At 58.0% G+C, this 57,671-nt stretch carries 49 protein-coding genes and 1 pseudogene; 28 read left to right on the top strand and 22 right to left on the bottom strand.

Features of this window, described 5'->3' with window-relative positions; all coding sequences use genetic code 11:
* Positions 1 to 418 (top strand): annotated as a pseudogene (locus COMA2_RS11315) (ZTL protein); the annotation flags it as partial.
* 5 nt (positions 419 to 423) lie between these two features.
* On the opposite strand, the gene COMA2_RS11320 reads toward COMA2_RS11315, so the two are convergent.
* The 3 genes from COMA2_RS11320 to COMA2_RS11330 form a co-directional block, all read right to left on the bottom strand.
* Positions 424 to 2,805 carry a DNA methyltransferase gene (locus COMA2_RS11320; protein WP_090897966.1) on the bottom strand — a complete coding sequence of 794 codons (2,382 nt, stop codon included), beginning with the start codon at positions 2,803 to 2,805 and terminating at the stop codon, positions 424 to 426.
* Between the two features lie 105 nt (positions 2,806 to 2,910).
* The gene (locus tag COMA2_RS11325) at positions 2,911 to 3,966 is read right to left on the bottom strand and encodes a Fic family protein (RefSeq protein ID WP_090897969.1); all 1,056 of its coding nucleotides are present in this window, start codon (positions 3,964 to 3,966) and stop codon (positions 2,911 to 2,913) included.
* An 82-nt stretch (positions 3,967 to 4,048) separates the two neighbouring features.
* Positions 4,049 to 6,763 (bottom strand): DEAD/DEAH box helicase family protein, encoded by a 2,715-nt coding sequence (locus COMA2_RS11330; protein WP_090898084.1) that lies wholly within the window; start codon positions 6,761 to 6,763, stop codon positions 4,049 to 4,051.
* Between the two features lie 237 nt (positions 6,764 to 7,000).
* Between COMA2_RS11330 and COMA2_RS11335 the strand changes: the two genes are divergently transcribed.
* The 4 genes from COMA2_RS11335 to COMA2_RS11350 all read left to right on the top strand — a co-directional run bounded on the left by COMA2_RS11335 (position 7,001) and on the right by COMA2_RS11350 (position 11,923).
* Entirely contained in the window at positions 7,001 to 7,837 is an 837-nt protein-coding gene (locus tag COMA2_RS11335) for a hypothetical protein (RefSeq protein WP_090897972.1), read from the top strand.
* A 64-nt stretch (positions 7,838 to 7,901) separates the two neighbouring features.
* The gene (gene glgP / locus COMA2_RS11340; RefSeq protein ID WP_245630977.1) at positions 7,902 to 10,052 is read left to right on the top strand and encodes an alpha-glucan family phosphorylase; all 2,151 of its coding nucleotides are present in this window, start codon (positions 7,902 to 7,904) and stop codon (positions 10,050 to 10,052) included.
* Complete coding sequence (locus COMA2_RS11345; protein ID WP_175304549.1) at positions 10,046 to 11,455, top strand: HEAT repeat domain-containing protein; 1,410 nt, start codon at positions 10,046 to 10,048, stop codon at positions 11,453 to 11,455. The genes glgP and COMA2_RS11345 overlap by 7 nt, the downstream gene beginning before the upstream one ends.
* Before the next feature lie 12 nt (positions 11,456 to 11,467).
* Positions 11,468 to 11,923, top strand: coding sequence for a hypothetical protein (locus COMA2_RS11350; RefSeq protein WP_090897975.1), 456 nt, complete (start codon positions 11,468 to 11,470; stop codon positions 11,921 to 11,923).
* A 1-nt stretch (position 11,924) separates the two neighbouring features.
* On the opposite strand, the gene COMA2_RS11355 is transcribed toward COMA2_RS11350, so the two are convergent.
* The 3 genes from COMA2_RS11355 to COMA2_RS11365 all read right to left on the bottom strand — a co-directional run bounded on the left by COMA2_RS11355 (position 11,925) and on the right by COMA2_RS11365 (position 13,965).
* Positions 11,925 to 12,752 (bottom strand): HEAT repeat domain-containing protein, encoded by an 828-nt coding sequence (locus tag COMA2_RS11355; protein ID WP_090897979.1) that lies wholly within the window; start codon positions 12,750 to 12,752, stop codon positions 11,925 to 11,927.
* A gap of 36 nt (positions 12,753 to 12,788) precedes the next feature.
* Positions 12,789 to 13,004, bottom strand: coding sequence for a hypothetical protein (locus COMA2_RS11360; RefSeq protein ID WP_090897982.1), 216 nt, complete (start codon positions 13,002 to 13,004; stop codon positions 12,789 to 12,791).
* Positions 13,005 to 13,326: 322 nt separating this feature from the next.
* Positions 13,327 to 13,965 carry a septal ring lytic transglycosylase RlpA family protein gene (locus COMA2_RS11365; protein WP_090897985.1) on the bottom strand — a complete coding sequence of 213 codons (639 nt, stop codon included), beginning with the start codon at positions 13,963 to 13,965 and terminating at the stop codon, positions 13,327 to 13,329.
* Positions 13,966 to 14,398: 433 nt separating this feature from the next.
* On the opposite strand from COMA2_RS11365, the gene COMA2_RS11370 reads away from it, so the two are divergent.
* From COMA2_RS11370 to COMA2_RS11410, 9 genes are all read left to right on the top strand, one after another.
* Positions 14,399 to 15,385, top strand: coding sequence for an ABC transporter ATP-binding protein (locus tag COMA2_RS11370; protein WP_090898088.1), 987 nt, complete (start codon positions 14,399 to 14,401; stop codon positions 15,383 to 15,385).
* A gap of 7 nt (positions 15,386 to 15,392) precedes the next feature.
* Positions 15,393 to 16,163: an ABC transporter permease gene (locus tag COMA2_RS11375; protein WP_090897988.1), complete on the top strand. Its 771-nt coding sequence runs from the start codon at positions 15,393 to 15,395 to the stop codon at positions 16,161 to 16,163.
* A complete protein-coding gene (locus COMA2_RS11380) occupies positions 16,160 to 17,683 on the top strand; it encodes a GldG family protein (RefSeq protein ID WP_090897990.1) in 1,524 nt (507 codons plus the stop codon). The genes COMA2_RS11375 and COMA2_RS11380 overlap by 4 nt, the downstream gene beginning before the upstream one ends.
* A 3-nt stretch (positions 17,684 to 17,686) precedes the next feature.
* On the top strand, positions 17,687 to 19,069 hold the full coding sequence (locus COMA2_RS11385; RefSeq protein WP_090897994.1) for a DUF4340 domain-containing protein: 1,383 nt from the start codon (positions 17,687 to 17,689) through the stop codon (positions 19,067 to 19,069).
* A 238-nt stretch (positions 19,070 to 19,307) separates the two neighbouring features.
* Entirely contained in the window at positions 19,308 to 20,924 is a 1,617-nt protein-coding gene (locus tag COMA2_RS11390; RefSeq protein WP_090897997.1) for a cadherin-like beta sandwich domain-containing protein, read from the top strand.
* Positions 20,925 to 21,278: 354 nt separating this feature from the next.
* Positions 21,279 to 23,618: a cadherin-like beta sandwich domain-containing protein gene (locus COMA2_RS11395; RefSeq protein WP_175304550.1), complete on the top strand. Its 2,340-nt coding sequence runs from the start codon at positions 21,279 to 21,281 to the stop codon at positions 23,616 to 23,618.
* A gap of 293 nt (positions 23,619 to 23,911) precedes the next feature.
* Entirely contained in the window at positions 23,912 to 25,522 is a 1,611-nt protein-coding gene (locus COMA2_RS11400) for a cadherin-like beta sandwich domain-containing protein (protein WP_090898003.1), read from the top strand.
* A 197-nt stretch (positions 25,523 to 25,719) separates the two neighbouring features.
* A complete protein-coding gene (locus COMA2_RS11405) occupies positions 25,720 to 26,730 on the top strand; it encodes a cadherin-like beta sandwich domain-containing protein (protein WP_090898006.1) in 1,011 nt (336 codons plus the stop codon).
* Between the two features lie 330 nt (positions 26,731 to 27,060).
* On the top strand, positions 27,061 to 28,065 hold the full coding sequence (locus COMA2_RS11410; protein ID WP_090898009.1) for a cadherin-like beta sandwich domain-containing protein: 1,005 nt from the start codon (positions 27,061 to 27,063) through the stop codon (positions 28,063 to 28,065).
* Positions 28,066 to 28,316: 251 nt separating this feature from the next.
* On the opposite strand, the gene COMA2_RS11415 is transcribed toward COMA2_RS11410, so the two are convergent.
* The 7 genes from COMA2_RS11415 to tdh all read right to left on the bottom strand — a co-directional run bounded on the left by COMA2_RS11415 (position 28,317) and on the right by tdh (position 34,804).
* Complete coding sequence (locus tag COMA2_RS11415; RefSeq protein WP_090898012.1) at positions 28,317 to 28,988, bottom strand: response regulator transcription factor; 672 nt, start codon at positions 28,986 to 28,988, stop codon at positions 28,317 to 28,319.
* Complete coding sequence (locus COMA2_RS11420) at positions 28,975 to 30,078, bottom strand: sensor histidine kinase (protein WP_090898015.1); 1,104 nt, start codon at positions 30,076 to 30,078, stop codon at positions 28,975 to 28,977. Before COMA2_RS11420 ends, COMA2_RS11415 begins: the two co-directional genes overlap by 14 nt.
* Before the next feature lie 111 nt (positions 30,079 to 30,189).
* Positions 30,190 to 30,654: a transcriptional regulator NrdR gene (gene nrdR / locus COMA2_RS11425; protein ID WP_090898018.1), complete on the bottom strand. Its 465-nt coding sequence runs from the start codon at positions 30,652 to 30,654 to the stop codon at positions 30,190 to 30,192.
* A gap of 33 nt (positions 30,655 to 30,687) precedes the next feature.
* Positions 30,688 to 31,953 (bottom strand): serine hydroxymethyltransferase, encoded by a 1,266-nt coding sequence (locus COMA2_RS11430; protein ID WP_245630981.1) that lies wholly within the window; start codon positions 31,951 to 31,953, stop codon positions 30,688 to 30,690.
* Between the two features lie 20 nt (positions 31,954 to 31,973).
* On the bottom strand, positions 31,974 to 32,441 hold the full coding sequence (gene rplI, locus COMA2_RS11435; RefSeq protein ID WP_090898024.1) for a 50S ribosomal protein L9: 468 nt from the start codon (positions 32,439 to 32,441) through the stop codon (positions 31,974 to 31,976).
* 85 nt (positions 32,442 to 32,526) lie between these two features.
* Complete coding sequence (locus COMA2_RS11440) at positions 32,527 to 33,717, bottom strand: glycine C-acetyltransferase (protein ID WP_090898027.1); 1,191 nt, start codon at positions 33,715 to 33,717, stop codon at positions 32,527 to 32,529.
* A gap of 52 nt (positions 33,718 to 33,769) precedes the next feature.
* Positions 33,770 to 34,804, bottom strand: coding sequence for an L-threonine 3-dehydrogenase (gene tdh, locus COMA2_RS11445; protein WP_090898030.1), 1,035 nt, complete (start codon positions 34,802 to 34,804; stop codon positions 33,770 to 33,772).
* Positions 34,805 to 34,970: 166 nt separating this feature from the next.
* Between tdh and COMA2_RS11450 the strand changes: the two genes are divergently transcribed.
* The gene (locus COMA2_RS11450) at positions 34,971 to 35,582 is read left to right on the top strand and encodes a YceI family protein (protein WP_090898090.1); all 612 of its coding nucleotides are present in this window, start codon (positions 34,971 to 34,973) and stop codon (positions 35,580 to 35,582) included.
* Between the two features lie 97 nt (positions 35,583 to 35,679).
* The gene (locus COMA2_RS11455) at positions 35,680 to 36,684 is read left to right on the top strand and encodes a zinc-dependent alcohol dehydrogenase family protein (RefSeq protein ID WP_245630979.1); all 1,005 of its coding nucleotides are present in this window, start codon (positions 35,680 to 35,682) and stop codon (positions 36,682 to 36,684) included.
* A 370-nt stretch (positions 36,685 to 37,054) separates the two neighbouring features.
* Here the strand turns inward: COMA2_RS11455 and COMA2_RS11460 are convergent, their stop codons facing one another.
* The 4 genes from COMA2_RS11460 to COMA2_RS11480 all read right to left on the bottom strand — a co-directional run bounded on the left by COMA2_RS11460 (position 37,055) and on the right by COMA2_RS11480 (position 41,277).
* Positions 37,055 to 38,374, bottom strand: coding sequence for a NupC/NupG family nucleoside CNT transporter (locus tag COMA2_RS11460; protein WP_217490717.1), 1,320 nt, complete (start codon positions 38,372 to 38,374; stop codon positions 37,055 to 37,057).
* Between the two features lie 356 nt (positions 38,375 to 38,730).
* The gene (locus COMA2_RS11470; protein WP_090898040.1) at positions 38,731 to 39,567 is read right to left on the bottom strand and encodes a DUF3471 domain-containing protein; all 837 of its coding nucleotides are present in this window, start codon (positions 39,565 to 39,567) and stop codon (positions 38,731 to 38,733) included.
* Between the two features lie 44 nt (positions 39,568 to 39,611).
* Positions 39,612 to 40,457, bottom strand: coding sequence for a serine hydrolase domain-containing protein (locus tag COMA2_RS11475; protein WP_090898043.1), 846 nt, complete (start codon positions 40,455 to 40,457; stop codon positions 39,612 to 39,614).
* Between the two features lie 7 nt (positions 40,458 to 40,464).
* Positions 40,465 to 41,277 carry a uroporphyrinogen-III synthase gene (locus tag COMA2_RS11480; protein ID WP_175304551.1) on the bottom strand — a complete coding sequence of 271 codons (813 nt, stop codon included), beginning with the start codon at positions 41,275 to 41,277 and terminating at the stop codon, positions 40,465 to 40,467.
* Between the two features lie 140 nt (positions 41,278 to 41,417).
* Between COMA2_RS11480 and COMA2_RS11485 the strand changes: the two genes are divergently transcribed.
* The 3 genes from COMA2_RS11485 (at position 41,418) to COMA2_RS11495 (ending at position 44,672) form a co-directional block, all read left to right on the top strand.
* Positions 41,418 to 41,861, top strand: coding sequence for a VOC family protein (locus tag COMA2_RS11485; RefSeq protein ID WP_090898049.1), 444 nt, complete (start codon positions 41,418 to 41,420; stop codon positions 41,859 to 41,861).
* Between the two features lie 129 nt (positions 41,862 to 41,990).
* Complete coding sequence (locus COMA2_RS11490) at positions 41,991 to 43,622, top strand: MBL fold metallo-hydrolase (protein WP_090898052.1); 1,632 nt, start codon at positions 41,991 to 41,993, stop codon at positions 43,620 to 43,622.
* A 27-nt stretch (positions 43,623 to 43,649) separates the two neighbouring features.
* Positions 43,650 to 44,672: an NAD-dependent epimerase gene (locus COMA2_RS11495; protein WP_090898055.1), complete on the top strand. Its 1,023-nt coding sequence runs from the start codon at positions 43,650 to 43,652 to the stop codon at positions 44,670 to 44,672.
* Positions 44,673 to 44,689: 17 nt separating this feature from the next.
* Here COMA2_RS11495 and COMA2_RS11500 read toward each other — a convergent pair whose 3' ends face one another.
* On the bottom strand, positions 44,690 to 45,253 hold the full coding sequence (locus COMA2_RS11500; protein WP_139077296.1) for a hypothetical protein: 564 nt from the start codon (positions 45,251 to 45,253) through the stop codon (positions 44,690 to 44,692).
* Positions 45,254 to 45,419: 166 nt separating this feature from the next.
* On the opposite strand from COMA2_RS11500, the gene COMA2_RS11505 reads away from it, so the two are divergent.
* Complete coding sequence (locus tag COMA2_RS11505) at positions 45,420 to 47,594, top strand: monovalent cation:proton antiporter family protein (RefSeq protein WP_245630980.1); 2,175 nt, start codon at positions 45,420 to 45,422, stop codon at positions 47,592 to 47,594.
* Here COMA2_RS11505 and COMA2_RS11510 read toward each other — a convergent pair.
* Positions 47,591 to 48,250: a S16 family serine protease gene (locus COMA2_RS11510; protein ID WP_090898059.1), complete on the bottom strand. Its 660-nt coding sequence runs from the start codon at positions 48,248 to 48,250 to the stop codon at positions 47,591 to 47,593. The genes COMA2_RS11505 and COMA2_RS11510 overlap by 4 nt on opposite strands.
* Entirely contained in the window at positions 48,238 to 49,320 is a 1,083-nt protein-coding gene (locus COMA2_RS11515; RefSeq protein ID WP_090898061.1) for a Rieske 2Fe-2S domain-containing protein, read from the bottom strand. The genes COMA2_RS11510 and COMA2_RS11515 overlap by 13 nt, the downstream gene beginning before the upstream one ends.
* Before the next feature lie 204 nt (positions 49,321 to 49,524).
* Here COMA2_RS11515 and COMA2_RS11520 point away from each other — a divergent pair, with 204 nt between their 5' ends.
* From COMA2_RS11520 to COMA2_RS11540, 5 genes are all read left to right on the top strand, one after another.
* Positions 49,525 to 50,055 (top strand): DsrE/DsrF/DrsH-like family protein, encoded by a 531-nt coding sequence (locus COMA2_RS11520; protein ID WP_090898064.1) that lies wholly within the window; start codon positions 49,525 to 49,527, stop codon positions 50,053 to 50,055.
* Between the two features lie 27 nt (positions 50,056 to 50,082).
* Positions 50,083 to 50,328, top strand: a complete 246-nt coding sequence (locus COMA2_RS11525) for a sulfurtransferase TusA family protein (RefSeq protein ID WP_090898066.1) — start codon at positions 50,083 to 50,085, stop codon at positions 50,326 to 50,328.
* Positions 50,329 to 50,420: 92 nt separating this feature from the next.
* Positions 50,421 to 51,887, top strand: coding sequence for a glutamate formimidoyltransferase (ftcD, locus tag COMA2_RS11530; protein ID WP_090898068.1), 1,467 nt, complete (start codon positions 50,421 to 50,423; stop codon positions 51,885 to 51,887).
* Between the two features lie 72 nt (positions 51,888 to 51,959).
* Positions 51,960 to 52,154 carry a 30S ribosomal protein S21 gene (gene rpsU / locus COMA2_RS11535; RefSeq protein WP_087473173.1) on the top strand — a complete coding sequence of 65 codons (195 nt, stop codon included), beginning with the start codon at positions 51,960 to 51,962 and terminating at the stop codon, positions 52,152 to 52,154.
* A 53-nt stretch (positions 52,155 to 52,207) separates the two neighbouring features.
* Complete coding sequence (locus tag COMA2_RS11540; protein ID WP_090898071.1) at positions 52,208 to 52,867, top strand: endonuclease III domain-containing protein; 660 nt, start codon at positions 52,208 to 52,210, stop codon at positions 52,865 to 52,867.
* Between the two features lie 77 nt (positions 52,868 to 52,944).
* Here COMA2_RS11540 and COMA2_RS11545 read toward each other — a convergent pair whose 3' ends face one another.
* Together COMA2_RS11545 and COMA2_RS11550 are read right to left on the bottom strand one after the other, a co-directional pair.
* The gene (locus COMA2_RS11545) at positions 52,945 to 53,364 is read right to left on the bottom strand and encodes a DsrE/DsrF/DrsH-like family protein (protein WP_090898073.1); all 420 of its coding nucleotides are present in this window, start codon (positions 53,362 to 53,364) and stop codon (positions 52,945 to 52,947) included.
* Between the two features lie 2 nt (positions 53,365 to 53,366).
* Complete coding sequence (locus COMA2_RS11550; protein ID WP_090898076.1) at positions 53,367 to 53,744, bottom strand: hypothetical protein; 378 nt, start codon at positions 53,742 to 53,744, stop codon at positions 53,367 to 53,369.
* 137 nt (positions 53,745 to 53,881) lie between these two features.
* On the opposite strand from COMA2_RS11550, the gene COMA2_RS11555 reads away from it, so the two are divergent.
* From COMA2_RS11555 to COMA2_RS11565, 3 genes are all read left to right on the top strand, one after another.
* The gene (locus COMA2_RS11555) at positions 53,882 to 54,313 is read left to right on the top strand and encodes a PGPGW domain-containing protein (RefSeq protein WP_090898077.1); all 432 of its coding nucleotides are present in this window, start codon (positions 53,882 to 53,884) and stop codon (positions 54,311 to 54,313) included.
* A 117-nt stretch (positions 54,314 to 54,430) separates the two neighbouring features.
* Positions 54,431 to 57,091 carry a DNA polymerase I gene (gene polA / locus COMA2_RS11560; RefSeq protein WP_090898079.1) on the top strand — a complete coding sequence of 887 codons (2,661 nt, stop codon included), beginning with the start codon at positions 54,431 to 54,433 and terminating at the stop codon, positions 57,089 to 57,091.
* A gap of 272 nt (positions 57,092 to 57,363) precedes the next feature.
* Entirely contained in the window at positions 57,364 to 57,621 is a 258-nt protein-coding gene (locus COMA2_RS11565; RefSeq protein WP_090898081.1) for a hypothetical protein, read from the top strand.
* Positions 57,622 to 57,671: the final 50 nt, after the last annotated feature.

Consider the following 57,671-nt stretch of genomic DNA (forward strand, 5'->3'; position numbering starts at 1 on the left):
GCCTGATTTTACCTTTGAGACCACCCTCGGCGGGAATACCATCACAAGCCTCCTTGCCCGAGCAGCAGAACAGGGCATCGAGGTGCATGTCTGGTACGTGGGACTGTCCAGCCCGGAATTGCACATCGCGCGCGTGCAGGCCCGAGTCAGCCGAGGCGGGCACGACATCCCTGCGCACGACATTCATCGGCGCTACGAACATAGCCGTCTCAACCTCATCACGCTGCTCCCCCACCTCACCACCCTGCATATGCACGACAACAGCGGGGACGCGGACCCAGCAGCCGGGCGAACGCCAAAGCTGAAACCGGTGCTGCATTTGGCGCATGGCAGCATTCTCGGCCCGTCCGACCTCGCGTCCACGCCGAACTGGGCCAAACCGATCGTCGCCGCCGCGCTCAAGCTCCGCCAACCCTGAATCCTTCACCCCACCGTCACCGGCACCAGTGTCATGGTGTCGTTGCCGAAGATGTCGATGACTTTGACGGCGATGATGTAGCGTCCGGGCTTGTCGTAGCGGTGTGTGGCGGTTTTCAGTTCCAGGTCACGGTCCTGGCGGGTGCGGAAGCTCTGCCATTCGTTCTCGAAAATGTAGGCGCCGGTCCAACGCTCCTCGAAATCGTCGGCAGACAGCTCAAGGTCCCGTTGCGCCGGCTCTTGCCCTGGCAAAAAGCCATGCACCCCTCCGAGGCCGGTGCCGCGCGGGACCTTGATGATTTCCTGCCGGCTTTCGTAATTGAAGTCCACCGCCCAGTAGTCCACCCAGTCGGTCCATTTTTTAGTCAGCACGTCGCGGGTGACGACACCCTGCTTGTCTTTGCTGATCTTCAGCAACTTGCCCGATTCACAGACGACCTCGCTCTTGCCTTCCTTCAGTTCGGCGGCGATGGATTCGGCAATACCCTGCGAGTAGTAGACGGAAAAGTCCGTCAGCTCCACCGCCAAGGTCAGCTTGTCCTTCTTGTCGAAACGCGGCGTGACTTCGATATAGGCCACGTCGTGGAACCGCACCTGGCCCTTCTCGACAGCGCGTTTGTCGAACACTTCCGGCGGGATCGTCTTGGGCGCCAGATCGATGCCCTTCTGCTTCGCCTCATCCAAGACGGCTGGGAACAGACCCATCTCGAACTCGAACGCCAGCACGTCCACGCGAGCGGCGCCGCGCTTGCGGCATTCCGTGATGACTTCCTCGATGAACAGCCGACCGACGGGCAAGTTGATCGGGCCGACGACCACCAGCCGCCCGCTGTTTTTTCCGTGAAAGAAACCCGTATGGGGCAACGGCTCGGCGCGATAGGCTTTCAGAATCAACTCGCGGAACTCCTGCTCCTTCTTAGCGAGCGCCTGTTCCTTCTGTTTGCCCGTCAACCGCCCGGCGACATTCAGATAGGCCTGACGTTCATAGCGACCCAGGTTCAGCACCTCGAACGCGCGGAAGGGTTTGCCGTTAGCCTTCAACTCCCGCTGCACTTGAATCAGCCGTTTGCGCGTCGTGTGAATGCCGAACTTGCCAAGATCCGTGGCGATCCATTTCCGCCCGAGCTTTTCCGCCACGGCAGCGGTCGTGCCGCTGCCGCAGAAGAAATCGGCGACCAAATCGCCTTCTTTTGAGCCAATGTTGATAATTCGCTCAACAAGACGGTCTGGCTTCTGTGTTGGATAATCCGTGCCACCCTTCATCCGCCCAACTTCATCCCAAATGTCCTGAAGGGGAATCCCTTTCACGTCATCCAAATATCGCTTCACGCATCGTGATGATCCAACTTTCTGGTCGCGAAGATAAAGTTCACCACGAGCCAATGCCGCTTCCATTCCTTGAAAATCGTAAATCCATTCGCGCTTCGACGATGGCGAAGCGCCTCGCCAAACGAATCGGTTCTTGTTACCCTTCCAAGTCGCATTCTCAAGTTTGAACCGTTTGCCCTTCTTCGATTCGTTGCCGCGATAATTCACAACTTCGCCATCTTCCAGTTCGAGGAGGGAGTATTCAGATTCAGCCGAATCCGAGAGTTCAGTTCGTTCGATGTCGGAATCGTAATAGTATTTGTCGCTTTTGCCGAACCACAGAATTCTGTCGGTGACTACGCCAAGTTTATTCACTGCGTCGTTGTGCGGATCGGTTCTCTGCCAAATAATTTCGCCCAGCAAATTTTTGTTAGAAAAAAGTTCGTCACAGATCATTCTCGCGTGCGGCGCAAGTTTTGGCCCGATGTGAACAAAGATGCTCGCCTCCTCGTGCATCAAATCGCGCATGAGGATGAGCCGTTCGTAAATCATGGCGATGAAGGAATCCGCGCCGCGTCCCCAGGTGTCGCGATAGGCGATTTGTTCGAGGAGGTTCGGCTCCTTGTGGAAGGTCTCGCCGCCAATCTCGATGTCCATGCTGAAGTCCGCGCCCACGTCGAAGGGCGGGTCGATGTAGATGAGCTTGAGGCCGCCGGCGTCCTCGATCTGGCGGCGGAGCGCCCCGGCCTTGAGGGACGAGAGAATCAGCTTGTTGTCGCCCCAGATGAGTTTATTGGTCCAGCCCTTGATCTGCCGCCCGCCCAGGTCGAAGCCGAGTTCCCCCTGATCGCGCTGTTCCTTCCGCGGCTCGTCGATATGTTCGAGCGTCTGGAAAGGCAGGATGGCGGTGCAGACTTCGCGGGATTTGCCGTTCCAGACGAGTTCGACCTCGCGTTTGTCGGCGAAGAGGAGGAAGCGATACTTCTCCGGCAGCGGCTTGCCCTGCTCGATGAGCTTGATCAGGTCGCGCTTCTCAGCGTCGGAGAGGTCGTATTTCTCGCTGTCGTGTTGACGTGCCATACCTCAGCTCTTACCCTCTCTCTTCCCCTCTTTTAAGAGGTAGTATCCCCTTCATCCGCCCCACATCCTTCAATAGCTCTTCTTTTATCTCTTTTCGGCCAACCATTAGCTCTTTTCATCTTTCAGATGCCAGAGTGCCCCAGGGCCACGCCCGATGGCTTCAACCCGACCCTCTTTCCGCAGCCGGGCCATGACCAGGCGAATGGTCGCGCGACTCACTCCCGGACACTGCCTGACCACATCCTCGACGGAGAACTCGCCCATCATGTGGTTGATCGCATAGGAAACCAGTTCTGCCTTCGCCGCCGGCCCGGCGCTTTCACGGCCCGCCCTTCGCTCAAACTCGGTGTAGGCCATATTGACCACATCCACGGTGTACGAGAAAAACGGAAGCACGTCGTGCTGACTCTCATGCCAGCCTTGAGAGCTTTCATGCAGGCGCGCGTAATAGGATTCCTTGGTCGTTTCGATCAACCGCTCCAAGCTGATGTATCGCCCGACTTCGTAGCCAAGCTGGTACAGCGCAAGCAGCATGAGTAACCGGGAAACCCGGCCATTTCCGTCGGCAAAGGGGTGGATACACAGGAAATCCAGCATGAGCGCGCTCACAGCCAGAATCGGCGTGACCTGCTTCTGCTCCAGCACATGCTGATACAGGAGGCAGAGATGTTCTATTGCCTTGGGAACATCCTCAGGTTCGACCGGCTTAAAGCGGATCTCCGTTGTACCATCTGAATAACGCGCCACAATGTGGTTGGGGCGATCCTTCCATTCCCCCGCCCTCGGATCGACTTCGCCGTGGATCAGTCGGTGAAATTTCCGGAACGTATCCGGCGCGATCTGAATTTCATCAGCTTTGGCATGAATCCATGCCAGCGCCCTCCGGTAACCGGCTATTTCATTTTCGGAACGGTTCGTGGGCCTGGCCCGCCCCAACACCAGTGGTCGCAAGCGATCCCGCGCAACGGTGACACCCTCGATACGGTTCGATGATTCGACACTTTCCACCAACGCCATTTCGCGGAGAGCCTTCAGCACCTGTGGAGTTTGCTTGCCGTAGAGCGCCTGCCGTCCTCGCGCCGAGGCGATGTCGGTCAGCGCCGTGACCAGCCGCTGCGGAATAGCCAATTCGGAGAGTCGGACAGTCCTGAACGAGTTCATGAGGCAGCGGATTCCTGTTCAAGAAATGAGTGATCCAGATCGCGGATGCGAATCTGCGCGGTCAGGGGTTGGCGGAGCGTCATCATGATTTGTGTTTGTACTCCGTAAAGCTCGATGCGAGCGAGGCAAACGTGCCCGGCGTATGTTTCTCAAATCCTAGTTGATCCACGAAGACGAAGTCGTACCGCCGTCCGTTCGCTTCGGCAACCGTCGCGTCGGCACACCACAGCTTGAGCCGCGCCATTTTCTGTGGCAGATCCAACTCCTCTCGTCCCTTGGTCTCGACGACCCAGACTGTGCCGTCGATGGTGCGGACGATAAAGTCCGGCGTATAGGTGGAGAGGTCGCCGTCGGCTCTCACATAGTCGAGCTTGAAGCCGACTGCCAGGTAGTTCTTGGCAAAGGCCGCCACGTCGTTCGCGGATTCCAGAAAGGCAGCGAACGACAGCTCAAAACCGCCGGACTGCGACTCCCCGACGGTTTTGGTGAAAATGGATTTCTTTGCCGCGAGGAATGGACGATGCTCGGTACGGAAGGGGCGCGTCTCGCGAAGACGAATCCGGGCCTCGATGTGCGTGGTGCCGCTGTCTTGAATGGTCAGCGCATTGATGGCGGTCTTGAACGCGTCGTACAGGACTTTGCCGACTTCCGGCTCGGAGAGATTGCGGAGCACTACCGGGTCTTCGAGGTTCACCGGTGACGAGGCGAACAGCTGTTCACGCATGAAGATTTTCACTTTCCCATAGAGCACGTCATAGCCGCCAACGAGCCGTAAATCTTTGAGCAATTGGCGCGCAAAGAACGCCACGACGGAGCGGAAGTCGGCAGGCCCTGAGCCGTCCAGTTGAATCGTATGATGAATCTCCGAATCGAGCATCGTTTTGAAGACGATTTCCCTGGTCTCCTCGGGCGTGAACGGTTTGAGGGGCAGTTGTTTGTTGCCCAAGGCCGCGGGGTCGAGCGCATCGAGGTCTTTGAAGTCGCGCTGAAAGCGGCGGGTCAGCTTGGGGAGCGGAATGTCGAGGTCGTCGAGATTTTTATCCGGATTCTCTGTGTCCACTTCGACAATGAGCGAGTCCTGGCGTGTCGTACCGCCGCCCATCGGCACGTGCTCGAAACTGACGCCCTCAGTCTGGATGGATTCGACGAACTCCATAAAGGCAGGAGTTCCCATGACCGAGACGGTTTCTTTTGTATCAGTGCCGAAATACATCCGGCGCAGGCCGCGCCCGAGGGTTTGCTCGGGAAGAATTTTGCTCTCCGCGCTGTATTCCCGCAACCCGACAATGACCGTCACGTTGCGGACGTCCCAGCCTTCCTTGAGCATCAATACCGAGACGATGGCCTTGCAGGGCGACATCCAGGAATCGATCTCGTTCGACTGCTTGCGGAGCAGTTCGAGTTCCTCCTTTTTCTTGCCCGACGCGGCCTCGGAGATTTCGCCGTTGTTCTTGGTGTGGATCACCAGCACCCCACCCTGCAGTTCGGGGCAGATCTTTTCGAGATGGACGCCCACGTCGTCGCAGTTGCGGGTGTCGTCCACCATGACGAAGAGCACGGCTTTTTTGCCGAGTTGTTGGTGTTCGGCAGCGCTCTTCTTCCACTCTTCAATCCCCAGCGCGAGGTAGTCTGCATACTTCTCCGTGAAGAGGGCGCTCTTGCGTTCCTGCAGTTTGGCGCGACTGGCCGCATCCGGCAGCACCGGATGTTTCACGACGTTCTGATGAATGGCCTCGACCAGCGGATAATCGGACACGGTTTGGACGAAGATGGCTCCGTTGTTGTGGCGCGGCGTGGCGGTCACATCGACCTGCAAGGCGAGGCGGCAATCCTTTTGCAGCATCTTGTGATGGATGTCCTGGATAGATTTGAACCAGGCCATCTTCGGGTCGTGGATATGGTGCGCTTCGTCGTTGAAGAGGGCCAGTTCCTCCACCTCGCGGACGATTTCGCCGAGATCGGTCCGGCTGTCGGTGGTCTTGCCGATCGGCTTGGGGCCGAAGGGCGAGAGGAAGTAATCACGCAGATCGTCGTCATCCAATGAGGGGTCGGTCACCTCGCCAAGGAAGACGCGGTGGATGTTGGTCAAGAACAGGTTGCCTATGTCGCGCACGACGCGCACATCGTCCTGTATGTGCAATGTGAGCTGAAAATCGTCCCGCCAGTTCCGGCCTTCATGGCCGTTGCCGGGCAGAATGGGGTCGTTGAAGAAAATCCTGAGGCCGTCGAAGTCGGCGCGTAACCGATCGAGCACAATGATGTTCGGCGCGATGACGAGGAAGTTACGCGACAGCGCCGAGTCTGCTTCGTAGAGTTTATGAAAGAAGCTCCAAGCAATGAGCAGGGAAAGCACTTTGGTTTTCCCGGCGCCGGTTGCCATCTTTAAGACATAACGGGGCCAGTCTTCGTCGAACATGCCGGACGAGACCGCGCCGGACGCGTCGAATCGGAGCAGATCGTACTTGTCACGTGCACGCCGGACCTCGAAGAGCCAGACGACGGTTTCCACCGCCTCGCGTTGAGCAAAATAATAGCGGAACGGCGATAGAGAGCCGTCGGCATTTTCGATCAAATGCTCTGTTTCAAACCAATGGCGGAGCAAGGCGGCTGAGGTTGCGGACGCGCCGGCATATCGATCGGTTCGCCAGGCAAAGACTTCCTCCCGCACTTTGGCAACCAACGGCGGCAGCAGTTTTTCATAGGCCGTGCTTCTCAGCGCTTCGTCGGCTGGAAACCAGCGCTGGTCAGGGATGAGGGGCTCGTAAGGCGAGTTCGGAAAATCAGGGTGAAGCGACATTCCTATCTTTCGCTCAAGAGTTGCGAGGTGCCGCCGGAGAATACCCTTTTCCCCAAGAGAAATCATCACGCCCATGCGGAGAGGGCTCTGACCCATGTTCCTGGTCCATTGAGTTTTCCGGCAAGGCGGTCTTGCAGGCTCCCTTGTAGCGAACGCTTCAGAAGGTCACAGCTGTGTTCACCCCTTTTATCGACACACACGTCTCCGCTATAATCCCCGCTGCGCTTGAGCAGACCTATGGCCACCACCGACACTGACTACAAAGAACGCCTCCGCCAGCTGGCCGAACTGATGCTCGCCGTGTCGGGCGAATCGGTCACACTGATGAAGCACACCGCGCCGGAGCAGGCGCTCAAGCTCAAGCGGCAGCAAGAGTGGGGCATCTATCTGGAATTCCTCAAGGTCATGTTCAATCTCGCGGATCGGCTGGTGGCCCTGCACATTCCGCTCAAGGACCAGATGGAGTTCATGAACGGGCTGGAAGACGCGGTGACGCAACAGCTGAAGCGCGCGCTGGAACCGGCCTTCGGAAATAACGCGGATCAGATGGAAATCGTCATGACGATCGGAACCACCGTGGCGGAAAGTCGGCAAGCCTACGAGCACTACAAGTTCCTGATCACCGAAGACTCGAAGGCAAAGAACGAGATGTTCCGCGACTTCGGCGACAAAGTCGCCGAGGCCCTCGGCACGGCCGGCAACACGCAGCTCCGCTCCGCGGCGACACTTTGCGCAAGCGCGGTCGTGCCGGCGCTCAGCGCAGTCCTGCAAGGGCAGGCTCCTCCCGCTCAAGACGCTCCGCACGTCGTGCCTCCGGACGTCGGGACCTCGACGGAACAGCAAAAGTCCACCGGCCAGGAGATCAAGCTTGTCAGCTTGATGTCGAGCGTGTCGGGCGAAGAAGTGGAGACCCGTTGGGGGCTCCATCCCCGGTTTCGCGAGGACCTCAGCACGTCCGAACTGCAGCAGCTCTCCAAACTCCTGAACCGGGTTGCAAAAATCCTTGGCGAACGTTATGCCGCCGTGGCATTCTCCAAAGACTGGGCCTCGTGGCATAAGGCCGGGCACGCCTGATCGCAACCGGTGATCGCCCGTCATTGCCGATCCTGATTACGTGACCTTGACCAAAGGAGTGCTTGTGGATTCTCCTAACGTGGTGAACGGTTCTCTCCCGCAAACCCTCAATCGTCTGCCCGAGCTGGCGCAAAATCTCTGGTGGAGCTGGACGTTGGAAGCCCGCCAATTGTTCGAAATGATCGATCCGACCCTGTGGTTTCTCACGCACCATAATCCGGTCAAGCTCCTGTCCGATGTGACGCCGGACCGGCTCACGCGCTTGGCCGAAGACCCGTCGTTTCTCCGCCAATACTCGGCGGTGTTCCGCCTGTTCGACGAATATCTGGCCAACAAGAAAAGTTGGGTCGGGACGCACCATGCGGATTTGACGAAATCGGCGATTGCGTACTTCTCGGCCGAATTCGGCCTCCATGCCTCCGTGCCCATTTATAGCGGCGGTCTCGGAATCTTGGCCGGAGATCATTGTAAGGAGGCGAGCGACATCGGCTTGCCGCTCGTCGGCATCGGATTCATGTACCCGCAAGGATATTTCCGCCAACGGATCACGCCGGAAGGGTGGCAAGAGGCGGCCTACGCCCCGTTCAACCGCGATGAATCCCCGGTTCATCAGGCTCTGACCCCGTCGGGAGAACCCTGTCGGTTTGCCGTCGAGATGGGCAGTCGGCGGGTGACCGCGACTGTTTGGAAAGTGTTGGTGGGAAGAATCTCGCTCTTTCTCATCGATACGGATGTGCCGGAAAACAGCCCGGAGGACCGAGCCCTCTCCGCCCGTCTCTACGGCGGGGATCAAGAAATGCGCCTCTGTCAGGAGATCCTGTTGGGGATCGGCGGCGTGCGCATGTTGCGCTCGCTCAACATCTCGCCGTCGATCTGGCATGCGAACGAAGGGCACTCGGCCTTCCTTACCTTGGAGCGGGTGCGTGAATTCGTTCAAAAGGGGTCGTCCCACGCGGAAGCCTCGGAGCTGGTCCGTCAGAGCACCGTCTTCACCACGCATACCCCCGTGCCGGCCGGACACGATGTCTTCCCGCACCATCTGATGGATCGATACTTTGCCGGCTATTGGGAACAACTCGGCCTCTCGCGGGACGAATTCCTCCGCCTTGGAGAAACTCCGGAGTCGCGCGGACACGGCTTCAACATGACCGCGCTGGTCATGCGCCTCTCGGCGCACGTCAACGGCGTCAGCCGCGAACATGGCCGCGTCTCACGAGAGATGTGGCAACACTTCTGGCCGGGGTTGCCGGCCGACCAAGTCCCCATCCGCAGCGTGACCAACGGCATTCATGCGCCGACATGGATCTCGCCGGAGCTACACCACCTCTACAGCAAGTCGCTCAGCCCGACCTGGACCCATACCTGCGATGATCCGGCCATGTGGCAGCGGGTGATGGATGTGCCGGATCACGAGCTGTGGGCGGTCCGGCAAACGATGAAGCGGAAACTGATGAGTTTTATCCGTGAGCGAGCCAGGGTCGGCTGGATGCATGGGCATCTCCAGCCGTCTCAAGTGCTCACGCGCGGCACGCTCCTGGATCCCGAGGCCTTGACGATCGGGTTTGCCAGGCGGTTCGCGACGTACAAACGAGCGACCTTGCTCTTTCGAGACCTAGAACGGCTGAAGGCGCTCCTCCAAGACCGCTGGCGGCCGGTCCAACTCATCTTCGCCGGCAAGGCCCACCCCGCCGACGAACCAGGGCGATACTTCATTCACGAAGTCCTGAACTTCTGCCACGACCACAAGCTGGGCGGTCGCGTGGCGTTCTTGGAAAACTACGAGATGCATATGGCGAAATATCTCGTTCAGGGCGTCGACATTTGGTTGAATACCCCGCGCTTTCCGATGGAAGCCAGCGGCACCAGCGGCATGAAAGCCGCCCTGAACGGCGTGTTGAACCTCAGCGTCCTCGATGGCTGGTGGGTGGAAGGATATAACGGAGCCAACGGGTGGGGCATCCAGCCGCTCAGCGAACAGGCCGACGCGCAGACGCAGGATCATCATGATGCCGAACAGCTCTATCACGTCTTGGAACAAGAGGTCGTGCCGCTGTTCTACCAGCGTGATCGTGACGGGATTCCGAGGGGCTGGCTTCAAATGGTCAAAGAATGCATCCGTACCATCGCGCCCCAGTTCTGCACCACGCGCATGCTGAAGGACTACGTCGGCCTGATGTACCGCGCCGCCACGGTGCGGCAACCGACGACATGGTAACTCGGCACCGCGTGGCAGGCCGGTATCCTCTGCGCGCCGGCTTGCGATCCATTTCTACACTCGCGTGTGTGACCGGCGCGCTTCTCCTGATTCTCGTCACCGGGTCTCTCGTTCCGGCATCGGCAGGCCCCCCTTCCACGGTCGAATCGAAAGCCACGGCCCTCTTCAAGGCCGGTGACTACCCCGAAGTGATCGCTCTCTACCGGGGTCTTCCACCGGAGGCGACGCCCTCGAACGCATTCCTCCGCCTCTCCCTGCTCAGCCATGTCCGCCTGGGGCGAACGGACGAAGCCTTGGCCATCTATGCGAAATTGACCCAGCCGGGACAACCCCATGATGCGTCGCTGCTCCGTCCGTTGGCACTCGGAGTGATCACCGGCCACGTTCGAGACCGAAAAGAACATGTCCGCATTGCAGCCTACTCGGCCCTCGCGGAATTGGGCCTGGCGGAGACCGCCGCGATTTTGGAGGACGGCTTGCTGGACGCCTCGGTGGTCGTGCGCGCGCGCGCCGCCGAGGCGATCGGAAAAGCCGGACTCGCGGCAAAGTCCGGCGCTCTGCGCCGCGCGTTGCGGGATGACATGCCGACCGTCCGCATCGCCGCGATGACGGCGCTCGGGGAAGCACAGGCCACCGACGTTCAGCAGCGGTTGCTGGATGTCGCTCGCACTGAGGATGGGCCTGAGGCCATCTTCGCCTACGCCGCGCTGTTCAAGCTGGGACATGTGGAAAAGCTGGACGATATCACCAGCGCCGCGACCCTGCCGGACGCGGAGACGAGAATGGCCGCGCTGGGGGTATTGGGACGCCTCAAACGTCCGGCCAGCCTGGCGGTCCTGGCGCAAGCCGTGTATGATCCCGATCCGTCGGTGCGCGCCTTCGCTGCCGGAGCACTGGGAGAATTTGGTTCCCCTGGCGGCGTGGCTCCACTGACGCATGCCATCGGGGACGAGATGGCGATGGTGCGCGGTCTCGCGGCGGCAAGTCTTGGAAAGCTCGGCATCAAGGACAATCGGCCTTTGCTGCTGGCGCTCACACGAGACTCGGATATCCATGTCCGTGCCGGCGCCACAGAGGGATTGATTCGTTTGGGCGATACCTCCGCCTTCACGCTGGCCACGGAGCTCGCTCGGCATCCCGACCCTTCCATCCGTGGCGCGGCGGCGCAGGCCTTGAGCGCCTCCGCCGAGAAAGACGCACTGCCGATTCTCCACAAGCTCTTACAGGACCAGCAGCCGCTTCCTCGCCTGATGGCCGCCAAGGGATTGCGGAAAAGCGGCGAAAGTGCCATTCCTATCTTGGTCAAGGGGTTGCACGACTCGGACGAGGCCGTGCGTATCGCAAGCGCGAACAGCCTGCTCCAGCAGTTGACTCGGTCGGGCTCGTCACAACGTCACCGCTAATCGAGGGCCATCATGGTTAAATTTCTCGCTGTTCTCTTGCTGCTCGCCGGGGCGTTCGGAGCGGGCTACTATCTCGGACAACGGCCCGTCGGGACGCTTCAGCGAACGGTCGCGGAGCTTCAACAGTCGTTGAAAGATGTATCCAGAAACGTATTGGACACGACCCTCGGGATCGAACGCGATCTGCGCAAGCGGCAAGGGCTCGTGGATGCGAAGTCTCGATTAGTCCAGGCGAAGGCGCACCTCGTCGATCGCAATTTCGGCGACGCGGCGAAAGAATTGGCCGAAGCCGTCACTGCCGTGGAAGCCGCCGCGAAGGGAGTCAAATCCGATACCGCGACCAACCCCCTCAGGGACATGGCCGGATCGCTGCGGGAGGTGAAGTTGGAGATTACGACAGGGAAACAGGTGTCAATGAAAAAGCTGGACGAACTCCAGCAGCGAATGGACCAACTCTTGAACAACTAACTCAGGCGTTGGCCGCTTGAGAGATCGGGGGCTTCTTCCACTTCGCAAGAATTCGTTCCACCCGCATCTTCACCACCATATCGGGATCTTTAAGCAACGATTTGATCGCCTCGCGGCCGCGTTCGTCGCCGATCGACTCCAACGCGGCGGCGGCCGTCAACCGCGTATACCAGTCTTTATCACCGAGCATCCCAATGAGCGGATCGATGGCTTCGCCGCTTTTGATCCGCCCCAAGGCGCGGACGGCGCACTTGCGAACATTTTCGTCCTTATCACGAAGAGCAGCGACCAGCCGCCCGACGGACGGCTCCCCCAGTTGAACCAACGCATCCACGGCATCATCTTTGAACTCATCGTTCCGAAGTTGAAGCACCAAGGGATCAAGCACCCGCTCGTCGCGGATTTTCCCGAGCGAAGCAATCGCGTATTTACGGACCTCCCAATCGCGGAGCAGCTTCAGGAGTGTCTCGACGGCGGGAGAGCCCACCTGCCCCATCGCCTCGATGGCGACCTCTCGAACCTGCCAATCACCGTCTCGTAACGCGCGGGCCAGCGGTTCGACACAACGCTCATCACCCATCTCGCCCAGCGTGATCACCGCTTCGCGGCGGACCACCCAATCAGGATCAGCGAGCAGATCGATCTGAATGTCGATCTCGTCCTTGACCTGCTCTTCGTCCAGCGCGACCGTGTCTCGGCCGGTCGCTCCCGCCTCAGCGGCGGAAGTGACAGCCTGCATCTGATCGGCTGCTTCATCCGCGGGCGGCTCCTCACCGGTTTGCCGGCTGAGAGGAGTAATACCCTGGGGGGACTTCAGTTCTTCTTCCATGGATCAGTACCTGACACGACCGTGCCCGTTGAAAGATTAGGCCGACGCAGGGGCGGCAGCCGCGCCTTTGCTCCCGGCGGCTCGTTTCTTCCGTTGCGCAAGCGCCCGCCGTTTACGCTGCTCTCTCTTCAAACGTTTCCTCAGTGACCGGAGAGCAGCGTCACCCTCAGGGTTGTCGTGATTGGTCAGCTTTGCGCCGACCTTCTTTTTCAACTTCACTTCATCCGGTTCCGCTGCGCGCTTCTTGGCCATCGCTCCATGCCTCCCCTTCGATAAACTCACGTATTGTCAGCCGCCGACGAGAAGACTGCAGTCTAGTGGAGAGCTTTGCACCGTGTCAACCTGAGTGGGACCAGCAAGATGAACCTTCACAGGAGCCTGCAGGCTGTTCGAAAAGGCTGTCCGGCCGGCAGTGTCCCAGGCCAGGCGTAACCTTTCTCACCCGACCCACCCCGACCTGCCCAGGGCAGCTCTCTCCCGGTTGGTACGATGAGCCTCTGAGCGATGCGACCTGCCTCGCGAAGCCGCTTCGGCAAGGCGGGGAACGCCGCGGGCGGACTTTTTCAACAGCCTGTTAGTTGAGGACCAACGATGCGACCGGCGTGCCGGCCGGATGGGTGACCGCCAGCACCGCAAGGGCCCAGCGGTTCCGCCTGGCAATCCAGAGGTCGCCAAGGAAGTTTCTCGCCGGATGGGCCATCCCATGCGACGCCCGATCGGTCCAAGGCCGCGCATCGGCAAGCAGCGAAGCCGCTCGGTCTGAGAATTGTTCCGACAACAGCATCAGCTCCGGTCGGCGTTCGCCGACGATCTCAACCTGCACATAGGCCACCCCTTCGTGCGTCATGCCCAACTGGACAGCCGCACCATGGGAAAGGTCGAGAATCCGCCCTTTCTCGTAGGGACCCCGGTCTGTGATTCGGACATAGAGATGCTTGCCGTTCGTCAAATTCACCACACGCACCACGCTGCCGAGAGGCATCGTCCGATGGGCAGCCGTCAACGCTTCCATATCGAACAACTCGCCGTTCGCCGCTTGCCTGCCATGGAACTGTTCGCCGTACCACGATGCGACGCCCCGATCCTTGATCCCGACATCCAATTGCATATCTCCTTTGGGAACCCAGGAACAGGCCCCCAACGACAAGCAGAGGATGACGGCAAACGATGTGGACGACGATGAAAGCCGACTCTGATGAAGCTCAGTGTGCATGCTGGGTATCGCCTCCCTTTGATGGCAACGATGAGACCACTGGTCGATTCAGAGTATGAAAGGCGGGGGACTTCGACAATACCGACTGGAGTATCGGCTCCCCCACTTCCGTATGGAGCTCCCCTCCGCGAACGAAAGAGAGGCTGCAGGGAAAATTCAACGGATAGGCTTCGTCGCGCCCCCTATATAAACGAGCTGGAAGTTAAATTCAAGACCGGTGGCTCGCGCGGAGCCGGAATCGACAGTGGAGCATCGCCGAGCGATCACGTTCCCGACATTGCGTAGATGCCCCATCAGGCTTGATACGCACCCTACTGCCCGTATATTGACTGCCTTGAACGGAGTGAGTAAGATCCTTCGTCAAGGAACATGGTGTTGTTTCGAGAGCGGTACCGCTCCAATCTCCGCGATTGTTCGCACCGATACCACATTCGTGATCGACGTTCATAACATCACCAAGCGCTACGGGCATCATACGGCCATCGATCGCGTCACCTTCTCGGTGGCCAAAGGCGAGGTGTTGGCGTTTCTTGGCCCCAACGGCGCCGGCAAAACAACCACGATGCGGATCTTGACCTGCTTCATGCCGGCGACCGAAGGCACGGCGCGAGTGGCGGGCTTTGATTGCACCGAGCAGCCGTTGGAGGTGAAACGGCAGATCGGCTACCTGCCGGAAACGCCGCCGGTCTATCAGGAACTCACCGTGGCGGAATATCTGACCTTTGTCGGACGACTCCGCGGAATCACGGGACCGAAGCTCTCGTCGGCGCTCGACCAATCGATTGGGCGGCTTGAGCTGGGCTCCGTCCGCCATCGGTTGATCGGGAACCTGTCCCGAGGCTACCGTCAGCGCGTGGGGTTGGCGCAAGCGCTCTTACACGATCCCCCGGTGTTGATCCTTGACGAGCCGACGGTCGGCCTTGATCCCAAACAAATCATTGAAATACGAGAGTTGATCAAAAGCCTGGCCGGCTCGCATTCCGTCATTCTCAGCACCCATATTCTTCCGGAGGCGACAGCCGTCTGCCAACGGGTCGTCATCATCAATAAAGGCCGCATCGTGGCGGAGGATACCCCCGAACAGTTGTCGGCCCGATTGCGTCAATCGGAGAAAGTTTCGATTACCCTCAAGGCATGCCCGACGGACTGCGAGATGAAGCTTCGAGCGATTCCCGGCGTGCTCAACGTTTTTCCCGGACAGGCGGGAGGAAGCTTCCTTCTCGAATGCGAGCTGGGCCGTGACCTACGGGACGAGATCGCGCGCGTAGCCGTGTCGAGCCAATGGGGATTGCTTGAGCTCCGCACCGTGTCCATGACGTTGGAAGACGTTTTCCTCCAGCTCACGCGCCACGAGGACCAGCTCTCCGAACCGCCTGAGGCCGCCGTCGGCATGGTCACCGCCGAAAGGACGGACTCATAGATACCTTATGACCCCGGTGCAAGCCATCATCGCCAAGGAACTGCGCGGCTATTTCGTCTCTCCCATCGTCTACGTGGTCGGCGCGGTCTTTCTGTTGATCTTCGGACTGCTCTCCTACCTCTACGTTGGTTTTGCCGGGGCGCAAGCCATCCAATTGATGCAGATGCAGGGGGGAACGGCCCAGATCAACTTGAACGATCTGGTCTTCCGAAATCTGTTCGCGAGCATGCGGATCGTCCTCGTGATTATTCTGCCCATCCTGACCATGCGGTTGTTCGCGGAAGAGCGCAAGCTGCGAACCTTTGAATTTTTGATGACCTCGCCGGTCAGAATCCATGAAATCGTTGTCGGCAAATTCGTCAGTGTCTTCGTGATCTATCTCGGCCTCGTCGGGCTGACCGTCTTGGTCCCCACCGTGCTGATGCTGTTCAGCGACTTCGACTGGAATCCCATCTGGACCGGCTATTTGGGCATGGTCCTGCTGGGAGCCCTGTTTCTTTCCGTGGGCCTGTTCGCCTCGGCGCTGACGGAAAATCAAATCGTCGCCGCCTTTGTGAGCTTCGGCTTGCTCCTGATCATCTGGTTGATCGCCGGACTGGGAAGCCTGTTCGGAGATACCACCGCGGGCCGCGTCATCTCATATGTTTCATACATGGAACATTATGACCGGCTGGTGCGGGGGCTGATCGACACGAGCGACCTCCTGTACTTCGGCAGCGGATTGGCGCTCATGCTGTTTCTCACCCATCGCGTCGTGGAGTCGACCAGCTGGAAATGAGTCTAAGATCCTTTCCTCTCGGCATTCTCGGCATCGCGCTCGGCCTCGGCGGCATGATCACCTACAGCCTTCGGCCCGACTGGCTGTGGGCCGTCACGATCGCGGAAGGGTTGGCGCTGGGATGCCTTGTCCTGTTCTTTGTCTTCCATTTCGAGGCGGTCAAGACGTTCTCCGGACGACGCTCGACCAGAATGGGGCTGAATAGCTTCCTGATGATCGTGCTGTTCACCGGCATTCTGGTCATCGTGAACTTTCTGGCCTCTCGACACTCGATCCGTTGGGACCTCTCGGAAAGTCAGAATTTCACGCTCGCTCCACAAACCCACCGAGTGCTTCGCGGTCTGCCCCACGACGTCAAAATTACCGTCTTCACGAGAGAAAAAGATCCCGGTTATCAAGTATTCAAGGAGCGGCTGGAGAGTTATCGGCAAGCCTCTCCCAAGCTCAGCGTGGAATTCATCGATCCGGAAAAACAGCCGAAATTGGCTCAGAACTATGGAATCTTCCGAACCGATACCGCCATTTTCGAGAGCAACGGCGAAACGATCCGCGTCACCTCTCCCTCGGAGGTGGAACTGACCGGCGCCTTGATCCGCATTTCCAAGGATGCCAAGAAGCGCATCGTCTTCGTCGAAGGCCACAGCGAACTGAATGTCGAGGATAAGGACCGCAACGGTCTCTCCATTGCCAAGGAGGCCCTGACCCGACAAGGCTATGAGGTCGGCACAGTCTCGCTTCTCAAGGAATCTGCCGTGCCGGATCATACCGCTGTGCTGGTGTTGGCAGGGCCGCGCCGCTCCGTGATGAAGGACGAGCAGGACCGTATCCAGGCCTACGTCGAGAAGGGCGGCCATCTCTTGGTCTTGACCGATCCCGATACACAGAGCGGGCTGGAATCATTGCTCGCCCGCTGGGGGCTTGGCCTGGGATCGGGGGTGTTAGTCGATCTGCAAGATCGATTGGCCCAGGGAGACCTCACCGCGCTGTTGGTCAGGACGTTTACCGAGCATGAGATCACTCAAGACCTGACCTCCGCCGTGCTGTTGCCGCTGTCCCGGCACGTGACCTTCGACGAGCAGGTCGGGAAAGACTGGGACTTCGTGCCGCTGGCCCGCACCTCGCCGAACAGCTGGGCTGAAACGAACATGCAAGGCCGGGTCGTGAGCCTGAACGAAAAGGAAGACGTGAAAGGACCGCTCCCCATGGCGGCCGCGCTGACGCCGAAGAAGGCCCCGGAGGAGAACACGCCTCGGCCCGCGATCGTGGTCATCGGAAACTCCACCTTCGCCTCCAATGCCTTTTTCAACTTCCCCGGCAACAGCGACTTTTTTCTCCACACGACCGGTTGGCTGGCCGAGGAACGGGATTTGATTTCCATCGCTCCGAAAGAGCCGGCATTGAGGCCGTTCACACCCAACCCCACTCAAGAACGGGCGTTGATTTACATCCAGGTCGTATTCCTTCCACTCCTGACGCTGCTCACCGGCGTCATCGTGTGGAGAAAACGCCGGCGTCTCTAGCCTATGACTCGCTACTGGCCGACCCTCCTCATGTTCCTCCTCCTGGCTGGTCTAGGAACCTATCTCTACCTGGTGGAGCTTCCCGCCGAGCAGCGAGAAGAAAAGCAGGAACGCGCGCAGAAGCAACTCCTGCCTTTTCCGGACACCGCCATTACCGGCCTCTCGATCACCACCGCTCAGGGGCCCATCGAATTCAAGCTGACGGAACCGGGCAAATGGTCGATCGTGGCTCCGCTTCAAACGGACGCCGATCAGCGCGAAGTGCAGGCGCTGATTCGAGCGCTCGTGACAGGAGCCGTCACCAGAACCGTCGAGGAACAGGCGACACAGTTGGCGGCCTTCGGCCTTGAACAGCCGGTGACCACCCTCACCGTCACGGCCGGGACACAACAGGAGACGATTTCGATCGGCGACAGCGGTCCGCTGTCCAATACCCTCTATGTGCTTCGGGCATCGGACCGGAGCGTGTTGCTGACCAACCTGGCGCCGAAGAACTTCATCAACAGGTCGTTGATGACATTCCGCCGAAAAGAGCTCTTGCGATTTGTCCAGAATGACATCGAACGAGTCCGCCTGACCTATGCCACCACTGAAATCGTGCTGTACAACATGGCCAAGGATAAGCCGAAACCGTTGTGGAAGATCCGCTATCCGATCGAAGCCGAAGCCGACCAGAATGAAGTCCGCTCGTTGATGTTTCGATTGGAAGATCTGAAAGCGCTCGGCATCATCGATCCCGGCCCTGAACGCGATACCATAGCCAAGACTCTGACGACCCCCAAGCTCAAAATCACGCTGCATACGGCAGCCGGGGACCAGTCCGTCCGGCTGTATCAACCGGACCCCCAGAGCGGAGAAGCCATCGCGGAGACCACCGCCGACGGCCCGCTCTATCGCATCAACCCCGCGCTGATCAGAGATCTCACGAAAGAACTCTTCACGCTCCAGGACAAACGACTGCTCGGCCTCGACTACACCGATATCGCCATGTTGTCGGTCAAGACACGGGAGCATCAGTACGTCTTGATCAACCAGACCGGCGAGTGGGTGCTCGAAGATCAGCCCCACGAGAAAATCAGCCAAGAAGCGGCGGATCTCTTTGTCAGCCGAGTCGCGAATCTTCCCGCGGAAGAACGCGTCATGAAACAATCCGCGCCGCTTGCCCCCTATGGGCTCCTCGCGCCAGCCGCGGAGTTTGTGGCGACCGGCAAGGACGGCAAGACCATGGGAAAACTGACCCTCGGCAACAAGGCGGGCAATCTCCTCTATGCCAGCGGTCAACGTCTGCAAGGTGTCTTTCAGGTCCGGCCGGACCTTCTTACGCAGATCCCTTCCAAGACCGAGCTCCTCGCCAAATCACAGGGCACTTCGGAAACCGGGCGCTGACCGCCGCTCCACGCGAAGCAGCTCCCACACTCTCGCGCCGACGGACAATGGCGATGCCACCGCTATAACCTCGTCCGTTCAGCAGCAGACCTCCTCTCCGCACAATGACGGCAAACCCTTACCTATGTAGGGCTCGACCGAGTTCAACCCCTCTCGTAGTATCAGCGCCTATGGTTGGCGTTTATAAGCATGAACCAGTCCGGCACTCCTTAATTTAAAAGAAAGTGATCGGCGTCATATGAAACGGAACCTCATCTCCACGGGACAATGGCTTGTCACGCTTCTGATTCTCGCAATCGGCTTGAGTGCCTACGGCTGCGCGGACACCGCGTCAGTTTCGGAAAACGTCGCAGCGCCCTTGGCCAGCCTCACGGTTACCCCTGGTGACCTCCAGCCGGCATTTTTTTCCAATACCACGACCTACGCGGTCAACGCGCCGACCGCTGCAACCAGCGTCACCGTGACAGCTGCCCCGAAGGACAGTACGGCCATAGTCACGATCGATGGGGTCGTGACCTCGCAACGGTCCGTGACCCTTGGTGGACCGGGATCGACCAAAACAATCCTTGTCGCGGTGGAAACACTGAATGGACTCGAGACCACCTATACCATCACCGTCACGAGACTCCGATCGAGCGACAACAATCTGTCCGCTTTAACGGTGACACAAGGCTCCTTGGTTCCCGCCTTTACATCAAGCACCTTGGATTACTCGGTGAACGTGGCAACCAACGTCACCAGCGTGACCGTCTCCGCCACCAAATCGGATCCGAATGCCGTGATATCCGGTGATGTGCCCAGCCAAGGACAAGCAACTATTCAGCTGGACGGGCCAGGGACCACCAAGATCATATCGGTCATTGTCACTGCGCCGAATGGCGACTCGAAGACGTACCGCATCACGGTAAACCGAGCGGCGCCTTCGAGCAACAATACCCTGTCGGCCTTGAGCGTAACGCAGGGTTCTCTGGATCCCGCCTTTGCTGCCAATATATTGAACTACACGGTAAACGTGGCGACCACTGTCCCTAGCCTTGTGGTCTCTGCAACCAAGGCCGATGCGGATGCCGTGATGTCCGGCGACGTCACAGCCGGAGCTGGAATTGCAACCGGCCAAGCAACCATCCCGCTCGATGGGCCGGGGACAAGCAAGGTGGTATCGATCACCGTGACCGCGCCAAGTGGAGTCTTTCAAACGTATACCGTTACGGTGAACCGGGCCGCATCGAGCGATGACACTCTGTCGGCCTTGACAGTAACGGCGAATGCTGCCGTTCAACCGTTGGTCCCAGACTTCAATGCGAACGTCCTGACCTACACGGTCAATGTGGCTAACACCATCGATCAGGTAACCGTTGCCGCTACCAAGTCCGATCTGAATGCCGTGATGCTGATCGGATCCATCACCATCCCGGCCGGCACCACATCAGGTCAAGAGACCTTCCCGCTCGGCGGACCTGGTACCCCGACCGCCGTGTCGATTTCCGTGACCGCTCAGAGTGGAGGAGCCCCCAAGACCTATACCGTCACGGTGAACCGAGCGGCGCCATCGAGCGACGCCACCCTGTCGGCATTAATTGTGACAGGAGGCCCCTTGGTTCCTGACTTTGCTCCCAATGCCATGGACTACACGTTGGACGTTCCATTCAGTGTCGACAGCGTGACCGTCTCGGCCACGAAATCCGACCCCAATGCCGTAATGTCCGGCGACGTCACAGCCGGGGCCGGGGCTCCAACAGGTCATGCAACCTTCCCACTCCTACCACTGCTCCCCAGAACGGTGTCGATCACTGTCATGGCTCCGAATGGAGACTCAAAGATATACTCCGTGACGATCACTCGAGTTTTCCCCTAGAGATGATGCACTTGCTTGGTTAACGAGAGAGACCCATACGTTTTAGTATTCATCATGTCATGCCACGCAAGACGCTTCTTCCACTCTGCTGCGAATCACTCGTGAGCGGACAGGAGCCCTATCGGGAACCTACTCATCCATCATTCCAAAGTCGCCCAGACCGCTTCCTTCCATCGTGATTCGAGGATCTTGACCTCACCAGAAGGATCAGCTATAGGTACACTACCTATTTCCCCCTATACATAAGTAGGGGTAGACCAATCTTTAGCCGTCTCGTAGTATCCGCACCTTCTATCGAGGTTCATAACGATGGACCCGCACTCCACACCTCCTAGAGAAAGAGACCACACCACCATGATGCGTACCCTGACCGTCGTAAGACAGTATCTCGCTGCCTCGTTCCTCTTTGGGATCGGTCTGGTCGCCTACGGCTGCGGCGATTCAGCGACGGTTAGCGAGCCGGCAGAACTCGGTGGCCTATCGGTCTCCACAGGAACACTGGAACCGCCTTTTAATCCTGCAACAACTGATTACACGGTTCAGCTCTCCAGTGACGTCTCGAGTACGACCATCACCGCCAGCCCGCGAGTCGCTGGCGACACCATACGGATCGACAACCAGCCGACAACGAGTCAGACTATTACGCTCGACTCGCCAGGCGCTGAGAAATCCGTCAGTATCGTTGTCACAGATTCAGGCGCAGGAGGCGGTTCGAAATCTTACACCGTTCGTGTCAGGCGGGACTTAGAGGACAATTCGTTACGGGCCCTGTCCGTTTCGAGCGGAACTCTGGCTCCCTCTCCATTCGACAAGGATACGCTTAACTATTCGGTCAATGGCGTGGGTGCATCTGTTACCAGCATCACCATCTCCGCCACCAAGTCGGACCAAGATTCGATAATGCGGATTGGTTCGGTCACTGTCCCGGCGGGAACTCCATCAGGACAAGCGACTGTTCAGCTCGGCAACACAGGGTCAGCCACACCTGTGTCGATAGAGATTACGCGTCCGGGCGGGAGTAAGAAGACTTACACGGTTACTATAAATCGCGGCCCATCAGACAATAGCTTCCTGCAAAGCTTATCCCTTCCGCCGGGACTGCAGTTAAACCCGAGGTTCGGATCCAGCATAACCGGCTATGAAGTCAATGTAGCAAACAACGTGACCAGCATCACGGTAACTCCCAGGGCGCAAGATACCACTGCGCGTATATCGGTCAATGGGCTAGCCACTGCCTCAGGGCAACCCTCCCAGCCCATTCTCTTGAATGAACCAGGTGTTAACGCCTCGAGAACCAACATCAACATCACCGTGATCGCTCAAAATAATAACACCCAGAAGGTCTACACGGTAACAGTCATTCGTGCCGCTCTTGGCGGGAATAACAATCTGTCGGCCTTGAGTGTGAGAGCAGGGACGACGACGCTTTCCTTGTCGCCATCACCATTTGATTCGAACACCCTGGTCTACACAGGCAATGTGGCAAACAATGTGACGGAGGTCGCCGTAACCGCAACGCGCCAGGATGCAAATGCCAGCATCACCGTGAATGGGCAGCCCACGAACTCCGGGGCAGCTCGCACCGTTACCCTCATCCCCGCAGGTCAAAACCAAAGCACGACGACCATTCCGATTATCGTGACTGCGCAGAACAGCAGCCAGAAAACCTATACCGTCAACATCATTCGTGCCGCCCTTGGAGGAAACAACAACCTGCAGAGCTTGACCGTCCAGAGTTTGAATGTTCCCTCCCACACCCTGTCTCCCCCATTTAGCCAGACGAGGGCCAGGACCGACTATGCACTGGATGTCGACAACAACGTTGGCAGCATTACTGTGAATGCGATTCCTCAGGATAGTGGCGCGAGCGTTAGAATCCTTGTCAACGGCGCGGCAAGTGGTACAAATTCCATCTCTCTGCCACTTGGTCCATCCACGACAGAAATAGAAATTATTGTGAGGGCACCGAATGGGACCGAGAAGCCGTATTCCATCACCGTGGACCGCGCAGCAGCATCAAGCAACAATAATCTGTCTGCTTTGAGTGTGCGAGTAGGTAATATAGCTCAGCCCTTGTCTCCTCCTTTTGCTGCGGGCACTTTGGCCTACACGGTAAACGTGGCGAGCAGTGTCAACGAGGTGACCGTCGCCGCCACCAAGGCAGATCGCGACGCCACAATGGCGATAGGTAGTGTTACCGTCCCACCAGGCACCCTAACGGGAGAGACAACCGTACCTGTGAATACCACACTATCGATCGCTGTCACGGCACCAAGCGGGGGAGCCCCAAAGACCTACACCGTCACGGTCAATCGAACTGTAGCAGAACCACCACCCCCCACCGTCGCGCCGGATTTGATACGCGAGGATGACACCTGTCCCCCTGGTATTCCCCCTGCTGAATGCGCTCCGGACTTTAACGGCAATCCCACCAGTAGGGAAGACAACATCACCAGCGTCACAAGACCAAGATTCAGCATACCTCCGCCGGGTGCGGGAGAGACGGCAAAACTTTACAGAGATGGAGTCGAGGAACCTTCGTCTTTTAATTCAGGAGACAACACCCTCAGGCCGAACAACCCGTTGCCTGATGGAGCTTATGACATCACCTACACCTTAAGTAATTCCGGTAGTGAGTCTGGCCCGAGTCCGGCCATGACGCCACAATTGCAGATCAATACAAGCGCGCCGTAGGGGGGAGTCGGTAGAGGGATCGTTTGCCACTCTTGTGAAGACACTTTTTCACAAGGCTGTGCCACGAGCGCTGGCTCTCCTTGAAAATTCCCTCATCGCACATGCTTGCCACACACCTCGCTTCTCCACGTCTCGATTTGACGTCTTGACCTCCCCGGTCGGATTGGCTATATCTGTCACTCCTACTTCGCCTCAGTAGACACTCGAACCCTCTCGTCGTTTCCACATTCGCGTTTGGGTTCACCAGAGCACACAGGCTCATCACTTCACGCATCAAGGAAAGTGACCGCCTCATGGGACGCTCGTTCACTATTGCCGTGCAATACCTTGCCTCTTCCCTCATCCTCATGATGGGGTTGAATCTGGTCGGCTGCTCGGACTCGGCATCGGTCAATCCCGTGGTCGAGCTGGCCAGTCTAATCGTCACCACCGGAACCACCGACGCAACGCTGCAACCGTCGTTTCACCCGGCCACGACGAACTACACCGTTGATCTCTCCACCAACCTCACGAGCGTCACCGTCACTGCTCAACCGGCGGTGACCGGCGACAGCGTAACGATCAATGGCGAGGCGACGACCAGCCGCCCCATCCCGCTCGGCGGGGCCGGAACGACGACCCCCGTGAATATCGTCGTGTCAGAATCGGGCACCAATTCGAGGACCTATACGATCCTGCTTACGAAAGCGGACCTCACGGGAAACAATTCGTTGCGGAGTTTGTCGATCTCCCCGAGCGCTCTCAACCCAAGATTTGATCGCAATACCCTGAGCTATGAAGTCGCTGTCGCAAGCACCGTCGACAGCATGAGGGTGACGCCCGCCTTAGACGATCCTGCTGCAACCATGACGGTGAATGGGCAACCCGCGACCTCCGGGCAAGCCCACACTATTCCACTGCGTGATCCTGGGCTGAGCACGATTCTCACGATTACCGTCACCGCGCAGAACGGCACCCCGAAAACCTACACGGTGGTCGTCACCCGCGCCGCGCTTGGCGGGAATAACAATCTTCAAAGCTTGACGGTGTCGCCGAGCCGTTTGGACCCAGCATTTAGCCCGAGCCGGACAAGTTATACGGTCAATGTCGATGGCAGGGTCGACAGCATCGCGGTGACCGCCGCGCCTCAAGATGCGAATGCGCGCATGACGATCGATGGACAAGAAACGAGGTCGCGTTCAATCCCCCTGCCGGTAGGTCCATCGGACACGGAAATCGAAATTCTCGTGACCGCCCCGAATGGCACCCAAAAGACGTACCTCATCACCGTGAGCCGTGAGGCGCTTTCGGGCAACAACAACCTGTCCGCTCTGACGGTGACACCGGGCGCCTTGGCTCCTGCCTTCACTCCTGATCAGCTGACCTATACCGTGGACGTGGCGACCGGTGTCTCCCGTCTCACCGTCACCGCAACGGTTCAGGATTCAAATGCCGGCTTGCTGATCGATGGACAAGGAATCAGCTCCGGTCAACCACGCGAGATTTCGCCGCTGGCACCTCCAGGATCGGATACCGTCATCACCATCCTCGTGCGAGCACCCAGTGGAGCTGAAAAGACCTACAGGGTCACCGTAAAACGACCGCTGCCCTCAAGCGACGCCGCGCTCTCGGCCTTGACCGTAAGCGCAGGCATCTTGAATCCAGGATTTGCCGCCGGCACGCCGACCTATACGGTCACTGTCCCGGCCGGCGTCGACAGCATGACGGTAACGGCGACCAAGTCTGATCCGAATGCGGTGCTGTCATCGTCAGGGTCCGTGATCGCGCCGGCAGGAACCTTAACCGGAAGCGTAAGCGGTTCACTCGGCTTGGGAACCACGACCCTCTTCACCCTGGCCGTGAGCGCTCAGGATGGAGTGAGCACCAGGCAGTACACGATCACCGTCTTCAGAGATTCGCGCTAGAGATCATGCAGATTAGTCTCACCATCTGTTGACCTCCTCTACCCATTAGAGAGAACCATGCGCCGACCCTGCTTATCCTACGCAAGTAGGGATAGATCCATTCAGGAATCCTTTCGTAATATCTGCCTCTACCCTATGGTTCACACGGGTGGCTGGACCCAACAGGTTATCCAGCAAGAGCACGTGCTGGGTCCACCATGCGACGATTCTTCATCATCCCAATACGGTATGTGGTCATCACTCTTTTCGCCGGAGCCACCAACTTGGGTCTGCATGGCTGCACGGACACAGGATCGATTGATCCAGGCCCTCAACTTGCCGGCCTCTCGGTCTCCAGCGCATCGCTTCAACCGCCGTTCGCCCGCGAAACGACCGGATACATCGTTGATTTGCCCGGCAACAGCCCTGACCTAACCGTCTTGGCAACCAAGTCCGATCCGAATGACGTATTGTCTGGTGCGATCACTGCCCCAGCAGGGCAAGCTACCGGGCAAACAACGATTTCACCCCCTGGCCCTGGGTCAACCAAAGATATCTCACTGACCGTCACGTCCCCGGATGGAAGAGCCAAGATCTACACGATTACCCTGAGAGCGATAACTCTTGGCTGGGATAACACTCTTCGGAGTTTGACCCTGTCGCCAGGTGCCTTATCTCCTGCCTTTTCCGCAGGAACTCAGGACTACCGTGTGAACGTAGCCGCCGCTGTCACCGAGGTAACCGTCTCGGCAACCAAGTCTGATCCAACCGCCGTGATATCGGGTGATGTACCGAACGAAGGACGAGCGACGATCATACTCAACGGGCCAGGAACAACGAAGGTGGTGTCGATTGTCGTCACGGCGCCGAATGGAACCTCAAGGGCCTACACCATCACCGTGGTACGAGCGGCCCCTTCGAGCGATGATGCTCTATCCGGCTTGATTGTGAGCCCAGGTTCACTGGACCCTGATTTTGCTTCGGGAATCTTGAACTACCGAGTTGATGTTGATAATAACGTGGACCGTGTGCTCATCTCGGCCACGAAGTCCGATCCGAATGCGACGATGTTCGCGTTTGGTTCAGTGATCGCCACGGCAGGAACACCCACGGGGCAGGTATCCCTCCCACTGGACGGGAGACGCACCGAGGCCGACATCACCGTGACCGCTCAAGACGGCCTGAGTACAAATTCTTATACCATCACCGTCATCCGATCTCGCCGATAGGCGGTAGCCCGCGCTTCAAGCCTGGGCGAACGCAAGCCTTGTTTTCTCACTCGCACATCGACGAAAGGTATCCCCGCAGTGAGGGAGAGATCCGCGAGACAGGGCTGATCCTCAACGCTCCCACGGGCACCATTTAGGATCTTCCTATCCCTCTCCCTCGATCTGATCTGTTGACCCCATTAGTTGGATCGGTTATAGAATGACGGCTGCTCGGCCTACGAAAAATCCTGACAGGCCGCCGTTGAACCCTCTCGTGATCTCGATACCTGCCGTTTGGGTTCACTCAATAATTAGGCTCGTTGCTGTTACTTAGAAAGTGGCCCATATCATATGCACCGTACACTCACCGTCGCTCGACAATGTTTCGCCGGCATTCTTTCCTTGACCATCGTCCTCAGCGCCTCCGGCTGCAAAGATACGGGATCGATCTCGGAGGGACCACAGGTACGGCTTTCCGGCTTGTCGGTCTCCGAGCCCGGACTCCAACCGGCTTTTTCGAGCGCAATCACCGCCTATACGCTCACTGTTCCGTCAACCGTCGACAGCGTGACGGTGACCGCCACTCCGGAAAACAGCAATGCCGGTATCACTATCGCGGGGACCGTGACCCGAAGTCTTTCCGTGAACCTCAATCCTCCAGGATCGAGCAAAGACATCACCATTACCCTTACCGATCAGAGCGGAAGTCAAAGCTCCTACGTCATCACGGTGAACCGGGCAGCTCCATTATCGGGCAACAATGAGTTGTCGAACCTGACTGTGTCCTCAGGGAGTTTGACTCCGGGGTTTTCACCGGGCACGCTGAGCTATGTCGTGGATGTGGCAACCGGCGTCACCAGTGTAGATATCGCGGCAACCAAATCCGACCCTAATGCCGTCGTATCCGGAGATCTCCCGAATAGCGGGCAAGCGACCATTCCGCTCGATGGACCAGGAAGCAGCAAGACCGTCTCGATCACCGTGACCGCGCCCAATCAAGTTTCCAGGACCTACCGCATCACGATCAACCGACTCGCGCCCTCGAACAATGCCGATCTATCGGCCTTGTCCGTAAGCGCAGGCATCTTGAATCCTGGATTTGCCGCCGGCACACCGACCTATACGGTCACTGTCCCGGCCGGCATCGACAGCATGACGGTGACGGCGACCAAGTCTGATCCGAATGCGGTGATGTCCGCATCAGGGTCCGTGATCGCGCCGGCAGGAACCTTAACCGGAAGCGTAAGCGGTTCACTCGGCTTGGGAACCACGACCCTCTTCACCATAACCGTGATCGCTCAGGATGGAGTGAGCACCAAGCAATACTCGATCACCGTCTTCAGAGATTTGCGCTGAGCATGCCGACGCAAACGGGTAGGTTGCTCTCCGAGTGAGAGTCGCCAACGGGCTGTGGGAACATTCAGTATGACCTCAGTAGCCGTCGCGGATATCGGGCTTTGAGACGAGGCTGATCAGCCGGCAGGAGGCGCAAAAAGGCCGTCCGGCACAGCATCGGCGAGTGAAGAGGCGACTCGTAGACTGTCTTTATCCGCCCGCCCGGCATCCTGCCAAAGAAGACTGTGTTCAGGAACCTTCCCGCCAGGACCCTACCGTTTCGGATCCAATTCGATCAGGCCTTTACGGATGGCGAGAATGGCCGCTTGTGTGCGGTCATAGACTTGTAGCTTGTGGAAAATGTTTCGAACGTGATTCTTGACCGTCTTTTCGCTCAAATCAAGGTTGTTGGCGATCTCCTTGTTAGTTTTCCCGTCGGCAACCAATCGTAACACCGTAATCTCCCGCTCCGTCAGATCATGCTCGGCCCAGGATGACTTCTTCCCCTTCTTTTGGGCCATCAACGAGAATTCCGCCAGGATTTTACTGGCGACGGACGGATGTATCAGCGATTCACCCCGATAGATCGCTCGAATGGCCGCCACGATTTGCGACGATTCCGAGTCTTTCAAGAGATAGCCTGTGGCGCCCGCGCGGACAAGATCGAAGATGTACTGTTGTTCTTCGTACATGGTCAACGCCACGATGCCGATGTGGGGAAACTCACGTTTGACTTGTCTGGTAGCCTCGACGCCTCCCATCCGTGGCATGCTCACATCCATGAGAATCACATCCGGAAGCAGCGCCCTGGCCTTCTCGACGGCCTCCGCGCCGTCTTGCGCTTCGCCGATGACATGAATATCCTCTTTGGTCTTGAGAATGGCCGCCAAGCCTTCCCGAACCACCCGGTGATCGTCGGCGATCAGCACCTTAATTTTCTCCATTGCCCCTCTCTTCCCGATGCCCCAGCGGCACCTCGACGATGATTTTCGTGCCCTTGCCCGGTTTCGATTGAACGCGTCCCTCTCCTCCCACCAATCGAGCTCGTTCCAAGATGCCCTTGATGCCGAAATGATCCCACTTTTCCGGGTCGCGCAGCACGGCCTCCTGATCGAATCCGATTCCATTGTCGGCGATGGTGACCCGCAACAGATCCATATCCATGTCCAGCTTGATCGAGACTCGATCGGCCCGCGCATGCTTTTGCACGTTGCTCAAGGCCTCCTGGATGATGCGAAAGAGAAAGATCTTCGTCCGCGGGAAGAGAATCTGTTCATCTCCCGTCACGGAAAACTTCGTGGCGATATGGGTCTGGAGCTGATACGACTTGAAATAATTCGTCAGCGCGGGAATCAATTCCATCTTGTCGTAGTGCAGGGGACGCAGGTTGAAGATCACTTGGCGGGCTTCCTGGATGGCCAATTTCAGTTGAGCCTTGCTCTCCTTGATGGTGGCTAAACTGGCCCGCGGGTTTTTCCGGATGAGTTGCTGGCAGAGATCCAGTTTGAAGTTCACACCCGCCAAACTCTGCACGAATCCGTCGTGGATCTCGCAGGCGATTCTCGTCCGCTCCTCCGTCACCGCCGCCCCGGTCTCTTTCACGTACAACCGATACAGGGATTGATATTTGTTCAACGTCTTCTCGATTTCCGCCGTCGCGCGAATACGGGCTCCGATCAGTTCCCACATGAATTTCGCGCTGGCGCCGCCGATCACGGTGACACCCATTCGATGAAAATCTTGCAGGAACGTTCCAACCCCCGCATCACCCGACACATCGATGATCAAATCGACGCGCTCCATCGCGAGCAGCTGCCGATAGTCGGGCGTGATCGGGATTCTGAGCCGGCGAGCCAACTCTACTCCTGGAGCGTTCGGATCGAGCTCCGCGACGCCGACAATCCGCACGAGGGGATCGTTCGCAAAGATCTCCATCAATGCGGTCCCTCCGCGACCGGCGCCGATAATGGCGACGTTTGTCGCCCCGGAGGTCGGCGTGTTCCGTGGAACGCGCTGAGGGGGAGGCTTCTTCATCGGTAGGGCGCTTCCTGCACAAGGATTGTCGGAGCTCACAACGACCACGCGTCGAATCCGGGAACATGAACGAGGTTGGGAGAGAGGGGTGAGGGATCCAGACGGTACGTCTTAACTCTCACGCCGGTGCTGAGCAAGCGTTTGTAACTCGTCCATAAATTGGTCGATGTCCTTGAACTCTCGATACACGGACGCAAACCGGACATAGGCGACCTGATCCAGCTGATGCAACTCTTTCATAACCTCTTCACCGACGACCCGGCTTTCAATTTCAGTCTCGCCCATCTCCTGAATCCGTTTTTCTATCCGATCGGTGACGGCCTCAATGGTGCCGATACTGATCGGCCGCTTTTCACAGGCCTTTTTCAACCCGACGAGAATCTTGTTCCGATCAAACGACTCCCGGCGGCCGTCCTTCTTCGCCACGACCGGCAGTATTTCCTCGACTCGCTCGTAGGTGGTATAGCGGCGTTTACAACCAAGGCATTCACGACGTCGGCGGATGACCTCGCCTTCCTTGGCCATGCGGGAATCGACCACCTTGTCTTCGAGTTCATCGCAGAACGGACATTTCACCGGTGGCGACCCTGCCCTCTCACGATCAGCTGGCTAGTAGGGATGAAAGATGGGAAACCGGGCGCACAACGCTTTCGCCTGCGCGCGAACCTCCTCCAGGATCGCCGGCTCTTGCCGGTGCCGGAGGACACGGTCGACCAAGTCGACGATCTGCTTCATCTCGGCTTCACGCATGCCGCGCGTCGACACAATCGGGGACCCGAGGCGGATGCCGCTGGCCACCGCCGGCGGCTTTTCATCATACGGGACGGCATTCTTGTTGACGATAATTCCGGCCGCATCGAGGGCCGCATCAGCCTCTTTTCCCGTGATGCCCTTATTCGCCAGATTCAGGAGCATCAGATGCGTATCGGTCCCGCCGGAGACGATCTTATAGCCACGATCGACAAACTCTTGCGCCAAGGCTTTCGCATTGGTCAAGACTTGCTGCTGATAACGTTTGAATCCCGGCGACAAGGCCTCTTTGAAGGCGACCGCCTTGGCCGCAATCACATGCATCAGCGGTCCACCTTGCAGCCCCGGAAATACAAGCTTATCGACCCCCTTCGCATGCTCAGCTCGACACATCGTGACCCCTCCGCGCGGACCCCGCAATGTCTTGTGGGTCGTGGTCGTCACGAAGTCGGCATAGGGAACGGGATTTGGGTGAAGCCCCGCCGCAATGAGCCCGGCGATATGCGCGATATCGACCAAGAGATATGCGCCGACCGATTTGGCGATCTGTTGAAATCGTGGGAAATCGAGCACGCGGGCATAGGCGCTGGCCCCGACCACGATCATTCGCGGACGGCATTCCTCCGCGACCTTCTGCACGGCATCGTAGTCGATCCGTTCCGTCTGGCGATCGACACCATACGAAAACACGCGGAAGAGGATGCCGGAGAAATTGACCTTGCTCCCGTGCGTGAGATGACCACCCTGGGCCAGGTCCATTCCAAGAATGGTGTCCCCTGCCTTGAGGACCGAGAGATAGGCCGCCATGTTGGCCTGTGAACCTGAGTGCGGCTGCACGTTCACGTGCTCCGCGCCGAAGATCTCTTTGCATCGCTGGATCGCCAAATTCTCGACGGCATCGGCATGCTGACACCCGCCGTAGTAGCGCTTGCCGGGATAGCCTTCGGCATACTTGTTGGTCAGCAACGAGCCTTGCGCCGCCAAGACGGCGGGACTGGCGAAATTTTCCGATGCAATCAGCAGTAGTTTCTCACGCTGCCGGATTTCCTCCGCCTCAATCGCGGCGCAGACCTCCGGATCTGCCGCCTTCAGAGCGTCCCAGGAACCGAGTGCATAACTGTTCATCTTCTCCATCGTCGCATATCCTATGCTGAAGGCTCCTCAGTCTCTTGCTTCTTCACCACGTGGATCTTCACCGTTGCTACCACATCTCTGGGCATCTTGATGGGCACGGCCACGGTACCGAGTTCCTTGATCGGTTGCGCCAATTGGATCTTTCGCCGATCCACCGTGAGACCTTGTGCCGCCAATCCTTCCGCGATGTCTTTGGCGGTGACGGAACCGAACATCTTATCGTCCTTGCCGACCTGTGCTTCGATCGTCAGCTCAACAGCCGACACCTTCTTGGCGTAGGATTCGATTTCCAGCGTTTCCTTCTTGGCCTTATCGGCCGCCACTCGCTTGGCATGTTCGAAAGCCTTGATGCTCCGACCATCAGCCTCAACGGCCTTCCGGCGCGGTAACAGATAGTTTCTCGCAAACCCATCGGCGACGTTGATGAGATCGCCGAGATGCCCCACCCCTTCCAGGGTCTCTTGAAGAATGACTTTCATACCCATACTCCTTCACTAGATAAAGTAGCCGAGGATACTGACCTGACTGAGAAATGTCAATTCTGAGAAGTTCCCGTGAGGCAGGTTACTGGATCACGCCGAGAGCCCGGCCCACCTTCGCAAACGCCGCCACCGCTTGTTGCAACTGCGTCCTTGCATGGGCCGCCGACATTTGAGTCCGGATCCTCGCCTGTCCTTGCGGCACCACCGGATAACTGAATCCCACGACATAGACCCCTTCTTTCAGCAACGCCTCCGCCATCGAGGTCGCAAGGGCGGCATCACCCAACAGCACGGGAATGATCGGATGCTCGCCCGGCACGAGCCGGAAACCGAGCGCAGTCAGTTCCCCTCTGAAGTAGGCGGCATTGGCTCGAAGCTGCTCTCTGAGATGATCACCTTGCTTCACGAGCTCGATGGCATGCAACGCACCGGCCGCGATGGGCGGAGGAAGGGAGTTCGAGAACAGGTAGGGTCGCGACCGTTGACGCAGCAGCGCGATCACCTCGGCCTTGCCGGATGTAAACCCGCCGGTCGCGCCACCCAGCGTTTTCCCCAAGGTGCTCGTCACCATCTCAATGCGGTCGGCGAGGCCGTAATAAGCCGGTGTCCCCCTCCCCTTCGGACCGAGCACCCCTGTGGCATGGCTATCATCAACCACCACCGCCGCGTCATACCGTTCGGCCAGCTCCACGATCCGATCCAGTTTGGCCAGATCGCCATCCATCGAGAACACCCCATCGGTGACGATCAGCCGCAGGCGGCACGCACTCGCTTCCTGAAGCCGCGTTTCGAGGTCCGTCATGTTGGAATGGGCGTAGCGGAATCGTGTGGCCTTGCACAGTCTGATGCCATCGATCAGGCTGGCATGGTTCAAGGCATCGCTGATGACCACATCCGCCTCGTCCATCAACACTTCGAACAGTCCCCCATTCGCGTCGAAGCAGGAACTGTAGAGGATGGTGTCCTCGGTGCCGAGAAAGTCGCTGACGCTCTGCTCCAATTGCTTGTGCAAATCCTGCGTGCCGCAAATAAACCGCACCGAAGCCATGCCGTAGCCATGGGTTTTCAACCCATTGTGAGCCGCCTGCGCGACGGCGGGATGATTCGCGAGCCCGAGATAATTATTGGCGCAGAGGTTCAGAACCGAGCCTTGGTCCACCAGGATGTCCGAGCCTTGAGGACCCAGAATGAGCCGCTCAGACTTGTAGAGGCCCTTTCCGCGAATGTCGGCGAGCTGAGTATTGAGAACCTGTTTGAGAGAGTCGTAGGCCATTTTTTTCGTGAAACGTTTCACCCCTTATCACGTATCACGCTCACCGTACCCCTCACGGGATCAAAACCACTTTGCCGCACTGGCCCGACTGAATCAACTCAAACCCGGCCGCAAACTCTTTCAGAGGCAACGAATGAGTCACGACCGGCCGAATATCCAGACCCGCCTTAAAGAGTCCCGCCAGCCGATACCACGTACCGAACAGGCGACGACCGGTGATTCCGTAGACACGGATCCCCTTAAAAATCATTTCGTTCGGCAGGTCGAAGCACACGGGACCGGTCGGGATGCCGAACAAGGTGACTCGACCGCCGTTCTTCACTGCGCGAAAAGCTTGATGCAATGCCGTGGGATCCCCCGACATCTCCAGCGAGGCATCGACTCCTTCACCATCGGTCATCTCGAGAATAGCCTCGGCCACCTGCGCGACTGACTCGGTCCTCGCGTTGAGAACATGATCCACGCCGATCTTCTTCGCCAACCCAAGCCGATAATCGCTGACATCGGTCGCGATAATGGTCGCGGCGCCGGCTGTTCGCGCAATAGCCGCGGCAAATAAGCCGGTCGGGCCGCATCCCGTGATCAACACCGTCTGGCCGGTCAGATCCTCGGCCAGCGCGGCATCGACCGCATTGCCAAGCGGCTCCTGCACACAGGCTAACTCCGGAGGAATGTCCGGAGCCGTGTGCCATAAGACACCTTCAGGCAACGAGACACACTGCGCGTAAGACCCGTCCCGATCGATCCCGAGAATCTTGTAATTCTTGCAGACATGCGCCTGTCCGGTGCGACATTGAAAACAGGCTCCGCAGGTCAGATGCGATTCGGCGGCCACATAATCACCCACCTTGACCAGAGACACCTCGCGACCTACCTCCACGACATGGCCGCATAACTCATGTCCGATGATTCGCGGCGGATGAATCCGCCGCTGTGCCCATTCGTCCCAACGATAGATATGGACGTCGGTTCCACAGAGCGAGGTCGCCGCCACCTTCACCACCGCGTCGTGTGGTCCAGGAGTGGGGTCCGCCCAATCAGTGGGGGTGAGACCAGGCCCGGCGGTCGCTTTGACGAGTGCGTACATGAACCTATTCTATACCAATTCAACCAGTTGACACCCGTGTTTCAGGGAAAGAAACGGGTTGCAGTGGCTTCTTGGCGATAGGTAGGATACCGGATCTCTCTGAGGATTGCGCGAAGAGGCGCGCGCTGTTCACATTGGCCGGCAAGAAAAACCGAAAGGCGAGGGTATGCAAATCCGGCGGCACTGGCTGCAGGGAGTCGTCATGGCGGGTCTGTTGGGACTCTTCCCGCCGGGCGTCGAGGCGGAAACGGCTCGGTGGGACATCGATCCGGACCACTCTCTGATCGAGTTTCGCGTGACGCATATGGTGATTTCCAAAACGTCGGGGCGATTCATGGACTATCGCGGTTTCGTCGAGATGGATGCGAGCGCGAATACCCTCAAGACGATTGAAGCCACGATCCAGGCCGAGTCCATCAACACGAATCAAGAGAAGCGCGATATGCATCTCCGCAATGCCGACTTCTTGGATGTCAAACAGTTTCCCACGATGACCTATAAGATGAAGCATTATCGAAAACAGGGAGCCACCTATACGATCGTCGGCAACCTCACCCTGCGTGGCGTGACCAAAGAGGTCACGCTCATCGGCACGCTCAACGGCGTGACGCAGGATCCCTGGGGCAATACCAGAGCTGGATTCACCGCCGAAGGAACATTGAATCGCAAGGATTTTGGCATGGTCTGGAACAAGACACTCGATAGCGGCGGACTCATCGTCGGAGACGAAGTGCAGATCCGTTTGGATATCGAGTGCATCAAAGCGAAAAAGTCGTGAGAGCGTACGATGTTTCGAGGATTGTGTGACCTAAGTGTTTCATACCCGAAACCCAAAGCTCTAGAAATCCGAACTCGAAACGCATAACGTCGAGCTGATGATGAAAGCGATGGTCCTCCACCAGGCGAACGACGTTTTCAGGAATCCGCTGCAACTTCAAGATCAGCCTGTCCCTGTACCGAAGTCGGATCAGATCCTCGTCAAGATTCACGTCTGCGGCGTCTGTCGGACAGATCTCCATGTGGTGGAAGGGGAGCTTCCCGATATTTCATTCCCGCTGATCCCAGGACATCAAGCCGTCGGCGCGGTGGTGCAAGTCGGCGCCAAGGTCTCGGAGGTCAAGGAAGGGGACCGCGTTGGGATTGCCTGGCTTCAACGCATATGTGGGCAGTGCGAGTTCTGCGCAAACGGGAGGGAAAATCTTTGTTTGCAAGCGACGTTCACCGGCTATCAGGTCGACGGAGGATATGCTGAGTATGCGGTCGTGCCGGCTCGATTCGCCTATCCAATCCCGTCGATCTTTTCCGACGACGAAGCCGCTCCCCTGCTCTGCGCAGGGATTATCGGCTACCGCGCGTTACGCCTCAGCGGCATCAAGCCGGGCCAACGTCTCGGGTTATATGGCTTTGGCGCCTCCGCGCACATCGCCATCCAGATCGCGCGCCATTGGGGCTGCCGGGTCTATGTCAGTTCGCTCAAGCCGGAGCATCAAGCGTTGGCCAGACAGCTGGGGGCGGTCTGGGTCGGCGGGGCCACGGATACGCCGCCTGAGAAGCTGCATGGGTCAATCATCTTTGCGCCGGCCGGTGAACTCGTGCCTCGAGCATTGAGGGCGCTGGACCGAGGAGGAACATTGGCTTTGGCCGGTATCCACATGTCGCCGATTCCCTCGCTGGACTACGATCGGGACATTTTCGGAGAGCGCGTCATCCGCAGCGTCACCGCCAACACCAGGCAGGATGGACTCGACCTGTTACGCGAAGCGGCAGCCATTCCGATTAAGCCGCATACCGTCCGTTTTCCTCTTGAACAGGCGAACCGCGCATTACAAGAATTAAAAGCCGGGAACTTTCAAGGAGCGGCGGTGCTGACGATGCAATGATGGCAGGACCGAATTACTGATGTTTTTCAGCTCTTCAGAACATCTCCGCCAGGTCTTCCTCAAAATTCTCAGTCTCCGTCGTACCCCTCGTCGTCCTGATTCTGAACAATTCGCGCATTTCACCTACCGGGGTTTCACAGGCCTTTGGGTGACACAGGGGGGAATATCGCATCATCTATGCGACCGATGAAAAGGCTAAGGTGGTGAAAGTGGCCAGAGTTCTGCACCGCGACCGGGATGATCGAGAGCTGGATAGGATCTAATTTGCAGAAACCGCGCGTTCTGGTGATCTTGTCACCCATTTCAGACGTTCTAGCCACGTTTTCCAATCGGCTGCAAACATGAAAAGCGTTCGCGTTATTCCTCCTGCCTATGACGACAAGACTCCCGCAATACAACCGGTCAGCAACGTCGTCAAGAATGCGGTCCAGAGCGCACGGATTCCCAAGAGCGACACATCCTTTGCCCGATGAGGCATCAGTGCGGTGATACCCCCGACAAAAATGCCCATGCTCGCGACATGAACGAACCCGCACAGCGCGTAGGTCATCGTCGTGAGGGATCGTGGGGAGAGCGGTGGGGGGGATGCCGCTTGCCATGCCGCCAACTTGAAATAGGCCGCGACTTCCGTCTCGACGAACCGCGAACCCAGCAAGTCCGCGCCGATCTGCCATTCCTCCGGACGGAGACCGAGAAGGATCGTGAACGGCCAAGTCAGCCAGGCCAGGACACGGGTGACCGAGAGCGGAGCTCCCCCGAGCATGGGGAGCTGCGCCAGCGCCAGATCCACCAGGGCTTCCAAACCGAGAAACACGATCAGCAACGCCGCAATGCCGGCGGCCATTGTCATGCCCTGCCCCGCCCCGTCGATCAAGGCGACGATAAGGTTGGAAGGCGGCGGAATCGCATCTCCTTCTGATGAACCTGATGTTTCGCGTGGGCTGTTGTCGGTCGGCACGCCCCCGAGCGTCACCGGCCGCCCGTCCTCAGGAAACGACAGTTTGCTGATGAGCACCGCACAGGGAATCGAAATCACGGAGGCAGAAATCAGATGTCCGGCAATCTGGGGCACGACATGCTGGAGCGCCGAGACATAGATGCCCATGACGGTGCCGGCCACCGTCGCCATCATGCAGGTGAGCACCATCAACAATTCCGACCGGGTCATAGCGGCCAGATAGGGGCGGACGATCAAGCCGGCCTCGATGCCGACGAAGATATTGGCGGCGCCGGAGAGGGATTCGGCGCCCGATAAGCCCATCGTTCGATAGAAGAGTCGGGCAAACAGCCCCACGACCACTTGCATGATGCCCGTGTAGTAGAGGCCTGCCATCAGGGCTGCAAAGAACACGACGGCCGGCAGCGCTTGCGCGGCCAAGATAAACCCCACCGACACCGTCCCATCCGGCAGTGCCTGGCCCGGGCCGAGCGCCAGCGGACCCAAGAGAAAGAGCGTGCCCTTTTGGGAGGCGGTCAGCATGGCCACGACCATATCGTTGATCATCCCCCACAACCAGCGCGCCCCCGGAAACCAGAAGGACACGATACCCAGTCCCCACGCCAAGGCCGCACTGCCGCCGATGGTCGTCCAGTTCAGCCGAGTGCGTCGTCCCGTTACCCAAGCCAGCGAGGCGATCGCAAAGAATCCGACAAACGCGAGCAGGCGATAGGGCCATTCCTCCACCGTCATGTCCTCCCCCTGTGTGATGGAAACCCGGCGGGAGGCTACGCTGAGCGGCGGCAGGCGTCAAGAGAGAACGGACCGAGTGGACTCTGTCCTCGTGGATCGTTTGGGCATCCGTGACTTACAGCGTATCCCCCACATCCTGCTTAAGACCCGCTCTCATGCCGGCATGGAATTGGGGGTCACAAATTGGGAGCTAAATCGGGATGGCCTTTTTCTTCACACAATCCGTAAACGCGAGAACTTGTTCGGAGTATGATATGCGAGTCTCATTGCCTTCCATGCAATTGCATGGAAGGCACCGCCCTTCATGGAAGCCTCAGGTGAATGTCGCATAAACGAATGGCGGCTGACTGTGTTTGTCAGGCACGCACAAAGACATACTCTCCCGCCGAGACTCTTTGTTTGAGAGCCGTAATCTCCCCCTGCTCTTCGACAAATTCATAGACCACGTCGGAATATCTCTCGACACGGAACTGCAGATCCTTGTAATGGATCAGCTTTTCGTCTGGGTCCCCCGGGAATACGATGTACAAATTGCCTCCCTGCCCGAGAACCACTTGGAATTTGAACATAGCCGGGGTCTTATAAGTTCCGGCAAGTTGTTGCAGACGCTCGGGAACCGGAGGCTCGGCAATACGCATAAATGGCACATCAGCATCGTCCAAGGACATCACCGCCTTGTCCACTTCCCCTTGGGGATTCGTAAGAAAGTTCACTGACCATTTTCCGTGACACTCATCATCCAGCGTATCGAAGCGGTCATAGTGAAAATGGAACAAAGGAAACTTGAGCTTATGAAAGGCGAACTGGAGTTGCTCTCCGGTAAGCCCGATCTTCAATCTCCCATATGCCGGATGCTCATAGTCGCCCGCGTAGTCCGCGAGGGAGTGGGACGGGTGTGTGTGTGGCACGCGCCCAACATTCGCTTTCGACCGTGCCGCGGTCCCGGCCTTTTTCCCTTGCTTCGCCACCTCCAGCCATCTTTCGCTCCAGGGAGTCAGATCCAGGTCCAAGAGGCGCTCATAGATGCCAAAACCGATGATGTCGCGGAGGGCAGCGCAGTGGTCCCCGATGACAAAGACAATGACTCCGATGCGATCGAGGGGGAGGTAAGAGATTTGCGAATGGAAGCCGCGTATGGTTCCACCGTGGCGCGTAAGCAGATGCCCTCGGTAGGAGTGGAGCTGTCGCCCCATTCCATACCCACCCTCTATGAGTTCCCAAAATCCCTTCGTCTCGCCTAACACGTTGGGAAGTGCGATAGCTGGTCCAGCGTCGCCTTGAGCACGTGCCGAGGAAGGACTTCCCGCCCGAGATAGGTCCCTTCATTCATCAAGGCGATGAGCCACCGGGACATGTCCTGAATGTTGCCAATGATCGCTCCGCCTGGGGCTACTCCACCCATCTCCTCATAGTAGGGGATCTTATAGATCTCACTGGTGTCACGTTTTTCGGTGAAGGGGACGACATAGTCGGATTGTTTCAGCATATCCGCGATGGTGTAGACGGTACTACTCATGTCCAACGGGTTGAGGATCCTTTCACGAACGAACTCTTCCCAGGTTTGGCCGGTCTGCAATTCAATGAGATAGCCGACCGCTGCATACATCAAATTGTTGTACAGGAAGGTCTGCCGCAACGGTGCCTGTGGTTCTAAATACTTCAATCGCTCGAAGAGCTCCTTGCGGCTGAACTCGGCCTCATACCAGATCGTATCGTGTCGGGTGATGCCGGTGCGATGAGCCAGCATATCCCGCAAGGTGACCGTGTTGTTCAGCGCATCGTTGTAAAACCGAATACGAGGCACCGCATCACGGACAGGCATATCCCATGTCAATTTCCCTTCCGCTACGAGAAGTCCTGCCGCTACCGCCGTGAAGAGCTTGGTGTTGGACGCAATCGGGCATAATGTGGCCGGCGTGAAGGGCAAGTGTTTTTCATAGTCCCGGTAGCCATAACCTTTGGCAAATGCCAGCTTGTCATCCACCACGATCCCCACTCCGACGCCTGGTGCGTTCCAGTCTTTCAGGAGTTGCTCCACATCAATGTCAAAGTCTTTGAGTTTCTCGGATAGCGCGTTTTCCATATCATCTCTACCGTTTTCGATCGAGAATGCGCATAGTCCGCTCAGCCACTTCTTTCACCAAGATTCCCATCTTCGGATGTGACGGTTCGACATCAACCGGCCAGTCGAAATGGCGCAATCGTTCGCTTGCGGTCGGACCGATTGAAGCGACGACCAGCTTCTCTATCGCCGTTCGAAACTGTTCCACCTTTCCATCTTGCTCCAGCACCCGCATGACATGATCGACCTGCGCGGCATTGGTGATCAGTATCACCTGAACTCGTCCGGCAATGATTTGATCGAGTGCAAGACGAATCAGACCAAGATCCTCCGGCAGGGCCCATTTGTAGATGGGCACCGGAAACACTTCGGCGCCCCGCTGCTCCAGCGCTTTCACGAGATCAGGATTGGAGACTCCGTATTCTTGAACGGCAACCCGCAATCCCCTTACAGGGCGATGCTGATCGAGGACTGAAATGAGATCGACCCAGGTATTGGGTTCCGGCACCGTGAGGGTTGCTTGGAGACCAAAACGCTTGAGGGCCGCAACCGGCTTCGGCCCTCGTGCGACGATCACCGTGCCTTCGAGTGCCGCGACAATCGATGGCCAGGAACAGCGCGCCTTCAGCAGATCGAACAACGCGGTGACCCCAACTCCCGTCAGTAGGATGAGCACATCCACCCGTCCAACCATGAGCCGAACACCGAACTCCTGTGCCCTCCGATTGTCCTCCAGCGGGACTTCTCGCAGAACGGGAGCAACCAGCGGCCGTCCGCCGCACCGCTCGATCATGCGGGTAATCTCGGTGGCCATCCGGCTCTCGAAGGCAGCGACTGTCATGCCGTTGAACGCCATGGATGTGCTGATTTTATCATAGCCATCGAGCCTGAAGAGGACGCCGGTTTTGCCATTGACGCCCTGCCGTCGGTCTCCCTACTATACAACGTATTCACTGGCTCAACGATGAACGAGTTCTCCCTATGACCGTTCCACTCCATCGAGGTCTCCGTCACTTGGCGCTGCGCGTGATCGACCTTCCTCGCTCTCGCCGATTCTATGAAGAGTTACTCGGGATGCGTGTCGTCTGGGAGCCTGATCCGGAGAACGTCTATTTCAGCTCTGGGGTCGATAACCTGGCGCTTCATCAGATCTCAAAGGATGAACTGAGTTCCTACGACCCCTCGAAGACTCAACTCCTCGATCACATGGGCGTGATGTGCGACAGTCCGCAGGCCGTCGACCAGATGTACCGAGCCATCGTCCCGAAGATTGCATCTCTGGGCGGGCGGATCGCCAAAGAGCCCAAGCAGCACCGGGACGATAGTTATTCATTCTATTTTGCCGATCCTGACGGCAACCTGATCCAGGCTCTCTATGAACCGACGATCAGCAAGATCAGGATAGGACTGGGTGACGAGGACTGATGGCTGAAGTCGCGCGAATTATAGGCGGTCTGCCAAAGGTCGTGTCTACGCGACGAATACCGGCTCGCGCTTCTACGGCCAGGGCGAAATCCTTTGAACCTCTGTCCTCGGTCCCCAGTCCTGACTAGCATGAGCCAGATCTTTGGCAGCGTCCCCAACAATCACTACGTGAGCCTCGCCCCCTGGTGTTGGGTGCAATTGGAAAGCGCGGAAGCGCCCGGGCCGTTCCCGTTCATGGGAGGGGTGGCCCCTGAAGTCGTCGCCGGTCTTCAAGAGGCCCATAGCCTCCTCTCCAGCGCGATCGATACGGCCATCAGCGATGTCTTCTCCAAGCGGGCGCCGCTCGACGATCCTGATCGCCGGCGCCGTCTGGAAAATGCGTATGCCGAGTTGGTCAACGCGCGGCCTTACCTGAAGCAACACATTCGCTGCGGCCGTCGACCGGATGGAACCTTTCAGTGGGAATTTCCGACCGATCCGAGCAAATCCGCCGCCGTCACCAACGGTGGCCTCCGCGTCTTTCATGCGATCAATCACCAAGCCCTTCCGTTCGGTTTCAATCAACTTCCCCTGGGTCCGACTGTCGGAAGATTACTCGGCCGACTCGATGGGACCCATACGGCCGACGAGATTCGCTCCGTGGTGTCGGCACTACCGCGTGACTCCCAGGGCCTGCTGACGAGACTGTTAGAGCTCCTGCAGCTGCGGGGATGCTTGATCACGTCAACCACCGCTTCGACGAGCCGACACTGGTTCGATGTCGTTCAAGATCAGGACATGGTACACCTGGGACATGCGGCCCTCCTCTACCGACAACGTCATACCCTGCTCCTCTTCGATCCATGGCTTTTGCCGTGGTTTGCCGAGTCACCGACACCATCGCTCTGGGGAGGGCTCCTGCCAAGACCCGCCGCAGTGTTCCTGACGCACGATCACGACGACCACGTCGATCCCCGCACCCTGCTCCATTTGCCGAAAGACATCCCGATCATCGTCCCCAGTCGGCGCAATCGGACACAGTTGTTCTTCGATTATCACGGACTGCTCGCGGAATTAGGGTTTGAACAGGTCATCGAGCTCGCGCATGGCGAAAGCTGGGCCTTTGAAGGCGGCGCGGTCGTCTCTGTCCCCTTCTACGGGGAAGATCCGTGCGATCTGAGAATGCCGAGAAATTGCTATCTGATCTCGGATCGGGGATACAACGTGCTCGTTCATGCGGACAGCGGCCCGACGAACGACGGCCGGTCTGCGCTCAAGGACAATGTCATCCAACGGTTGGTCGGGCAATACGGACCGATTTCGCTGGTGCTCGCCTCACAACAGCAGTTACGTGAAATTCGAAGTCACGCGGCCCACGCCCCCCTCTCCCACCCAGGCAAATGGTTGGATGTCGGCGAAAACGGCTATCTCACGAATGCCTATCTGGCAGAGGTCTGCGCGGCCGCCCACGCACGGTTGTTTGTGTCCTATGCCACCGGGGGAGCCGATTGGTACCCCGATCACTTGTCCTTCATGTTCAGCCGCCGCAATCCCGCTAGAACTGCGTTATTGACGGCGCACTGGGAGCCGCCTGAAAAATTGAAGGACCTTCTTGCTTCGCTGGAGTGTCGATATCATTATGCTCAAGCACTGGATCTGTACCGAGCAGCGGGCACCCGTGAGGTAGAAGTGATTGCCGCGGGGGATGCCCTTGCTCCGCTGACTCTGTATCGGTTGGATCATGGCGATCCACCGTTTATGAAGTCCGGCAAGAAACGGTAGCATCTTTTCTTTCTGTAAGGAGTCCATATGACCGGAACGCAGCCGCCGATTCTTGTCACAGGTGCCGCGGGGTTCATCGGGTTTCACGTGGTCAAGCGCCTCTTGGACCGTGGCGATCACGTGATCGGCCTCGACAATATCAACGACTACTACGATGTGCGCTTGAAACAGGCCCGCCTGGCCCAATTGACGCCGCACGAACGATTCCGTTTCGTCAAACTCGACCTCGCCAACCGGCAAGGGATGCGGGACCTCTTTGCCGACACAGTCATACAGCGGGTCGTTCATCTCGCGGCCCAAGCGGGCGTGCGCTATTCACTCGTCAACCCTCACGCCTATACCGAAAGCAACATCGAAGGATTCTTGAATATTCTGGAAGGCTGCAGGCACACTCAGGTCGAACACCTCGTCTATGCGTCATCGAGTTCCGTTTACGGCGGCAATACACATATGCCGTTTTCCGTGCATGACAATGTGGACCATCCGGTCTCGCTGTATGCCGCCAGCAAGAAGGCCAATGAGCTGATGGCTCACTGTTATGCGCATCTGTATCACCTGCCTTGCACAGGCCTTCGTTTCTTCACCGTGTATGGACCTTGGGGACGCCCCGATATGGCCCTCTTCATCTTTACGAAGGCCATCCTGGAGGGCCAACCGATTGAAGTCTTCAATCACGGCAAGATGAAACGCGATTTCACCTATGTGGACGACATCGTCGAGGGAGTCATTCGGACGCTTGATCATCCTGCGACGGCCGATTCAGCATGGTCGGGAGAGAAGCCGGATCCAGGAACCAGCTCGGCTCCGGCTCGAATCTATAATATCGGCAACCATCAGCCGGTCGAGCTGCTGCACTTCATCGACGTATTAGAGCGCTCGCTGGGGAAGAAGGCGGAGAAGAGACTGATGCCGTTACAGCCTGGAGACGTCCCTGCGACATATGCCGATATCGACGATCTTTCCAACGACGTCGGATTCAAGCCGACGACACCGGTCGAAGTGGGAATACCCCGTTTTGTGAAGTGGTATCGTGAGTTCTATAGGGTCTAAAGGTCGCGGTCTAAAATCTAGAAACATCCAATAGGTACGAATCCCGTGCCAAAGAGTCTCGACAGCGCGATATAGCGCGCATTATCGTAAAAAGAATGGCTTGGCATTCGCTGAGTACGCCCGGTGACATCTCCCCCATAGGAAGGGTCGGATCCGAAAAACATCCCTCCACGGGTCCTCTGCACAAGTTGTATCCATTCCATGTATAACGCGCACACTTCGGCCTGTATTGAGCCGGAAGCCGTGTTGCTCGCATGCCAGTCACGCGCCCAATCCGGCACTTGGCGCCCTTCTGTTCCAATGGCGCGGTCTTGGTAGGAAGGGATCTGATACTGTGGTTCGCCGGCAATCGTGGTTCGGGGAAGTGTCGGCATATTCTCCAAATCAGGCACGACGGAAAGCGGCTTGAGCGCCATGGCACGGCAACTGATCCGCTCCTTGTTGGTGTAGATTGAACTGCCATCGGCTTGAGGACAGTCCCAGGTTATCCCCGATCCGGACTCGGCATCCGAGAATGCCGGAGAAGCGGAAAAGACCGCCAGCATCGCAGCGAGGAAAGAACATATCCGCGTCGGCCTCATGGGACACCTCCAAATCATGTGACGAAGGCGCCAGGACCTCGTCCCCCGTCGTCAGTTCTGTGAAACCCGCCTCCACACCCTACTCAATACTTTCTTCTTTGGTCTATGCCCCTTTAGAGGGAGAACTCCAGGACTGGAGCGGCGCGCCACGATTGCTCGATCGATCATGGCCAACGCCTTGTCCAACGCACAAACCTCAGGTATCCTGCGCATCTACCGATCGACTGAAAGAACGTGCTGGCACGATGACCACCCCCAGCTCCAACAGATCGTCGGATCGTTTGATTCCGAAGCGGCATCAGGCAAGACGAACGACAAGATACGACTCACGATGACGGACTACAGCGTACTCGGAAATTTGCTGCTGATCTACACCGTCTCCATCGCCGTGGTGTTTCTGTTTCATCAATTCCGGCTGCCGTCCATCGCCGGGTTTCTCGTCGCCGGAGCCTTGATCGGCCCTCACGGGCTCAATCTGATTTCTGATATCGCGACGGTACAAGTGCTGGCGGAAATCGGGATTGTGTTGCTTCTGTTTACCATCGGTATCGAATTCTCGCTGAGGCAACTGACCTCGCTGCGGCGACTGCTCTTGATCGCCGCTCCGATCCAAGTCGGGGGAGTCATCGTGTGCGCGTGGCTCGGCGGAACGCTGGCCGGGTTGCCGGCATCGCAGGCGATCTTCTGGGGCTTTCTGCTCTCGCTGAGCAGCACGGCCATCGTGTTGAAGGGGTTGGCTGCCAACGGGGACAGCGATTCGCCTCACGGACGAGCCACCATCGGCATCCTGGTCTTCCAAGACCTGGCCGTCGTCCCCATGATCTTGCTGACGCCCATTCTCGCCAGTCCCGACGGCGGCTCGCTGACGCCCGTGCTGCTCTCGTTGGGCAAGTCTCTGTTGGTGGTCGCCTGTATCGTCGCGGCCGCGTGGTATGCGGTCCCCAGACTGCTCGAACATATCGTTCGCAGCCGAAGCCGGGAACTCTTCTTGTTGACCATCATTGTCATGTGCCTCGGCATTGCTTGGTTGACCTCTCTCGGCGGGCTTTCGCTTGCTCTGGGAGCTTTCATCGCGGGACTCGTGATTTCCGAATCGGAGTACAGCCACCAAGCGATCGCAGAAGTGCTGCCCTTTCGTGACAGTTTCAACAGTCTGTTCTTTGTCTCGATCGGCATCCTGATGGATTGGCGGATCCTGCTGGAGTATCCGCTCGTCGTGCCCGGGGTGTTGCTTGTCGTGCTACTCGTCAAGCTTGTCGCCGGAACGGGAGCCGTCTTAGCCGTCTCCGTGCCTCCCCGCTCCGCCGTCATGACCGGCATCGCCCTCGCGCAGGTGGGTGAATTCAGTTTTATCCTGGCGCAAGTCGGCCTGGAGAATAAGCTCTTGTCCGGACCGCCCTACCAAATCTTTTTGGCGGTCTCGATTTGCTCCATGATCATCACACCGCTCCTGATGCAATGGTCTCCCCATCTCGCGCGACGCGTCGAGGCCGTCCAACGCCTTCGCCGCTGGTTTCCCGGACAGACCACCGCTCATGTGCTGGAGGCCGAGGGACGGCATCTCCGCATCAAGGACCATGTGATTATCGTGGGGTATGGATTGAACGGGCGCAATCTCGCTCGCGTCTTGAGCGAGACGGAAGTGCCGCATATCGCCTTGGATCTGGATGGTGACACGGTGCGCCGCGAGGCAGCCCATGGCTTGCCCCTCTATTATGGCGACGCGACGAATCCGAATGTGTTGCGGCATGTGAAAATCGACGATGCGCGAGTCCTGGTCGTCGCCATCTCCGATCCGTTCATAGCCCGCCGGACCGTACAGGTGGCCCGAGCCTTGAATCCGAAGATTCATATCGTCGTGAGAACTCGCTATTTGCGGGAATTAGAGGAGCTCCATCAGCTGGGCGCCGACGATGTCGTCCCGGAAGAATTTGAAACGTCGATTGAAATCTTTGCGCTCGTCCTCCGCACCTACAACATGCCGCAAGATTTCGTCATGCGGAAAGCGGAACAAGTGCGTCGTGAGGGATACGCGCTCCTCCGCCGGAGCGAGCTTCCCGAACTGGCTCACCATCTTCGCGGCGGAACCCTCACTGACGTCGAAGTGGAGACCTGTCGAATCGAGGAGAACTCACCGGCTGCGGGAAAGACGATCGTCCAATTGGCGCTGCGGCCACGGACCGGCGCGTCCATCATTGCCTTGACCAGAAGCGGCGTGACGGAATCCAATCCACCGGAGAAAACCACGCTCCTTGCCGGTGACATCGTCGTCCTGCTCGGAGCGCGCGAAGAGATCAGACGAGCGATGGGATTTATTGCCGCCAATGAGCGCGCGGGCTAGCGGACCGTCATGGCTTGGTAGGCCTCATCGAGTGTGCCCACTTGAATGAGTTGGACTCTCCTGCGAGAGGCGACATCCGTCGAACTGGTCCAGTCCGACGTGAGTACCTGATCCAGCGGGACGATGATGGCTCGATAATGCGCGTTCGCGGCGGCCTCGATTTTCACGGGCAACCCTCCGACCACGTCCAAGCGACCATCCGGAGTGATCTGGCCGGATAACGCCACATCCGATCTGAGCACGCCCCCGCGATGGGCTGCCATAATCGCCACGGCAACGGCGGCGCTGGCGCTCATCCCGTCGGTCAAGGACGTCGCGGAGCGATTTTTGATCGTAATCATCCAGCCATGCCCGCTGTCACCCACGGCATGGAGCACGGCGCGCACGGCCCGGCGGGCTCCTTCCTTCCATTCTTCACCGACGAGGGACCCTCCCCCCAGGTTGACTTCATTGAATTGAATGGTCGGGCCATCTGTCGAGGCAACGTGATCGAGCTGGACTACGATGTAGTTCACGACACCGGGAAGTCCCTCGCCCTGTATGCCCAGAGTCGGGACGGAGACGATGTTGGAGCTCCCGGCATACGCGGGCATCGCTGGCATGGTCGCCAGCATCAGCAGACACGCCAGCCGAAACGACACGGTCAGCTTCGCCACCGAAGCGTCACTCGCTCTTTGAGAGGATGATCAAACGGTCGGCCTGTTTGGACTGACACCTGATGAGCAGCCTTCAATTTGTAGTACCATTTCGCCGGCATATCGGCATCGCCGAGAAACATCGACGAAGGTTTGTGCCGAAGCCCCACCGCCAGATGCTTCATCGCCCGCTCATCCTGGCCGAGAAACATCTTTGTCAATGTACGAAAAATCAAATTGCCGAACGGCAACCAATGCAGCCCGCGCCAGTAGGCCGAAAAATCAATGCGACATTCCATATCGGACACCGGCGTGGCCATCAATCGATTGGCAAGCCACGCCCGTCCACATTGCATGAGCTCCACTCGTTGATTCGGTAACAAGAAGTCGATCGTCGTCGTCAACGGCCCTCCGTAGACGCGTTCCATCCAATGAAACGGACCGCTGTTCTTGGCGGGACGATGCGGAATCATCCGGAAGCCGTTCGGGATCGGCTCGAAGATCTTCGTTTTCTCATGCATGCGCGCATCGCTTCGCCACCATGAATGCACGTAGGGGCCATGCACCGGATCGATGAGACCGATGATGCCATCGTCGGGAGTACAGGTGTAGGTCAATGAGATATGGAACGATTGCCGAGGCTCCGACGGGAGCGGCATGCGTGGAACAGGCGGCAACGGATCGATAGCGCCTCGTTCGTCCGGGAGATAGAGCCAAATCATGCCGTCCGTTTCTTCAGCCGGATAGATCGTGACGCCGATCTTGTCGGTTTGTAAATTCCCCTGTTCGGGCAGGGCGGGAATGCACCGGCAGCGCCCCTTCATGTCGAACTGCCATCCGTGGTACGAACATTCCACTCGTTCCCCGTCGAACCGGCCGAATGACAGAGGCATGCCCCGGTGCGGACAGATATCGCGCATCGCCGCGAGGCCACCGGCTCGATCTCGACAGAGAACGATCGGCAGCCCCAACCTCTGCAGCCCCGTCATCGCGCCCGGACGCAGGGTATGGCTGGGAACGGCCGGGTACCAGAATCCAAAGAGCGGAGCGCTTCTGGAAGATACGATCTCGAGTGATGGTTGTTCGATCATGAGGGTCATTCGATATCGGGAGGACACTCGCCGGACGGGTTTAGCGTAAGCGTAATGGGTTCCGACTATAACGAGGGGATAGAGATAGGTCAAGCAATGCGCGCGCCATACGCGCGATGACCGCTTCCTTGACACCCCGAAGGATCACATACTATTCTCTATTCTGTTCATGCGCGGAATTTGGAAAGATCACGAGGTGAGATCATGATTGCCACACAGATAGAACCGGCGACGGCCTTGGCGCAACTACAGGAATCCAAGCCTGATCGAGTAACGATCGTGTTGCTGAGCGGGGATCTCGATAAGGCCATGGCGGCTTTTATTATCGCCACGGGCGCCGCCGCGATGGGCATGCGTGTGACCATGTTTTTTACGTTTTGGGGACTGAATGCGATTCGACGAAGGGGCGCCACGAGTTCAGCCAAAGATTGGCTTCGGCGGATGTTCGGCCTGCTCAACAAAGGCGGGGCCGATGCGCTTCCGTTATCCCGATTCCACTTCGGTGGGTTGGGAACGAAGATGATGCAGACGGTGATGAAGCAAAACCGGATGCCAGGCGTGCCCGAGCTGATGCAAACGGCTCTCGATCTGGACGTGCGGTTCATCGCCTGCACGACAACGATGGGCCTCATGGGTATCACCAAGGACACCTTGATCGACGGCATCGATCAGTTCGCCGGCGTGACCACGTATCTGGCGGAAGCCAAACAGGGCAGTGTCAATCTGTTCATTTGAATCGTCCACCGAAGCGAGGGTGTTTTCATGATGCAGGCCGATGTCAAACTCGACACCTTGGGGTACTTTTGTCCCATGCCGATCATTCTCACCTCCAAGAAAATCAAAGAGATGGTCTTGGGGCAGGTGCTGGAAGTGGTCTCCGATGATGAGGGCATCAAAAAAGACATGCCGGCTTGGTGTGAAAACACCGGGCATCAAATGGTCGGCTTGGAAGAGGAGCAAGCCAAGTCCGGCCGCATCTATAAGGCGTTCGTGAAGAAGACGAAGTAGCCAGCTCCTGTCAGAAAACGATGGTTAAGCCGGAAGCCGGATGATCGGTCATCGATCCTCCGGCTTTTTCGTTGACATGTGCTGGACCCTCTATGGATCGACTCGTCGAGTGTGTTCCCAATTTCAGTGAAGGTCGGGATCAAGGAACGGTTCACGCCTTGATCGATGCCGTGACGGCGACAGCCGACGTGACTCTGCTCGACCACTCGCTGGATGCGGACCACCACCGGTCGGTACTGACATTCTGTGGTCCCCCGGACGCAATGGTCGAAGCTGCATTTCGGGCCGTTCGGCTCGCGACTGAACTCATCGACCTACGGACACATGTCGGGGTGCATCCCCGCATAGGAGCGACGGATGTAGTGCCGTTTATCCCGATCAAGGGTATGACGATGCAAGATTGCGTCCTGCTTGCGAAGCGACTTGGAGAACGAGTCGGGCGTGAGCTGGGAATCCCCGTTTTCTTGTATGAACGTGCCGCGGGTCGTGCCGACCACGCCCCATTGGAGTCAGTCAGACGTGGAGGGCTCGAAGGACTCACGTTCCGGATGGAGTCAGACCCTGATTGGATTCCCGACTACGGCCCCCCACGACTGCATGGACGCGCGGGAGCGATCGCAATCGGTGCCCGACCTCCGCTGATCGCCTACAACGTGAACCTTCGCTCGACAAACGTCGAGCAAGCCCGGTCCATCGCCAGAGCCGTCCGTCACTCAAGCGGCGGGTTGCCGGCTGTTAAAGCGATCGGCGTAGAACTATCCAGTCGCGGCATGGTGCAGGTCGCCATGAATGTGACCGATTATCTCGTGACGCCTATTCTGACCGTGTTTCAGAGCGTCAAGGCCGAAGCCGCGAAACGCGACATCGAAGTGGCGGGGAGTGAATTGATCGGCCTTGCTCCTCAAGCGGCATTGGACCAGGCAGCCGCTGCCTCGTTGCAGCTCGATCGATTCGATTCCAGCCAGATTCTCGAAACAAGGATCGCCGAGGCGATGCGCAGTACGCATGGACCGGCGCACCCCCTCTCACATTTCCTTGCCGCCGTGGCCGACGCCAAGCCGACGCCGGCCGGTGGTAGCGTCGCGGCATTCGTAGGCGCCCTGGCGGCTTCCTTAGGGGTGATGGGGGCGCGCCTCGCCGGACAGTCGGACAGAGAGCAGCGCTTGCTTGAATTGAGCCGACAGCTCCATCAGCTCGTTCAAACAGATACAGAGGTCTACAATGGACTGATGGATGCGTACAAGATATCTAAACACCAGCCCGACCGCCCCCATGCGATTGTGATGGCGCTCCAACGGGCTACCGAAGTGCCGTTAGAAATCACTGAGCTGTCCTGCGAGGTTGCGCGGTTGCTCCATCCGTTACGCGAGGGGGCGAAGCCGGCCGTCCGATCAGATCTCACGGTAGGACTGGCCCTCGCCATCGCAGCGGCCCAAGCCGGTCTTGTGACCGCCAATACAAATACAAATGCACAACAAAATCATCAACTTGCAGATTCCATACGACATAGAATCGTGCAGGCCACAGAAAGTCTTGAGGAACTCAGGACGTTGTGCTAGACTCCGGCGCCGGATTATTGAAAACCGTAAGCAGCAGGCCCACTTGGCCTGAGAAAGTCGAAAATCACTGGGATGGAAATCAAGGTCTTCAACAACAACGTTGAGAAAGCGCTGAAGGTTGCCAAGAAAAAGCTCGCGGGAGAAGGTCTGTTCCGTGAGCTGAAGCGCCGTCGGTTTTACGAAAAGCCCAGCGTGCGGAAGAAGGCGAAGCAACGCGAAGCTCAACGGCGCCGCCAGAAATGGCTGTCAAAACGGAAGCCTGAGTAGACACGGTTTTCCGCTCGTCTCACCAGCCTCCTCCCCGTTCATGACCATTCTCCATGCGTCAGGAGCAAATCCATGCCGCGATCCGTATTGTCAAGCGGGATATTCCCCGTTGGCAAGGACCGGTCGTTGGGGTCGTAGCCAAAGAGTCAGGCCGCAACCCCTTTCTCATCCTCGTTTCCACTCTCCTCAGTTTGCGAACCAAAGATAAAACGACGAGGGAAGCGGGAGACCGACTCTTCGCCCTGGCTCGCACACCGGCAACCATGTTAGAGCTGCAGCGGAAGAAGATCGAGCAGGCCATTTATCCGGTTGGGTTTTACCGAACGAAAGCCAAATCGATTCTCGAAATCTGCAGCCGCCTGATCGACGACTATGGTGGGAAAGTTCCGGACTCCATCGATGAGCTACTGACCTTACCTGGAGTCGGGAGAAAGACGGCGAATCTTGTCGTCACGATCGGCTTCGGCAAGCCTGGAATCTGTGTCGATATTCACGTCCACCGAATCAGCAACCGGTGGGGGTATATCAAAACGAAGACCCCGGAAGAGTCCGAAACAGTGCTCCGGGAAACACTGCCGAAACAATACTGGATCATCTACAACGATCTACTCGTCCCCTACGGGCAGAACCTGTGCCTTCCGGTCTCGCCGTTGTGCAGCATCTGCAAATTAGCGGGCATGTGCGATCGAGTGGGAGTGACGAAAAGTCGTTAAGCGTGAAGCGTATCTCGTGAAGCGCCATCCGAAGCTCATCTCTTAACAAGAGACGAGCGACGCTTCACGTACGACGTTCAGATAAAGAGTTTCGTCTCCGCGTCGGTGGTCAGGGAAAGAATGGCAGGTAACCCCAGCACTTCATCCACGCTCCTTTCGACTGCGCCGGCATCCACACCCATATATTCCAAGCCGGCGCTGCAAGCGATCAGCCGCAGCTTTCCGACATGCTTGGCATCCTGGAACATCTCGGAAATCTTCGGCACCTTCTTCTCTTTGAGCAACCGGGTAACCTCCTCGGCTGATTCCGCATATTCCGGTGGGAAGTCGATCTGATCGATCTTCCCTTCGGCGAGTTTTTTGATCGTCCAAAACAACAAGACGATGATCACATCTTTCCCCATCGCGGCGGCCGTCATGCCGAGCGTCGCGACCTGATGCAGCTTATCGTACGTGGCGTTGTGGGCGAAGATAACGAATTTGGACGTGGTCGACATCACTATTTCTTCCGGGCTCTGGTCTTCACGCTGTTCACGTAGTCCGTAATCGCGGCGTCGACTTCATCCGCCGTCATGGGGCGATCATGTGTTTCGCTTTCGTCGACCACATACCGGTCCTGATCCTTTTCTTGCTTGAGAATGACGGTGTTTTCAGGAGTGACATCGACCAGCATGAACCATTCTTTCGCCTCCTGTGAAATCACGACCTGCTTGCCTGCGCCCTTTCCGGCAACCTCAATTCGGAGCTCCTGGGCCGTATCGGTAGAGCCTTGGACCATGGAGACAGGAGCAAAGTACCAGGCCGCCGACAGGGCGACATACAAGAGAGCTTTACGGACTTCCACTGCGGCCGGCACCGACTCAGACCGAGACTTCATGCCCGGTGATTATAACGATCAGGTTCGACCGCGTAAACATGAGACTAGCCCGCATTATTCATGACAGTCATGAATAATGCGGGCTAGGACCCGCTTCGCCTTGAGGGGCGCCGAGGCCCATGCTAGGATGCCGACCGATGGACGGGCTTCTTTCAACGGTTCAGCAATACATCTCGACGGAAACCCTCGTGACCCTGACGGCTCTGTCGATTGTCTTTTTTGTGGGATCGTTGATCGCCATCCCCTTCATCCTTGTCCGGATCCCGACGGATTTTTTCGACATCCGTGTGCCGCGCCCTTGGATGGAGAATCATCACCCGGTGCTACGGTTACTCGGCCACCTGGCCAAGAACGTGGTGGGCGCCATCTTTCTGTTTGCAGGCTTCTTGATGCTGTTCCTGCCGGGCCAGGGCATCCTCACGATGTTGATCGGGGTGACGATGCTGGACTTCCCCGGCAAGCGCAAGTTGGAAGCGAAAATGATCGGGCAGCCGGCCGTCCTGAGCACCATCAATGCCATGCGTCAGAAGTTCGGGAAGCCGCCGCTCACGATCGCGCCGGATCCTTAGCTGGAACTCAGATGAACGGACTAGCACTACAACCTTTCATGGACTGACGCTCCTGCTCGGCCATTAGGCCTTAGCCTCTCAGCCCTCTACGAGACGATTCAATAACCGGCACCCCCTATGATATCGCTGCAAACCGACAGACGCCCGATCCTCTATCTGATTGACGGCAGTGCCTACATCTATCGGGCGTTCTTTGCCTTGCCGGCGCTGAACAATTCCAAGGGGCTCCAGACCAACGCGGTCTATGGATTCACGACCACATTGCTCAAGATCATCCGCGAACACAAACCGGACGGGCTTGCGGTAGCCTTCGACGAAAAAGGCCCGACGCTCCGCCACGAGGAGTTCAAGGAATACAAGGCGCAGCGCCCGCCGATGCCGGACGGGATGAAGGCTCAGATTCCCTATATTCATCGTGTGGTGGAGGCGCTGAACATTCCGGCGGCCAGACAGGCCGGCTACGAAGCCGATGACTTGATCGGCACGCTGGCCCGACAGGCGGAGCAGGCCGGCTACGACGTCGTGATCGTCACCGGCGATAAAGACATGCTTCAGCTCGTGACTTCACATGTCCGCATCTACGACCCGGTCAAGGACAAGTGGTCCGGCAACGCGGAATGCGTCGCCAAGTTCGGTGTCGAGCCCGGTCGTGTCATCGAAGTGATGGGTCTGATGGGCGACGCGAGCGACAACATTCCCGGCGTGAAGGGTATCGGCGAAAAGACCGCCATGAAACTCATCGCGCAGTTCGGGACAATCGACGAACTACTACGCCGCCTCGACGAGGTCACGCCTGCCCGCATCAAAACCCTTCTTTCTGAACAGGCGGAGAATGCGCGGCTCAGCCGGAAGCTGGCGACCATCGACATCAGAAGCCCGGTGGAGTTTCACCCCGAATCCTACCGAATCAGGCCGCCGCATGAGGAGCAACTCGCCGAGCTGCTGCGGGAGCTGGAATTCACCTCTCTCCTCAAAAGTCTCCAGCCATCGCCGAAGCCTTCGGAGGCGGCGACCCATGCCACCGTCGTCATCGAAGATGAACCGGCCGCCAAGCGATTTGTCGAGGGGTTATCGAAAGGCGGGCCCCTGGGCTTGCACTGCTTGCTGGCCGGCCAACCAGGCGTCCATACCGACGTCCTTGGCCTGGCCCTCTCGACCCTCAACCAGACGGCGTTCATACCGATTGACGTCCATGCCTACATGCGAACGATCATCGAACTGCTGCATGATCCCACTCACACCAAGACCGTGCACGATCTGAAATCGACGTTGCTGGCGTTCCATCGCATCGGTATCACCTTGGCGCCCCCATACGTGGACACGATGATCGCGGACTATTTGCTCAACCCGAACCGCCGCGACCATAGCCTCGACACGATCATGTTGGAACGGCTCGGTGAACGACTTGGATCACGCAAGCAGGAGAAGGCCCAACCACAGTCGCTGTTCGACGTCGATACCGGATCTCGCGAGGAGACCGCGGAAGCCGCTGCGGCCCTGGCGAAGCTCGAACCACTCCTCATTGAACAGTTGACGGATCAGGGAAGCGTGAAACTCTTCACCGAAGTCGAAATGCCGCTCGTCCCGGTCTTGGCCGACATTGAGCGGAACGGGTTCTTGCTGGATGTCGACGGCCTCCGCGGGTTGAGTCAGGAGCTCGATCGGGAGCTCGCTCGCATGATGGAGACTATTGCCGGAGCGGCCGGAGGGGAATTCAACATCAATTCGCCGAAACAACTCGCGACGGTCCTCTTTGAGAAGCTTGGTCTGAAACCCCTGCGGAAAACGAAGACCGGCTATTCGACCGATGAAGACACCCTCACTCAACTCGCCATGCAGCACGAATTACCAAACCAAATTCTCGGTTATCGAAGTCTGAGCAAGCTCAAGTCGACCTACGTGGATGCGCTGCCGGAACTAGTCCATCGGGAAACGAAACGTCTTCACACCTCCTTGAACCAGACCGTCGCCGCAACCGGACGGCTCTCCTCCACCGATCCGAATCTCCAAAACATTCCCGTGAAAGGCGACTACGGTTTGCGTATCCGGGAGGCCTTCATCGTCCCCAAAGGCCATGAACTGCTCTGCGCCGACTACAGCCAGATCGAGCCGCGCATCCTCGCCCATCTCTCGCAAGATCCGCGCTTGCTCTCCGTCTTTGCCAAAGGCGAGGACATCCATATGGCCACGGCCATGGAAATCTTCGGCCTACCCTCCGGTCAGATCACCCGAGACATGCGCCGCGCGGCCAAGACCGTTGTCTTCGGCATCGTCTACGGCATCAGCCCGTTCGGTCTTTCTCAGAACCTCGGTGTGCCTCAGACCGAGTCGAAGCGATACATCGACACCTTCTTCGAGCGCTTCGCGGCTGTCCGGGCCTTGATGGACCGAAACATCGCCGAGGGGCGCGAGAAAGGCTACACCACCACCATCCTCGGCCGCCGCCGCCCGATTCCTGAGTTGCAGAGCGGCGATCCGGCCCAACGAGGATTCGGAGAGCGCATGGCGGTGAACAGCCCCATCCAAGGTTCCGCGGCGGACTTGATCAAAGTGGCCATGATCAACGTCCACAAGAAGCTTCGCGATGAACTGCCGCGCGTGAAGATGATCCTTCAAGTGCACGACGAGTTGATTTTCGAAGTCCCGGATCATGATCTCGAGGAAGCGAAACGGCTGGTGAAACAGGAAATGGAAGGCGTCGGCAAACGGTTGGGCCTATCGGTGCCGCTCAAAGTCGATCTCGGTGTCGGCAAAAACTGGCGAGTCGCACACCCCTAGCATGGTCTCCAGTTAGCCGCCCCTCTTCACCTAAATAGAAGATTCTCAGATGCGACCATTCCGTTCGACGAACTGCTGCATTGCTGGGCGAGTTGGGTTTCCCTGGTGAAAGTTCGCGCCTCATAGCGAAGAAAACATTCGATCAGCCGGCTTATTCTCCCTCGAGCTTTCTCCGCCTCAAGCACTGTTTCTCTCATCGGTGTAAAATGACGCGTGGTGCATCCCTAACCTGAACCTTCCTCGCTTCATTGGGGAAGAAAAAGGAGGCCGATATGCAGAAGGTACGTCTTTCAGTCGCGTGGGTGATCGCAGGGATGAGTCTTAGCGCATTGATGCTTCTGCTGCTCATGGGACAACAGTTCAACGCGAAAGCACAAGAACCGAAGCGGTTTCAGTACATGATCGTCGAGGTGCTGCCTGACACCCAGAATATGCAAACCAAGTTGAACGAATTTGGGGCAAGCGGGTGGGAGCTCGTGGCAGTCCCGATGGGCAGCATGACCGAGCCGAGGCTGATCTTTAAGAAGTGATACCTGCGACTTATTCAGAGCATTACTGTCACAGCCTTCCCACGAATCAT

It is taken from the genome of Candidatus Nitrospira nitrificans (assembly GCF_001458775.1).
GTDB classification, from domain to species: Bacteria; Nitrospirota; Nitrospiria; order Nitrospirales; family Nitrospiraceae; genus Nitrospira_D; species Nitrospira_D nitrificans.

What these genes read in the sequence shown, in the direction of transcription:
- COMA2_RS11520 (WP_090898064.1), top strand. Translation starts at nt 49,525, where the DNA reads ATGATTGCCACACAGATAGAACCGGCGACGGCCTTGGCGCAACTACAG.
- COMA2_RS11460 (WP_217490717.1), bottom strand. Translation starts at nt 38,374, where the DNA reads ATGACGGTGGAGGAATGGCCCTATCGCCTGCTCGCGTTTGTCGGATTC.
- COMA2_RS11545 (WP_090898073.1), bottom strand. Translation starts at nt 53,364, where the DNA reads ATGTCGACCACGTCCAAATTCGTTATCTTCGCCCACAACGCCACGTAC.
- COMA2_RS11395 (WP_175304550.1), top strand. Translation starts at nt 21,279, where the DNA reads ATGATGCGTACCCTGACCGTCGTAAGACAGTATCTCGCTGCCTCGTTC.
- COMA2_RS11405 (WP_090898006.1), top strand. Translation starts at nt 25,720, where the DNA reads ATGCGACGATTCTTCATCATCCCAATACGGTATGTGGTCATCACTCTT.
- COMA2_RS11540 (WP_090898071.1), top strand. Translation starts at nt 52,208, where the DNA reads ATGCGTCAGGAGCAAATCCATGCCGCGATCCGTATTGTCAAGCGGGAT.
- COMA2_RS11350 (WP_090897975.1), top strand. Translation starts at nt 11,468, where the DNA reads ATGGTTAAATTTCTCGCTGTTCTCTTGCTGCTCGCCGGGGCGTTCGGA.
- COMA2_RS11480 (WP_175304551.1), bottom strand. Translation starts at nt 41,277, where the DNA reads ATGACAGTCGCTGCCTTCGAGAGCCGGATGGCCACCGAGATTACCCGC.
- COMA2_RS11475 (WP_090898043.1), bottom strand. Translation starts at nt 40,457, where the DNA reads ATGGAAAACGCGCTATCCGAGAAACTCAAAGACTTTGACATTGATGTG.
- COMA2_RS11365 (WP_090897985.1), bottom strand. Translation starts at nt 13,965, where the DNA reads ATGCACACTGAGCTTCATCAGAGTCGGCTTTCATCGTCGTCCACATCG.
- COMA2_RS11525 (WP_090898066.1), top strand. Translation starts at nt 50,083, where the DNA reads ATGATGCAGGCCGATGTCAAACTCGACACCTTGGGGTACTTTTGTCCC.
- COMA2_RS11505 (WP_245630980.1), top strand. Translation starts at nt 45,420, where the DNA reads ATGGCCAACGCCTTGTCCAACGCACAAACCTCAGGTATCCTGCGCATC.
- COMA2_RS11500 (WP_139077296.1), bottom strand. Translation starts at nt 45,253, where the DNA reads ATGAGGCCGACGCGGATATGTTCTTTCCTCGCTGCGATGCTGGCGGTC.
- COMA2_RS11335 (WP_090897972.1), top strand. Translation starts at nt 7,001, where the DNA reads ATGGCCACCACCGACACTGACTACAAAGAACGCCTCCGCCAGCTGGCC.
- COMA2_RS11415 (WP_090898012.1), bottom strand. Translation starts at nt 28,988, where the DNA reads ATGGAGAAAATTAAGGTGCTGATCGCCGACGATCACCGGGTGGTTCGG.
- COMA2_RS11385 (WP_090897994.1), top strand. Translation starts at nt 17,687, where the DNA reads ATGACTCGCTACTGGCCGACCCTCCTCATGTTCCTCCTCCTGGCTGGT.
- COMA2_RS11470 (WP_090898040.1), bottom strand. Translation starts at nt 39,567, where the DNA reads ATGGGGCGACAGCTCCACTCCTACCGAGGGCATCTGCTTACGCGCCAC.
- COMA2_RS11380 (WP_090897990.1), top strand. Translation starts at nt 16,160, where the DNA reads ATGAGTCTAAGATCCTTTCCTCTCGGCATTCTCGGCATCGCGCTCGGC.
- COMA2_RS11515 (WP_090898061.1), bottom strand. Translation starts at nt 49,320, where the DNA reads ATGATCGAACAACCATCACTCGAGATCGTATCTTCCAGAAGCGCTCCG.
- COMA2_RS11320 (WP_090897966.1), bottom strand. Translation starts at nt 2,805, where the DNA reads ATGGCACGTCAACACGACAGCGAGAAATACGACCTCTCCGACGCTGAG.
- COMA2_RS11360 (WP_090897982.1), bottom strand. Translation starts at nt 13,004, where the DNA reads ATGGCCAAGAAGCGCGCAGCGGAACCGGATGAAGTGAAGTTGAAAAAG.
- COMA2_RS11375 (WP_090897988.1), top strand. Translation starts at nt 15,393, where the DNA reads ATGACCCCGGTGCAAGCCATCATCGCCAAGGAACTGCGCGGCTATTTC.
- COMA2_RS11430 (WP_245630981.1), bottom strand. Translation starts at nt 31,953, where the DNA reads ATGAACAGTTATGCACTCGGTTCCTGGGACGCTCTGAAGGCGGCAGAT.
- rpsU (WP_087473173.1), top strand. Translation starts at nt 51,960, where the DNA reads ATGGAAATCAAGGTCTTCAACAACAACGTTGAGAAAGCGCTGAAGGTT.
- COMA2_RS11565 (WP_090898081.1), top strand. Translation starts at nt 57,364, where the DNA reads ATGCAGAAGGTACGTCTTTCAGTCGCGTGGGTGATCGCAGGGATGAGT.
- COMA2_RS11345 (WP_175304549.1), top strand. Translation starts at nt 10,046, where the DNA reads ATGGTAACTCGGCACCGCGTGGCAGGCCGGTATCCTCTGCGCGCCGGC.
- COMA2_RS11490 (WP_090898052.1), top strand. Translation starts at nt 41,991, where the DNA reads ATGAGCCAGATCTTTGGCAGCGTCCCCAACAATCACTACGTGAGCCTC.
- COMA2_RS11450 (WP_090898090.1), top strand. Translation starts at nt 34,971, where the DNA reads ATGCAAATCCGGCGGCACTGGCTGCAGGGAGTCGTCATGGCGGGTCTG.
- COMA2_RS11485 (WP_090898049.1), top strand. Translation starts at nt 41,418, where the DNA reads ATGACCGTTCCACTCCATCGAGGTCTCCGTCACTTGGCGCTGCGCGTG.
- COMA2_RS11400 (WP_090898003.1), top strand. Translation starts at nt 23,912, where the DNA reads ATGGGACGCTCGTTCACTATTGCCGTGCAATACCTTGCCTCTTCCCTC.
- ftcD (WP_090898068.1), top strand. Translation starts at nt 50,421, where the DNA reads ATGGATCGACTCGTCGAGTGTGTTCCCAATTTCAGTGAAGGTCGGGAT.
- polA (WP_090898079.1), top strand. Translation starts at nt 54,431, where the DNA reads ATGATATCGCTGCAAACCGACAGACGCCCGATCCTCTATCTGATTGAC.
- COMA2_RS11555 (WP_090898077.1), top strand. Translation starts at nt 53,882, where the DNA reads ATGGACGGGCTTCTTTCAACGGTTCAGCAATACATCTCGACGGAAACC.
- COMA2_RS11390 (WP_090897997.1), top strand. Translation starts at nt 19,308, where the DNA reads ATGAAACGGAACCTCATCTCCACGGGACAATGGCTTGTCACGCTTCTG.
- COMA2_RS11410 (WP_090898009.1), top strand. Translation starts at nt 27,061, where the DNA reads ATGCACCGTACACTCACCGTCGCTCGACAATGTTTCGCCGGCATTCTT.
- rplI (WP_090898024.1), bottom strand. Translation starts at nt 32,441, where the DNA reads ATGAAAGTCATTCTTCAAGAGACCCTGGAAGGGGTGGGGCATCTCGGC.
- COMA2_RS11495 (WP_090898055.1), top strand. Translation starts at nt 43,650, where the DNA reads ATGACCGGAACGCAGCCGCCGATTCTTGTCACAGGTGCCGCGGGGTTC.
- COMA2_RS11330 (WP_090898084.1), bottom strand. Translation starts at nt 6,763, where the DNA reads ATGTCGCTTCACCCTGATTTTCCGAACTCGCCTTACGAGCCCCTCATC.
- COMA2_RS11420 (WP_090898015.1), bottom strand. Translation starts at nt 30,078, where the DNA reads ATGAAGAAGCCTCCCCCTCAGCGCGTTCCACGGAACACGCCGACCTCC.
- tdh (WP_090898030.1), bottom strand. Translation starts at nt 34,804, where the DNA reads ATGTACGCACTCGTCAAAGCGACCGCCGGGCCTGGTCTCACCCCCACT.
- COMA2_RS11355 (WP_090897979.1), bottom strand. Translation starts at nt 12,752, where the DNA reads ATGGAAGAAGAACTGAAGTCCCCCCAGGGTATTACTCCTCTCAGCCGG.
- COMA2_RS11550 (WP_090898076.1), bottom strand. Translation starts at nt 53,744, where the DNA reads ATGAAGTCTCGGTCTGAGTCGGTGCCGGCCGCAGTGGAAGTCCGTAAA.
- COMA2_RS11440 (WP_090898027.1), bottom strand. Translation starts at nt 33,717, where the DNA reads ATGGCCTACGACTCTCTCAAACAGGTTCTCAATACTCAGCTCGCCGAC.
- COMA2_RS11325 (WP_090897969.1), bottom strand. Translation starts at nt 3,966, where the DNA reads ATGAACTCGTTCAGGACTGTCCGACTCTCCGAATTGGCTATTCCGCAG.
- COMA2_RS11455 (WP_245630979.1), top strand. Translation starts at nt 35,680, where the DNA reads ATGATGAAAGCGATGGTCCTCCACCAGGCGAACGACGTTTTCAGGAAT.